We start from the raw sequence: 56,861 nt of genomic DNA on the forward strand, positions 1-56,861 counted from the left end.
CGTGCAGACCTGCTCCGGCGACAACCGGCCGGGATGCGTCTCCAGCCAGCGGCCCAGCGGCACCCCGCCGGGATTTTCCATCACGGCATAGACCGTGTTGTTCTCCTCGAACACATCCAGCACGGCTTCCAGTCCGTTGGCGGGCGTGATGCGCTGGATGGAGCGGTACAGGTCCGCAAAATCCATCCGGGTGGTCTTGAACAGCACCTCGCTGCCCAGTTTGGGCCGCAGGGTTGCATCCGTGCCGCGCTCTGCCGCCAGCGTCAGGGGCAGATACTCCTTGATAGTCACCCGGAAGCGCCCATGGTTTTCTGCGCCCCGGTACAGGATACCTTCGCCGTCCACCTGTTCGATCTCGCCGACGGTATACCGCCCGCCCAGCACCGTGCCCACCGGCAGCGTACCCACCGGGTTGCGGCCCTCAAAGCGCCCGCCGCACTGCGGGCAGGCCGCCGCGCGCTCGCTCAACTCGGACAGGCAGTAAGGGCAGATGATGGTCATGGAAAGGCCTCCTTCGGATGTGCTTTTTTGTTATTATAACACATCTTGGCCCGCAGCAAAAGGGCCGTGCGGGCCGAGGACCGTTTTTTCTCTTTTCCGCTGCCCGTCTGTTACAGCAAGCCAGCGTTTCTGCGCGCTCCCGCCATACAGCAAAAGCCGCCTTTCGTGCCAAACAGCACAAAAAGCGGCTTTTTCTCGTCTTATTTCAGAATCAAAGAGCCTTGCGGAAGCTTATTCCGGCAGGTCCTCTTCGTTCTCCAAGCTGTGCCAGACGTTCTGGACATCATCGTTGTCCTCCAGAGCATCGAGCAGCTTGCCCATGAGTTTGAGCTGATCGGGGTCGGTCAGGCGGGTGGTGGTCATGGGGACCATGGCCAGGTCATCGCTCAGGATCTCGTAGCCCTTCTCCTCCATGGCCTTGACCACAGCCGAGTAGTTCTCCGGGTCGGTGGTGATCTCAGCAGCATCCTCGCCTGCATCGAAGTCCTCTGCACCGGCGTCCAGAGCGTCCATCATGGCCTCGTCGGCGTCCTTGTCTTCCAGAGAGATGTCGATAACGCCCTTCTGGCTGAACAGGAAGCCCACGCAGCCCATTGCGCCCAGGTTGCCGCCGTTCTTGTCGAAGTAGTGGCGCAGATCGGCAGCGGTACGGTTGCGGTTGTCGGTCAGGGTCTCGACCATGACGGCAACGCCGCCGGGGCCGTAGCCCTCGTATGTGATGGCTTCGTACTCCGTCTTGTCGCCGCCCTCGGCCTTCTTGATGATGCGCTGAATGTTATCGTTGGGCACGCTCATGCGCTTTGCCTTGGAGATCAGATCCGCCAGCTTGCTGTTGGAAGCCGGGTTGGGGCCGCCGGTACGGACGGCGACGCTGATCTCGCGGCCGATCTTGGTAAAGACCTTTGCCTTGGCGCCGTCGGTCTTCTCCTTCTTGCGCTTGATGTTGTTCCATTTGCTATGTCCAGACATGGGAACCTCCTAAAGTTCTATCGAAATCTCCGCCTGCGGGCAGACGGGCTGTGGTCGCCCGCTTGTGGCAGCACACAAAATCCAACTCTATTATTGTAGCACAATCCCCTACCGCGTTCAAGCCTTATCCGGGGAATTTGCGCCAAAATCCGGCAAAAAAGCAGGGTCTGACGCCTGTTTTACAGCAGCCTCAGCGCCTTGGGATAATGGTTTTTGACCCGCCCGGCCGACACTTTGCCGCCGCCGAGGGGGAACCCGTCCACCGTGACACAGCACCAGCCGTCGGCGGCGGTGGCAGCGGCGATCTCCCGGCCCGACAGGTACTCGACCACACGCGGGTCAGCAAGCGCCAGCTCCTCGCGGTTGGTGCACTGGGCACCGAACGCCGTGAAGAGGTGGTGTTCGGGCACAAAGCGGCCCTTCTGCACACTGCCCACAAAGACGCCTGCGCGCAGGACATGCAGACCCGTCTGCGGGAAGGCTGCTGGCAGCAGCACACCGCCGCCATGGACCACGGCGGGACGGTCTGCGAGGGCCGGAAAATACTGCTGGGCGAACGCGTTCCAGGCCGCGAGGCTCTGGGTGGGCGTCACGCTCTCCCCTGCTGCGGCGCTTTCGCGGCGGCGGCTGCCCTGCACTGCATCCCGGAGGGCGCGGGCGTTCTCCCGGCGGGATGCACGGGCATCGCCGCGCTCCGAGCGGGCAGGCTTGCCCTTACCGGGCTTCTGCTTCCGGTTTTGCTCGGCGGCAGCCGCCAGCCAGAGCTGCTCTTCGGGGGGATAACAGCCCGGTGCGGGCAAAGCACGGGGAGTGCCCGCCTTGACCAGCCGGGCAATGAAATGGCCCTCGCCGCCCTGACAGGGCCAGATGCGGCGCACTTTGCTCACATCCAGCGGCAGACCGCCGGTACGGTTGGCCTCGCCCGCGCTGCCAAAGGTGTAGTCCACGTTGCCAAACACATCCGCCAGCGCAAATTCCGGGTGCCGGGCCAGGAACGCGGCCACCTGCCCTTCATCCTCTTCGGGGGCAAAGGTGCAGGTGGAGTAGATCATCTCCCCGCCCGGCGCGAGGACGGCGGCAGCGTTGTCCAGGATCTGCGCCCCCAGCGTGGCGCACTGCTGCACCAGCGCTTCGCAGTGCTGGGTGACGGCCACCGCCTCCTTGCGGAACATCCCCTCGCCGGAACAGGGCGCATCCACGAGGACACGGTCGAAGAACTCCGGCAGGGCGGCAGCGATGCGGGCGGTGTCCTCGTTGAGGACGACGGCATTCGCCACGCCCATCCGTTCGAGGTTGCTTTTCAGCACCTCTGCGCGGGCGGGCACATACTCATTGCTGACGAGCAGGCCCCAGCCGCCCAGTGCGGCAGCAAGCTGGCTGCTCTTGCCGCCGGGCGCGGCGCACAGGTCCAGGACCCGCATCCCCGGCCGGACGCCCAACAGCGGTGCGGCAGAGGATGCAGACGGCTCCTGCGAGTAAAACACGCCCGCATGGTGGTATGGGTGGCGTCCGGGCTTGAAGGCAGCCTCTTCGACCACGAAGCCCGCCTTGCAGAACGGCGATGGCCGGAGCGGGAAGTCGGCCTTCCCGGCAAACGCCTCCGGCGTCGTGCGCAGAGCCGAGACCGTCACCCCGCGGGCCGCGTTCTCGGTGGGTGCCGCGTACAGCGCCTCGTACCGCCCGCCCAGCAGCGCCCGCTCCCGGCGCTCAAAATATTCCGTAGACATGAACGTTCCTCCCATGTATAAAGCCGCATCGGGCGGCAAGACTAAGGGTGTGAGGGGCAGACCCCCTCGCGAAAGGAGACATGACGATGAACGACCGCACCGAAAACCGTTCCAGCAACCGCACCAACAACTGCAAGAGCCAGAACCGCACTTCCAACCGCACAGAGAACCGCACGGACGACCGCACCGAGAACCGTGCCACCAACGAGCACAAGCACCCCAACCAGTACACCAAGGGTGCCGACGACGAGGGTAAGTAACCAGAACCTCTCCGTCACGCTTCGCGTGCCTGTGCCCATTTCACAGAGAAAAGCCCGCTGCCTTCCCTGCACTGTTTTCCAGTGCGGAAAGCAGCGGGCTTTCGCGTTTTACTTCTGGTTCGGGTCAAAATCGGCCCACAGCTTCTCGAACAGCTCCTCGACGCGCGGCATCTGGCCGGTGAGGTAGAGCCACCCCAGCAGGCACTCAAAGCCGGTGGAGGCCCGGTATTCCTCCGGCGAAGCGTGTTTTGCCACACTGGCCTTGCTGGCGTTGCGGCCCCGCTTGAACACAGCCAGCTCGTCCTCGGTGAAGAGGGGTTCGAGCAGCTGCTCCTCGCGGAACTGGGCCCGCGCCGAGACATACTTGACCTTTTCGGTGTTCAGTTTGCCTGCCGACAGCCGGTGATGCCGTGCCAGACGGGTGCGCACCAGCAGTTCCAGCACACTGTCGCCCACAAAGGCCAGTGCCAGCGGGCTGAGCTCGCGGGGGTCGATGGTTTCCATTTCATTCATTGGAGTCAAACCTCTCAGTCAGCGCTATCAGGCGCTGACAGCTCCCCTGATAGGGGAGCCAAATTGCGGTATGATTAGAAGATATAATCGAACTGATACTCGCCGATGAGGATGGTGTCGTTTTCCTGAACGCCCTTCTCGACGAGGGCATCCAGGATGCCGCTCTCACCCAGCTGGCGCTGGAAGTATTGCAGGCTCTCGTAGTCGTCCACATTGCTGCCCGCCAGGATATACTCCAGCCAGGGGGCGTCGATGCTCCAGACGTGGGCCTCCATCCGCTGGATGGTAAAGGCGCGGTCGTTTGCCTTGGGCTCCGGCTTCTTGTACTCTGCGGTGAAGACCGGGATGGCCGGGATATCCTTCAGGCGGTTGTAGACCAGGCCCGGCAGCTCCCGCACGCCCTGCATGGTGGCGGCAGAGATGGGCACGAAGGTCAGGCCCTTGCCCTCCACGTAGTTCTTGAAGGTCTCGATCTGCTCCTCGGTGGCCAGGTCGCACTTGTTGCCCACCACGATCTGCGGGCGCTCGGCCAGCGCGGGGCTGAACTTTGCCAGCTCCTCGTTGATCTTCTCGAAATCCTCGATGGGGTCGCGGCACTCGCTGCCGGAAACATCCACCACATGCAGCAGCAGACGGCAGCGCTCCACATGGCGCAGGAAGTCATGACCCAGGCCGATGCCCTCGCTGGCACCTTCGATCAGGCCGGGGATGTCGGCGCAGACGAAGCTGGCCCCCTCGCCCACCGATACCACGCCCAACGTGGGCACCAGAGTGGTGAAGTGGTAGTTGGCGATCTTCGGCTTGGCCGCGCTGATGGTGGAGATGAGGGTGGACTTGCCCACATTGGGGAAGCCGATCAGGCCCACATCGGCGATGAGCTTCAGCTCCAGCGTGACCTGGATGTCCTCACCGGGCACACCGGGCTTGGCAAACTTGGGAATCTGGCGGGTCGGCGTGGCAAAATGTGCATTGCCGTAGCCGCCGCGGCCGCCCTTTGCCACGGTGACGGGGGTGTGGTCGGACAGGTCGGCAATGACAAGGCCGCTCTCGGCGTCCTTGATGACCGTGCCCAGCGGCACCTTGATGACGAGGTTCTCGGCGTTTTTGCCGTGGCACAGGCTCGCGCCGCCCTTGCCGCCCTCCGGGGCCACATACTTGCGCTTGTAGCGGAAATCCATCAGGGTGGTCAGGTGGTCGTCCACCACAAAGATGATGTCGCCGCCGCGGCCGCCGTCGCCGCCGTCCGGGCCGCCTGCTGCCACGAATTTTTCGCGGTGAAAGCTCACCGCGCCGTCGCCGCCCTTGCCCGCGTGGAGCCAGATGGTGGCGATGTCGATAAAGTTGGTTTGTGCTGCCATACAGGCCCTCCTTATCAGCCTCTCCGTTTCGCCTCCCCTCATGCGGGCAGGCAGCAATGCAGGGCATTGCCGGAGAGGTCATTGCTTTTACTCAAATCACTCAAAAAAGAGCCGGGCCACAAGGGTCCGGCTCTTCAGGTTGCAGTTTTTCAGGCAGAAGTTACTGCTTCACGCTGCACTTCTTGCCGCTCTTGCCCACGCGCTCAAAGCGGACGGTGCCGTCAACCAGAGCAAACAGGGTATCATCGCTGCCCTTACCAACGTTCTCACCCGGCTGAATGTGGGTGCCACGCTGACGAACAAGGATGTTGCCGGCCAGAACGAACTGACCATCTGCACGCTTTGCGCCCAGACGCTGAGCCGCAGAATCACGGCCGTTCTTGGTGCTGCCTACGCCCTTTTTATGTGCCATTGTAATTTTCCTCCTTAGCCGTTGATCGCAGTGATCTCAACCTTGGTATAGGGCTGACGATGGCCCATGCGGCGAGCACTGTGCTTCTTTGCGCGATAGGTAATGATGTTCAGCTTCTTGCCCTTGCCATTCTTGATGACCTTGGCAGAGACGGAAGCGCCCTCAACAACGGGAGCGCCAACCTTGACCGAACCCTCCTCGCCGACAGCGAGAACCTGATCAAACTTCACTTCGGAGTCAGCTTCAACGTCCAGCTTTTCGATGTAGACGATGTCGCCCTGCTCCACGCGGTACTGCTTACCGCCGGTAACAATGATTGCGTACATTTGTTTCATTCCTTTTCGTTGTACTCGCTGGTCGTAAAGGCAGACCCCTACGGGGCCATTTGCGGCGCCCACACCAAGCGGCTAGAATAGTATAGCAGAAAAGCGAGTCGATTGCAAGAGGTTTTGCGCATTCCCGCAAAGTTTTTTCAGGATGCGGAGGTCAGCTGCTCCTTTACCGTTTTGTTGTAGGCCTCGGTGCGCTCCACGAAGAGGGCGCGCGGGCTGGACGCAGCCAATTCTTCCGGCTCCAGCCGGAAGGCAGGGTCTGCCTTTTTCGCCTTTGCGGCGAGGGCGCGGTTCTCGGTGGTAAGGGCCAGCGGCACCATGAGCGGCTTGCCCTTGTACTTTTTCGTCAGAAGGACCTCGGCGACGATGCCGCCCACAACGGCCACAGCCGCCACCACCTGTGACACCCGCAGGCCGATGGAGGGCACCAGCAGCAGGCTGTCGGTGCGGAGAGCTTCGATCCAGAACCGGCCCGCGCCGTACCAGATGAGGTAGCGCAGGGCGATGTCGCCCGCAAACTTTCGCTTTTTGATGTGCCGCACCAGCAGGAACAGCCCCACGAAGCACCAGATGCTCTCATACAGAAAGGTGGGATGCACCGGCAGATTCGGGTCAATGATCACTCCTTTGGGCGCTGTGACCACGCTGCTGAGCAGATAGTCGTGGGTAGCCTCGCTGTACATGCCCCAGGGCAGGGTGGTGTTGCAGCCAAAGGCTTCCTGATTGAAGAAGTTGCCCCAGCGGCCGCAGCCCTGCCCGATGAGAAAGCCCATCGCGGCCAGGTCGAACATGGGCAGCACCGGCACTTTGCGCCACTTGCAGGCCAGACCGCCGAACAGGAAGCCGCCGATGACGCCGCCGTAGATGGCAAGCCCGCCGTCCCGGATGGCCAGCACCTCCCACAGGGAATCGTAATTGTAGGGTGCCATCGCCACATAGTAGAGCCGGGCGCAGAGGATGCCCATCACGACACCGATGAGGATAACGTCCACCATGGCGTCAGCGTCCACGCCGAACTCCACCCCGTGGCGGAACGCGAACACCAGCGCCAGGCACATGCCCACCGCGATGCAGACACCGTACCAGTAAATGTTGATGCCGCCAATGGAAAAGGCAACACGGTTCAGCGGAAAGCTGAGCCCCAGTGCCGGAAATTCTACCAGATTCGTCAAATGCGTCATGTCAGTCCTCCAGTTCTGCTTCGTCGTCCGTGTCGGGCAGGTCCGCCGTGCCGTCCGGGTCGATGTACATCGCTGCCATCCGGCCCGGCTGCAGGATGGTCTGCAAGGCGGCATCGGCGTCTTCGGCGGTCAGCGCCGCCAGCGTTGCGATCTGCTGGGCGACCGTCTGGCCGGAGAGGGCGAAGTCTGCCATCTGGCTGGCCGAGTCCTCCACATTTTCCAAATTTTCGATCAGCTGGCCGTACTTTTCGTTCTTGCAGAGGGTGAAGACCTCCCGGTCGATGCCCGCACGGCGGACCTGTTCGATCTCATCCAGAAGCAGCTGCTTCACGGTGTCGGGCTCATCGCTCTCGCCGGTGAAGAGGATGCAGCAGCAGCCGTCCACCCGCAGCACTTCCCCTCCGAAGCCGGGATTGGTCAGGCCGGAATCGTACAGCCGGCGGTAGAGCGGCGACATGCCGCCGCAGATGCAGCAGAGGACGAGGTCGTACAGCATCTCGCTGCGCAGGTCATCCGGTGCAAGGGGCGCTTCCTTGAAGCCGAGGCCGAAGCAGGGCTTTGAGACCGGCATCCGGATGCGCTTTTCCGCAGCCGCCAGCGTCATGGGCTCGTCGGCCCAAAGGCGCTGCACCCGCTCTTCGGGGCGGGGGTCCAGCAGGCCGTGGCGCGCACAGGCGGCCAGGACCTGCTCCATTGTGGTATTGCCTGCTGCTGCCAGCACCATATTGCCGGGGGCATAGAATGCCTCGCAGCAGTCGTAGAGCATTCCGGGGGTGATCTCCGCAATGCTCTCGCAGCTGCCCGCGATGTCACTGCGGATGGGGTGGCTGTGGTAAAGGCACTCGCACAGGCCGGTGATGAGCCGCCAGTCGGCGCTGTCATCGTACATCTTGATCTCCTGCCCGATGATGCCCTGCTCCTTGGCGATGGTCTGTTCGGTGAAATAGGGGTGTCCCACCATGCCCAGCAGCACATCCAGACTTTCGTCCAGCTGCTGGGTGGCCGTGAAGAGGTAGCAGGTGCGGTCGAAGCTAGTGAACGCATTGGCGTTGGCACCGGTCTTCGCAAACTTGGCGAAAGCGTCGCCGTCCTGATCCTCGAACATCTTGTGCTCCAGAAAATGCGCCACACCGGCGGGCAGGTGCACTTCCCGCCCGTTCAGGCGGAAATCCCGGTCAATGGAGCCGAAGCGGGTGGCATAGATGACATGGGTGCCGGAATAGCCCGGCATGGGCCGCACGAGGACCGTCAGCCCGGAAGGAAGCACCTTCCACTGGTCTGCCGCCGCTTCCGCGAGGGCTTTGCTCTGCAATTCAGACATGGGCCGGCCCCTCCTCTCTGGTCAGCAGGTAACTCACGGACAGCGTCAGCTGGCGCAGGATGGCGCGGACGTCTTCTCTGGTGACGGCGCGCAGGGCCGCACGGGCCTCGTCCGGGGTCTGCACGGCACCGCCCCGCAGCACCTCCATATAGTACCAGGTCTCGATGCCGCCCAGGCTGTCCTCGATGCCCGCCATCCCGCTCAGCAGGGAGAGGCGGCAGTCTTCCAGTTCCTCTTCGGTGATGGGCCCGGTGCGCAGATCGTCCAGCTCCTTCAGGATGGCCTGCTCGGCGCGGGCGGCGTCGGTGTGTTCCACGCCGCTGTTCACTGCCATGCTGCCCGTAAAGCTCTGGAAGCTGGACGAGCAGTAGTAGCACAGGTGGTCGCGCTCCCGCACGTTGAGGAACAGGCGGCTGGTGACGCTGCCGCCGTAAAGCGCCATGGCCAGCCGGACAGCTGCCATCTGGTCCGGCTGCATCGGCTCGCCCAGCGTGAAGAGCATACAGAGTTTGGCCTGCACGGTGTCGAAGCATTCCGTCTTCCGCACAGTCTCCTGCCGGGGCATCGCCAGATTTTCGCACAGCGGCACCGGGCGGCGGGCCACCGCGGCCAGCTCCCCCAGCAGCGCCTGCGTGACGGCCTGCGTCTCTGCCTCGCCGCAGCCCAGAATGAGCAGTTCGATCTGTGCGGTCTCCAGCATTTCGCGGTAGGCGGCGGTCAGGGTCTCCGGCGTCAGGCCGTCCACCTCTTCCAGATAGCCCTCCTGCCGGATGCCGGCAGGGCTGGCCCCGAAGAACTCCCGGTTGGCCTGCCGCTGGCAGTAGATGCGCTTTTCGTTCACTTCATCTTCCAGCGATTTGCGGAGCATCTGCTTCTCGATGGCCACGGCCTCCGGGTCAAACACGCCGCCCGAAAAGGCGGGGTGAAAGGCCGTGCCCAGCGCCAGTGCGGCGTATTCGCGGGTGAGGTCCTCCCCTTCCAGCGCAAAGCGGTTCTTGATGCCGGTGGCGCTGACGCAGAGGTTGTGGTTCGCGCCCAGCGGGCGGGCGTCCACGGTCAGGTCTGCACCGTACAGGCGGGCCAGCTTTTTGGTCATCTGGGTCATATCGGGGCAGTCCGCATAGCCGCGCTCCATCACCAGCGGGAGCAGCGCGTGGGCGGTGGCCGTCTCACGCTTTGCCGGGAAAGCGAAATGGAGGCTGATGCGGCAGCGGTTGAATTTTGGCGCCGGGTCCCACGAAAGATGGACGCCGGGCGCGATCTCGGTTCGTTTCAATGGTTTCTCCTTTGGATTTATGATTTTGCGCGTTCCAGCGCAAGGAACTCTTCCAGCGCAAGGCCGGACTCCCGGATGGCGCAGGCATTTTCCACGCCCACATACCGCCAGTGCCAGGGGGCGTAGACCATGCCGGTGGCGCTCTGGCGGTCCTCCGGCCAGCGGAGGATGAAGCCGTACTCGGCGGCATAGGCCGTCAGCCACTCATAGGCGCGGGTCTCGGCAAAAGCTGCCGTCTTCTCGGTGCAGTCCGACGAGAGGATATCGGCGCAGTAGCCGGTCCCCTGCTCGCTGGTGCTGGCCGCAGGCTGCAAAGAGGCCGTATGGTCGGCGGCTTCCTCAGCCGAAAGGCGGCTGTTCTCGGCGCTGTAAGCGGTCAGGCGGGTCTCGTAGGCGGCGGTGCGGGCATCCGCATCCTGCCAGCCGGTCACAAGGTTCAGCTCGACTCCGTCCGCCTGCGCGGCCTCGGCCATGCTGCGGTAAGCGGAAGCGGCCTCGGCCTCCAGCTGCTCGCCGGTGGCGTCGTCGGCCACTGCAAGCTCCGGCGCAGGCTCTTCTTCCAGCGCGAGGTTGGCGTTCACCACCACGAGCCGGTCGTCGGCGGCGTCGAACACATAGGAGCTGCTGTCGTAGTTCCGCGCCGTGAAGGGCACCGGCCCCGCGATCAGGGCGTGGGCCTTGGGCAGCAGCCAGAGGATGCCGGTGGCCATCAGCGCCACGGCTCCGCCGCATGCGGCCAGAAAAAGCACCCAGTTCCGCGCCAGCCGCAGACATTTGCGGATCTTCCACTCCCGGTAGGTCATCCGCCTGGCGGGCGATCGTTTCTGCATATCAGTTTACCCCATCTCTTTGGATCATTTTCTATCGCTGCGGTGCAGCCTGTTCAGGATACACCTTATTTATGAACATTTATACTTCCTGCGCCTTCTGGCTGCGGATATCCTGCCCGGCGAACAGGCAGGGCACGAAGGCCGACAGGCGGCTGGAGATCTTTTCGGTATAGAGCTTTTCCAGCAGTGCGCCGTCCGTGATGTTGGTGGTGACGATTGTGGGCAGGTGCGCCCCCAGCCGGTTGTTGAGCAGACTGTACAGGGTGCTCAGGAAAAAGTTGGAATTGAACTCGGTGCCCAGGTCGTCCAGAATGAGCAGGTCGGCCCCGGCTGCGGTCTGCAGCAAGGTCTCCTCCTCGCCGCCGGGGTCTGCACCAAAGTGCAGTGCTTCCAGCTTGGAGAAAAAGTCCGGGCTGGACACGTAAATGACATCGAAGTCCTTTTCCAGCACGATGCCCGCAATGGCAAGGGCCGCATGGGTCTTGCCCAGGCCCGCATTGCCGAACAGCATCAGGCTCTCGCTGCTGCGGTCAAACTCTTCGGCATACGCGCGCAGCTCCGCCAGCAGACCGCCCATGTAGCTGCGGACCGGCTCGCCCAGCTTGTCGTCCATGGTGTTCGGGTAGTAGCGCAGCTCCATGGTATCGAAGCTGGAAATGGACAGGCTGGACAGGCTCTCGATCTCCTCGCGGCGGAGTTTCTGCATGAGCTTATGGACGCAGATGCAAGTGTGCCCCTCGAACGTGCCGGTGTCCTGGCATTTTTTGCAGGTGAAATGCGGTTCCAGCGCATCGGCGGGGCGTCCGCTGGACGCCAGCAGGGCCGTCAGTTCCTGTTTTGCCTTGGCCAGTGCGGCGGCAGCGGCGGTGCGGTCCTTGCCGGAGGCACCGGCCAGCGCACAGCGCACGCCCCGCACCCGCACCTCTTCTTCGGCGTGGCGGAGGGCCGGGACGGCCGCTTCGGCTGCGGCGCGGGCATCCTCGGCGTTGGCGCGCGCGGTCTGACGCCGCAGCGCGACGGCCCGCATCGCCTCCTGATACAGTTCACGTTTGGTACGCATAATTTCTCCTTACTGCGATGCTTCGTCCGGCTGTTTCCGCAGGGAGCGGCGGCGGACAGCGTTTTTGAGGAAGTCGTTTCCGCTGGGCGTCTCGCGGTCCACCCGGAGGTTCCGGCTGGCACCCGCTCCGGCCACCGGCCCGCGCACATCGTGGACGGTACGCAGGCCCTTGGCGTTCCAGGTCTTGAGGATGCTGTTCCAGTACCACAGATCCCTCTTGGCACCGGCCTGCACGGCGGCTTCCTCCACCATGGCATCGTCGTAACCGTAGACCTCGTACCAGCGGGCGATGGCTTTGCGCCCGCCGAGGGTCAGTTCGCTTTCGGCAATGCCCAGCAGACCGCTGACGTACTGCTCCCGCTGGGCACGGAGGGCCAGCAGCTGCAAGTGCGCATCTGCCTGCTCGCCGGACTCCACGCCCTCGGCGCGCCAGACCTTCAACTCGTGGCTCACAGCCCCCATCGTCCGCTTGCCCCTGCTGGCCACATAGGCCACGCAGAGCATGACAGTCTCCGGCGCAAAGCCCTCGACGATATACAGATTGACGAGCTTTTCCATCTCGCTGTGGGTCAGCGGACGGGCAAAACCGGCCTGTGCGCAGTCAATGAGGCTGGAGATCATCGGGTCGGTGCGGGAGGCCGCTGCGATCTCGGCCCAGGTCATGGGGGCCGGGGCGCTGGGTTCCTCGCCCGGTGCGGCGTTCTCCTCGTAGCGTTCCAGCAGGCCCGCACCGGCCCAGAAGGCCAGCGCGCTCTCGGCGCTCATCTTACTGCGGAGCTTGAGGTCTGCGCAGATCTTCTCCGGGTCGGTCACGCCGGTGGCCAGCACATACAGCGCCACCCGGACGTTATACTCCTCCGCGATGCCCAGCTTGGAAAACACCAGCTGCGGCACGGCGATGGCATCGCCCTTCTGCTCTTTCAAACGGTAGATCATTCGGCTTTTTCCTCCTCCGGCGCAGGCGGTGCCCACGGCTCGCAATCCAGGATGGAGGGGGTGTTCTTCCAGCGCTCCGGCTCGGCCTCAAAGGCCTCCTTCATGCACTGCGCGGCAGCGGCGCGGCCCGCGTCGCTCAGCGGGAAGACTTCGCGGCGGCGCAGCGCGGGGTCGGTCTGGTCCAGCGCCCAGGGGTCCGGCCAGATGTCCACCGTGAGGATGGCCTCCTCTTTTTCGGCCCCCTCCCCGCCTTCCGGGTCAGGTACCGTGCGCTTGCCGGGCGTGAGCAGATACCGCATCCCGGCTTCGCTGCCGCTGTATGAATTTTTGCACTTGAAGTAGTGCAGCAATGGGACAAAGATCATGATACAGGTTCTCTCCAAAAACAGATTGTCCTTTTTAGTATAGCATTTTTTGCAGGCAAAGAAAAGCCGCAGAGGTTCAAAAAAGGACCCCGAAAAAATGAATCAAAAAACAGTTGACAAACCCTCTCACCTTTGCTAAACTAATAGAGTAGCTTGCAGGGTTAGCTCATCCGGTAGAGCGACTGCTTCCCAAGCAGTAGGCGGCGGGTTCGAGTCCCGTATCCTGCTCCAAAATAAAGCGGCAGAGTGTCTGAATTTCAGATGCTCTGCCGCTTTTCATTTTTGTTCCCGGTTCAAGCTGTTTTCCGGTGGAAGGTTCCCCGTCAGATGGCACAACGGTGAAGAAACCCCCATGTTTCAATCCACGACCGGCACGTCCAGCCCGAATTCCAGCGGGCGGAAGCGGGGGCAGACATTTTCGGTGATGCAGATGACCGATGCGGCCAGACGGCTGCCGATCTCGCAGGATTCCGCCAGCGTTTTTCCGTAGGTCAGGCCGATGACGGTGCCCGCGAAAAACGCATCGCCCGCGCCGGTGGTGTCGATGACGTCCACCTTCTTGGCCGGAACAATGCCGCAGTCCCCGTCCGCCTGGGCATAGACTGCGCCCTTGTCGCCCATGGTGACCACCATGCAGGGGATGTTTGCGCTCCGGACATTGGCCGCCAGCACCCGGCACATCTCCTCCGGTTCCAGATGGCCGTAATCGTCCGAGAAGAGCAGCCCGGCCTCCTGCTGGTTGCAGACAAAACAGTCGATCTGCTGCAAAAAGTCCCTGCGCTCCATCGCAATGCTCATGTTGGAGACCACCGCGTACACCTTTTTGCCGTACTTTTTGGCGTAGCGCAGCGTCTGCTTGACGGTCTCCTTTTCGAGGTCCAGCTCCAGCGCGATGCTGTCGCAGTCCCGAAAGATCTCGTCTCCCTGCTCTTCCAGCAGCCCGATCAGCGGGGTGGTGTCCGGCCGCTTGGAGATGGCCGCACAGACGTCGCCGTCGTTGTTGAAGATGGCCAGCCAGGTGCCCATGCCATCCGGCACACGCTGGATGAACCGGGTGTTGACCTTGTGGTTGTTCAGCTTCTCAATGACGTCCAGACCCATGCCGGTATCATCCACCAGGCCCACAAAGGTGGGCCGCAGCTCCACGTTGGCGATATCTTCCGCCACATTGCGGCTCACACCGCCGTGCACCTGCTCCACGCGCCCGGCGTTTCGTCCGCCGGGGATGTAAGTCGAGAGCGGATACCCCTTGATGTCCACAAAAACTGCGCCGATGACTACGATTCCCATACGAAAAATTCCTTTCCGGATTTTACATTTTCCTCATTATACACTATCTTCCGGCAGGAATCCATCGTTCTTCGGAAATTGTGCCATTTTCCGCGTCCAACATAAAAACAGGAGGCCCATCCCCCAGGATGGACCTCCCATTTTTATGCTTCGCTCTGGCTCGGATGCGGTGTCGGCGGGGCTTTGGTGAAGAGCACCTTCAGCACCAGCGGTGTTGCCACCGAGGATACCACGATGAGCAGAATGACCGCCGTGAAGTACACAGGGTCCACCACGCCGATGTCCAGGCCCTTCTGGGCCACGATCAGGGCCACCTCGCCGCGGGTCATCATGCCGACGCCCACCTTGAGCGAGTCGGCCCAGCTGAAGCGGCAGACCTTTGCCGCCAGACCGCAGCCGATGATCTTGGTGATGAGGGCCACGATGACGAAGCAGACACTGAAGAGCAGGATCTGCGGCGTCAGACCGCTGATGTCCGTCTTCAGGCCAATGCTCGCGAAAAAGACCGGAGCAAACAGCACATAGTTGCTGATATCCACCCGGCGCTCCACATAGGATGCGTCGTCCATGGAGCAGAACACGATGCCGGCAATGTAGGCACCCGTGATGTCTGCGATGCCGAAGTATGCCTCCGCGATGTAGGCCATGGCAAAGCAGAACGCCATGCTCACGATGGTGATGCGCTGGGTGTGGGGGTTGCGCTTGTCCAGCCACTTCATTGCAAAGTGTGCGACGAGGCCCACACCGATGGCCGTGGCAAAGAAGAGCACCGTATTGAAGAGCACCTTACCCAGACCGGTGCCGGTGCCGGAACCGGCACCCAGCACACAGGTCAGCACCACGATACCGATGACATCATCAATGACCGCCGCGCTCACGATCGTCGTGCCGAGGAAGCTCTTCAGATGGCCCATCTCCTGCAGAGCCGCCACCGTGATGGAAACGCTGGTGGCCGTCATGATGGTGCCAATGAAAAGCGCCTTGTAAAACTCCGTGCTGCCCACGGCTGCAAACCCATAGAAGATGCTATAAAGGAGCGTGCCGCCCGCCAGCGGCACAGCCACGCCCACGCAGGCGATCAGGGTGGCAATGGGGCCGGCTTTGATCAGCTCCTTCAGGTTGGTGCCAAGGCCGGTGGAGAACATCAGCAGCACCACGCCGATCTCCGCAAAGACCGAGATGGTATCACTGATGTGGACCAGATTCAGCACACAGGGGCCGATCAGCAGGCCCGCGATGATCTCGCCCACCACCTGCGGGGCTTTGCACTTGCGGGCCGCCAGCCCGAAGAACTTGGCCGTGAGGATGATGATGGCGAGGTTTCGAAAGACCGAATACATTCAAATGACCTTCCTTTACTCAATTTTGCGTTTTTCACGCCCGGCAGGCCCGACCGCGCGTCCTAGCCCACCATATTTTACATTATAACTTGTCGGCTTGTGAAAATCAAAGCCATCCCGGCGAAAATCCAACTAAAGTTTAGCCGCAGACCCGTTTTATTTTCGTGCAGATTTTTTTGCCGGAATGCTTGACAAAGTACCAAACACTTGCTATAATAAATTGCTGTCTGAACAGACACACCGCACAGTCCTGTGAAACCGCAGGATCGTGTACCTTGGCCTCATAATCTTGAGGCCCTCAAGTCCAAAAGGAGGTGCTACAAAATGGCAAAGTACGAAACCATGCTGATTACCAGCGCCGCTCTCGACGAGGAGGCTACCGCCGCTCTGGTGGGCAAGTTCAAGTCCCTGATCGAGGCTAACGGTACGATCGATTCCATCGACGAGTGGGGCAAGCGCCGTCTGGCCTACCCCATCAACGACGAGGAGGAAGGCGTCTACACCGTGATCAACTTCACCAGCGAGCCCAGCTTCCCCGCTGAGCTGGACCGTGTGTACAAGATCACCGAAGGCGTTATGCGCAGCCTGATCGTTGCCCACGAGGAGTAATCTCTCCGTGATCAAAAAGGAGTCTGTTCTATGTTGAATGTTGTTGCTATCATGGGCCGCCTTGTGGCGGACCCGGAGCTCCGCACCACCCAGAGCGGCACCAATGTGTGCAGTTTCCGGATCGCGTGCGACCGCAATTTTGCCCGCCAGGGCGAGCAGCGCCAGGCTGATTTCATCGACATCGTCGCATGGCGTCAGCAGGCCGAGTTTGTTTCGAAGTATTTCCAGAAGGGCAGTTTGATCGCCATTGAAGGTTCGCTTCAGACCCGCCAGTATCAGGACAAGCAGGGAAACAACCGCACCGCTGTGGAAGTTGTGGCCAACAACATCAACTTTGCAGGCCCCAAGAGCAGCAACCAGGGCGGCGGAGCAAATTATCAGAATTCTGCTCCGTCCTACCAGAACGCAGCCCCTGCCCGCCCGGCTGCTGTGGAGGCAGCTCCCAGCTATTCTGCCGGCAGTGCAGATGACTTCGCCGTCATCGACGACAGCGACGATCTGCCGTTCTGATCCGAAACGGTCTATCCGTTAAAATCTTATAGGAGGTAATAAGCAATGGCTTTTGAAAGAACCGAAGGCTCTCGCCCCGCGCGCCCCATCCGCCGCGGCCGCAAGAAGGTTTGCAGCTTCTGTGTCGATCGTATCGACACCATCGATTACAAGGACGTGCCCCGTCTGCGTAAGTACGTCTCTGAGCGTGCAAAGATCATCCCCCGCCGTGTGACCGGCACTTGCGCTTATCATCAGCGCGCACTGACCGTCGCCATCAAGCGTGCTCGTCACGTTGCTCTGATGCCCTACGTCAGCGACTAATCTTCAGAACTTTATCAACCCAGTTCAAAATAATCAGCAATCAGCAAAGCGTCTTCCCCGATGACAAGGGGAAGACGCTTTTTGTTTGTATAAACTCCCTATAAACTCCCTCAGTCACCTGCGGTGACAGCCCCCTCGGAGATGGGGCCTTTTTCCGCTCAGCGGTTCATCCCGATCCATTGTGTGCACCAACGGAGGACCGCCTCTCCTTCCTGCTCTGCCGTCAGGCCGTCGGTCTGCAAAAAGGTCGTGTCCTCCCGGTTCCGGAACCATTCCCGCTTCAGTGGCAGAAGCTGGTTCCGGTAATGTTCAAAGAATCCCCTTGTGCGCGCGGTATCCCCCTCTTTGCGGGTCCGCAGCGTCTCGTCGGACGCATCCAAAAACAAAATGTGCTCCGGCATACACCCTTGGGCCGCCGCCAGTTCCGGTGCCAATGCCCGCCGGAGCTCCTCCACACCCCAATCCAATCCTTTGCTTTTGGGATAGTGGAGCGTATAGAACACGATCTCCTCTGCGCCGAAATCCATCACGGTGCAGGGGTATTTTTGTGCTTCCTGCCACCGGCGCACCTCATTTTGCAGAAAGAGCCGCTGGATCTCCAGATAATCCGCATAGCAGTTTTTATCCAGCCCCCGGTGTTTCACTTCGGCGATGACCGCCGCGTTGTCCTCAAAGCAGACATGCAGCTGCGAGTCATGCGCTTGCAGATAGCGGGCCGCTGTGGTTTTCCCTACCGCCATGCAGCCCTGCAAGGATAAAATCATTGCTCTTCCCCTCCTTCGCTTCCCAGTATAGCACGAGATGCCTTGGCACACAACACAGTTATCCGGGAATGTGCATCCAGCGGTCAAAAAGTTACAAAGTGGTACGGTTATCCCGGTCTATTCTGACTTGTTTCCGGGAATTTCTGAAACAAATCATGGTTTTGACGTGGTTGCAAATCAAACTGCACAACGCCGAACCGATTCTTTATACACATTTTACGAAATCGCTCCAACATGATTGATTTTTTGAACAAAATGTGCCATACTATAGCCACTGGAAACGTTCCCGACAACGTTCCCGATGGTTTTACAGAAAGTGAGGAGATGCGCCATGACGATCAAGGACATCGCCCGCATCAGCGGCTGTTCCGTCAGCACCATCTCCCGTGTCATCAACGACCGGCCCGATGTACGGCCGGAAACGAAAGAACACGTTCTGAAGGTCATGCGGGAAGCGGGGTTCACCCCCAACACCAACGCGCGGCAGCTGAAGATCCAGCAGTCCCGCAGTCTGGTGTTCATCGTCAAGGGCACACGCAACCTCTTCTTCTCCGACTTTCTCGTGCAATTGCAGCGGGCCGCGACTCTGTATGGATACAACGGCATCGTCTCCTACCTGGACGAGAACGCCAACGAGATCGACGCCGCCGAAAAGATCCTGCGGGAGATCAAGCCCAAGGGCATTATCTTCCTGGGCGGCAGCGTGAGCAACTTCCAGAATGGATTTTCCAACATCACCGTCCCTTCGGTGCTGGCCACCCTCGTTTCCCACGACCTGAGCTTCCCCAATCTGTCGATGGTCGGCGTGGACGACCGGGCGGCTGCCCGCACTGCGGTCGCCCACCTCATTGCACAGGGGCACAGCAAGATCGCTGTGCTGGGCGGCCCGGCCACAAGTTTCCCCAGCCGGATGCGCCGTTTGGGCGCACAGGACGCCATGGAGGATGCGGGCCTCGTCTTCGACAACAAGCTCTACGGCCTGTCGAACTACGATTTCGAGTCCGCATATCACGCCATGAACAGCCTGCTGGCCCGCCGGGCCGAGTTCACCGCCCTGTTCGCGATGAGCGACGTCATCGCCTTTGGTGCCATCCGGGCGCTGGTCAGCGCCGGGCTCCGCGTGCCGGAGGACGTCTCCGTCATCGGCTTCGACGGCATCACGATGTCCCGCTACTGTGTGCCTGTGATGACCACCATCGTCCAGCCCAGCGAGCAGATCGCGCTGCAGAGCATCGAGCTTCTGATCCGGCAGATCGAGCACGGTGCCTCGGCCCGGACCGTGACCCTGCAGCCGGAGCTGCAGCAGGGCGAAAGCGTCTGCCCCTGCCGCCGCCGGTTTGAATCCGTTTAACTCCGCCCATCGGGGCGGTGCGATAGATAAGCAATCAATAAGAAGGAGAACACACTATGAAAAAGATGATCACTCGTCGTAATTTTCTGAAGGCCGCTGGCGTTTCTGCCGCTGCCCTGGGTCTGGCTGCCTGCGGCGGCTCTTCCAGCTCCACCGCTTCCTCCACTGCCAGTTCTACCGCTGCTTCCGCCAGCGCATCCGCTTCCGGTGCAAGCGGCAAAGTCTACTACCTGAACTTCAAGCCGGAGCAGGATCAGGCCTGGCAGGATCTGGCTGCTGCCTACACCAAGGAGACCGGCGTACCTGTCACCGTCGTGACCGCAGCTTCCGGCCAGTATGAGACCACCCTGATGAGCGAGATGGAGAAGAGCGAGGCTCCCACCCTGTTCCAGGTCAACGGCCCCGTCGGTCTGGCCAACTGGAAGGATTACTGCTACGACCTGTCCGGCAGCAAGCTGTACGGCGAACTGACCAGCGACTCCTTCGCACTGAAGGACGGCGACGCCGTCACCAGCATCGCCTACGTCATCGAGACCTACGGCATCATCTACAACAAGGAGCTTCTGACCGCCGCTGGCTACACCCAGGACGACATCAAGGGCTTTGACGACCTGAAGAAGGTCGCAGACGACATCCAGGCCCGCAAGGCTGAGCTGGGCGTCGATGGTGCTTTCACCTCCGCCGGCATGGACGGTTCTTCCGACTGGCGTTTCAAGACCCATCTGGCCAACCTGCCCATCTACTACGAGTACAAGGCAGACGGCATCGGCTCCACCGACGCCATCAAGGGCACCTATCTGGACAACTACAAGCAGATCTGGGACCTGTACATCACCGACTCCACCTGCGACCCGAAGCTGCTGGCTTCCAAGACCGGCAACGACGCTGTGGCTGAGTTCGTGGGCAAGAAGGCTGTCTTCTATCAGAACGGCACTTGGGCTTACAGCGATGTCTCCTCTCTGGGCGACGACAACCTCGGCATGCTGCCCATCTACATCGGCGTGGACGGCGAAGAGAACCAGGGCCTGTGCACCGGTTCCGAGAACTACTGGTGCGTGAACAACACTGCATCCGATGAGGACATCCAGGCAACGCTGGACTTCCTGTACTGGTGCGTCACCTCCGAGACCGGCACTTCTGCTATGGCAGACGACATGGGCTTCGTCATCCCCTTCAAGGCTGCCAAGGATTCCACCAACCCGCTGATCGCCATTGCAAACGACTACGTCGCTGATGGCAAGACCAGTGTGGACTGGTGCTTCTCCACCATGCCTTCCGAGGAGTGGAAGAACGGCGTCGGCAGCGCATTGACTGCTTATGCTGCAGGCACCGGCGACTGGAACGCTGTGGTCACTGCCTTCGTCGATGGCTGGGCCAAGGAGTACAAGCTGGCAAACGGCTAATGCCGCAGAGCGTTTTTAACAGCTGACAAATACGGGAGGCGGGCGAGCGGTTCGCCCGCCTCCTTCTTTTTTGGATTTGGAGGTATATCATGCAAAAGGCCATCAGCAAATATTGGCCGGTGTTCGTGCTGCCTACCCTCATCGCGTTCATCATCGGCTTCATCTGGCCCTTCATCTGGGGCATCTACCTGTCCTTCCAGCGGTTCACCACCGTGTCGAAGACCACCTTTGTGGGCATCCAGAACTACATTTCTGTCTTCCAGGATTCCACCTTCCTCCACGCCTTCGGCTTCACGGCAGCGTTCACGGTGCTGTCCACTGTGCTCATCAACGTCTGCGCGTTCGCCATCGCCCTCGTGCTGACCCGCGGCATCAAGGGCACGAACCTGTTCCGCACGGTCTACTTCATGCCCAACCTGATCGGCGGCATCCTGCTGGGCTACATCTGGCAGATCCTGCTCAACGGTGTGCTGGCCAATCTCCAGAGGCCGCTGCTGGCGCTGGACGCCAAGGCAGGCTTCGTGGGCCTGATCATCCTGATGTGCTGGCAGCAGATCGGCTATATGATGATCATCTATGTGGCCGGCCTGCAGAGTGTGCCCGGTGACCTGATCGAAGCCGCCAAGATCGACGGCGCTTCCGACCACGAGATCCTGTTCAAGATCAAGCTGCCCATGGTCATGCCCAGCATCACCATCTGCACCTTCCTCACCCTGACCAACAGCTTCAAGCTGTTCGACCAGAACGTCGCCCTGACGGCCGGCGAGCCTGCCAACGCCAGTGAGATGCTGGCCCTGAACATCTACAACACCTTCTATGGCCGCTCCGGCGCGCAGTGGAAGGGCATCGGCCAGGCAAAGGCTGTGATCTTCTTCCTCATCGTGGTCGTCATTTCCATGATCCAGCTCCACTTCACTCGTTCCAAGGAGGTACAGCAGTAATGATCAAACGTAAACATATGTGGGACAATGCGCTCACCGTTATAATGACCCTGCTCTGCCTGCTGTGGGTCTACCCCATCGCCCTGATCTTCATCAACAGTCTGAAGAAGGAAGGCACCTTCACCACCTCCACCGTCTTCGCACTGCCCACCAAGGAGACCTTTGTCGGCCTGGAGAACTACACCTACGGCATCTTCAAGATGAACTTCCTCTCCAGCCTGGGCTACAGCCTGCTGATCACCCTGACCAGTGTGGTGCTCATCCTGCTCTGCTGCTCGATGACGGGCTGGTACCTGACCCGCGTGAACAACAAGCTGAGCAAGTTCATGAACCTGCTCATCGTCTTCTCGATGGTCGTCCCCTTCCAGATGGTCATGTTCACCCTGTCCAAGACGGCCGATACCCTCAAGCTGAACACCCCCTGGAACATCTGCATCATCTACCTCGGCTTCGGTGCCGGTCTGGCCGTGTTCATGTTCACCGGCTTCATGAAGAGTGTCCCCATCGAAATCGAAGAGGCTGCCATGATCGACGGCTGCAACCCCATCCAGATCTTCTTCAAGATCGTCTTCCCCATCCTGAAGCCGACTATGATCTCCACCGCCATTCTGGAAACGATGTGGGTCTGGAACGACTACCTGCTGCCCACTCTGGTGCTGGACATCAAGAAGTACCGCACCATCCCCATGGCCATCCAGTATTTCCGCGGCGGTTATGGCCGCGTGGAGCTGGCCCCCATGATGGCCTGCATCATCATCGCCATCATCCCCATCATCCTGCTCTACATCACCTGCCAGAAATACATCATTGAGGGCGTCGTTGCCGGCGCTGTCAAGGGTTAAGAGGAGGGGGTTCACATGCGCGCAAGCGGTATCCTGATGCCCGTGTTCAGCCTGCCTGGTCCCTTCGGCATCGGCACTCTGGGGGCGGAAGCCTTCGCTTTCGTGGATTTTCTGGCCCGCGCCAGACAGACCTATTGGCAGATCCTGCCCATCGGCCCCACCGGCTACGGCGACAGCCCTTACCAGAGCTTTTCCGCCTTTGCCGGGAATCCCTACTTCATCGACTACCGGGTGCTGGCCGAGGACGGCTGGCTCACCCCCGATGAGGTCCCCGCTCCGGTGCCGGTCGGCACCGTGGATTACGGTGCGCTGTACAACGAGCGGCCCGCAATCCTGAAACGGGCCGCAGACCGGCTTCTGGCCGAGCCCAGCAAAGCCTACACTGATTTCTGCGCCGCGCAGGACTTCTGGCTGGACGATTACGCCCTGTTCATGGCCCTGAAAGCCGAGCAGGGGCAGGCCGGTCTGGCCGACTGGCCCGACGCGCTGCGCACCCGTGAGCCTTCGGCTCTGGCTGCTGCCCGTGTGCGGCTGGCCGATGCGGTGGATTACCACAAGGCCGTGCAGTTCTTCTTCTTCACTCAGTGGAGCGCCCTCAAGACCTACGCCAACCAAAAGGGCATCCAGCTGGTGGGCGACATCCCCATCTACGTCAGCCCGGATTCCAGCGACCTCTGGACCCGGCCGGAGCTTTTCCAGACCGATGGGCAGGTCCATCTGACCCAGGTGGCCGGCTGCCCGCCGGATGCTTTTGCGGCCGATGGCCAGCTCTGGGGCAACCCGCTCTACGACTGGCCCCGCCACGAGGCAGAGCACTTTGCCTGGTGGAAGCGCCGGATGAAACACGCCACTTCCATTTATGACGTCGTTCGCATCGACCACTTCCGCGGCTTCGAGAGCTACTACTCCATCCCCGCCGGGAACACCACGGCGGCGGGCGGCAGGTGGGTCAAAGGCCCGGACCGTGCCTTCATCGACGCCATGCACGAAGCGCTGGGCCAGGGCGGCATCATTGCCGAGGACCTGGGCTATCTGACCCCGGAGGTCAAGACCATGCTGACCGCCAGCGGCTACCCCGGCATGAAGATCATGCAGTTCGCGTTCGACAGCCGGGAGCCGGGCAACTACCTGCCTTACACCTACACCCGGAACAGCGTCGTCTACACCGGCACCCACGACAATGTGACCACCGAAGGCTGGCGGGCGACTGCCAGCCCGGAGGATGTCCACTACGCCTGCCGGTATCTGCGCTGCACCCCCAAAGACCTGACCGAAGCCATGATCGCGGCCTGTCTTTCCTGCGTGTCGGACATGGCCATCATCCCGATGGCAGACTGGCTCCACCTCGGTGCCGAAGCCCGCATCAACACCCCCAGCACCCAGGGCTCCAACTGGCAGTGGCGTCTGACCACGCCCCTGACGAGCCTGCTGGCGGAGCACATCGCCGATCTGACGGTCCTGTATGACCGGGCCCCGGCGGCAGAATAAGCGTTTTTCTCCTTCTGATAGCTTCCCCATCCCGAACGGCGAGCCGTGCGGTGCCCTGCATTGTGGCACTGCATTCGGCCCGCCGTTCCTTTTTGGCACAAATTTCACACAACATTTTTTCACCAGGGCTCTGGGATGCGCGTCTTTGTTTTTCTGCTTCCCTGCGTTTGTTTTTTGAGTTTTGCTTTGAAACCGTTCACAAAACCTCCACAGCTTTCAAACCTTCGCTCTCTTGTTGTTTTTGGTGGAATATGCTATAATCCACTTAGTTTATGATCCGCTTTCCGGCGGTTCTGATGTACGAAAGGAGTTTTCCCGCCATGGAATATACCAGTTCGACTTCGCTGCATTTTCCGGCAGCCTATGCTCCCATCTCCGAGGATGAAATGATCTACATCGAGGGCGGTGCCGATGTCATCTCGCCGCAGCAGTTTACATACAACCTCGTCACCAACCTCATCCGCCTGATGGGTCAGGCTGCCTTCACCAGTGCCGTCACCGGCCTCATCAACATGCGCAACGACGGCCTGACCGTCGGCGGTTCCATCAAGCACTACTGGAGCCACCGGACCCCCGTTGGCAAGGCTGCCACGGTGTTCTTCACCGGTTTTGCAGGCTATGCGGCCTACATTTATGCCGTCCAGCTCGTCAACAATGCGCTGAACATCTACACCGACGTGAAGGACAACTACTACAACGATGGTTCTTCCACCGGCACCACCACGACCGACCCCACCGCAGCCTCCACGGCCGCGCTGACGGCGGCCTGAGCCTTTGCCTGACCACCCGACTCTGACACAGAAAGGAGCTTTTCTATGAAAGAATTGCAGATGCCCGCTTCCTATGGACGCATCCCGGAAGCAGAGCAGTTTCAGATTGTTGGCGGCGGTGAGCTGGCCGATGCGTGGAATGACTTCACGGACCGGCTCCGTCTGGACGATCTCTTTTTCAGCGGCGGTGTGCTCTCGCTGTCCTTCTCGTTCGTGCCAATGCTGCTGTTCCATGTGTTCCGCTCGGCCTACAACTTCGCAGAGAACACCTACAACAACCTCGTCAACTGGTTCGGCTTCCACGACGACACCTTGTCGGCGCTGCAAAGCTACACCGACGATATGCGTCAGAAGCGCCAGGAGCGCGGGGTCTGAGCTCTCTCAGCCGCCTTCGGCGTCAGTTCACCCGTGCTGAACGTGTCCGTTTTCTATTCCAAAAAGCAAAGTGCTCCGCTGTTTTTGGTAGCAGAGCACTTTCTTTTTTTGCACATTTCAGATGACGCGGACTGCTCCCTGCTCCCGCAGGCGGAGGATGTAGCAGCTGCCTTTGCCGAAGACGCCCTCCATGGCGTCGTGGTAAGTCTGCACCAGCCGCTGCGGCACAAAGGCCTGGATGGTGCCTGCAAAGCCGCCGCCCTGCATCCGCCAGGCTCCGCCGCTGTGTTCCAGCAGCGTCTGACTCAGCGCCAGCGCCACCGAAAGCCCCTGATGCCGCACATCCGTGGAACAGTAGACGTTCTGGCACAGGGTGTACGAGGCATGGCCGCTGGCCGCAATGGCCTTCAGAAAGACCGGGAAGTCCCCGGCCCGCAGCGCATCCCGCTGGACCAGCGCGCGGGCGTTCTCCTCAAAGTAGTGGACGGCCCGCAGCACGGCACGGTCGCCGCAGGCAGTGCGCAGGCGGGGCAGCGCCGCCCAGAAGTCGGCCTCCCGCACCTGCCCCAGAACCCTGCCCCCCAACTGCGACGCCACCGCTTCCATCTCGTTCCGGATGGCGGCGAACTCGCCGGTCAACTCGCTGTGGCTGCCGCGCGTGTCGGTAACGCAAAGGCTTATCCCCTCCGGCAGCAGCCCGGCGGCGTGGATCTTCTCGATGTCTGGCTGGGCCGGGTCGGCAAAGTCCGCAAAGATGACGCCGCCCACCGCGCTGGTCAGCTGGTCCAGCAGGCCGCTCGGCTTGCCGAAGTAGGTGTTCTCCGCATACTGGCAGATCCTCGCCAGTTCCGGCGTCGGCAGGCCACAACCGTACTCGCCGTTCAGGATGACGGCCATCCCCATCTCGAACGCCGCCGAGCTGGACAGGCCCGACCCCCGCAGCACATCGCTGGCGGTGTAGGCGTCAAAGCCATTCACAGCCCTGCCCCTGGCCCGGAAGCCCTCCGCGATGCCCCGGATGAGGCTGGCCGAATGGGTGCTCTCACCGTCCTGCGGCTCTGCCTCGCTCAGGTCGATGACGTCCAGCTTGTTGAACCCGCGGGATTTCACCCGGATGAAGCCGTCGTCACTGGGGGACGCCACGGCGATCAGGTCCAGCATCACAGCTGCCGCCAGACCATAGCCGTGCTGGTGGTCGGTGTGGTTGCCGCCCAGCTCGGCCCGCCCCGGTGCCGAGTAGATGTGCACCTGCCGGCCCGGCCCGAAGTATCGTTCGAACTGTTCCAACGCATCCGCGTAGCGCTGCCGCTGCCGCGCCAACACCGCCGGGTCTGCCCCATACAGTGCGGCAAGTGCGGCGTCGCGCCCGCCTGCCAGGATCTCCCGTCTGAGCTGCATACTGGTCGCCATGGCTGTTCCTCCCCAAAGAAAACCCGCAGTCTGTTTGTAAAAGATAACTCTATTGTAATCGAAGCGTCCCCATTTTGCAATTTGATTTTGCAAAAAAACAAATTTTGGCGCGAAAGTCAAAGATTCGGATGTACTTTTGTTGAATTTGCAGGTTCAATTATGATATACTGGTGTTATGAATGCAGCGGATGGGAGGAGAGCCACATGGCAGACGTTTACAAACAGTCCTTCAAGCAGAATTATACCAACAACATCGAATTGTCCATCTTTAACTGCGGCCTGGAGCGGTGTGCTCCGGGCCAGACCTGGGGTCCCGGCATCCGGGACCATTACCTCATCCACCTGGTCGTTTCCGGCAAGGGAACCTTTGAGGTGGGCGGCCATACGTTTGAGGTGGTCCCCGGCGACCTCTTTTTTGCCCGGCCCAGCCAGCTCATCCGCTACACAGCCGATGAGCAGCAGCCGTGGGAGTACAGCTGGGTAGGCTTCAATGGGGCCTGTGCCCACAAACTGGCCGCACAGCTGCCCTTTACAGACGAGCGACCCGTCCACCACACCAGCGACCCCGAAGGGATGCGGACGGCCCTGACCAACATCTACTCCTCCCGCGGGCTTCAGCCCCAGGATGAGGCCGCCATGGTGGGCTACCTCTATCTCTTCATCTCCTCTCTGATGAAGGAGACCAGCGAGTCGAAGCCCCACAGCACCTCGTCTTCGAGCCAGTATGTGCTGAACGCCATCAAGTACATCCAGTTCAACTACTCGCACGATATCTCCATCGACGATGTGGCCAAGAGCGTGGGAGTCTCCCGCAGCCACCTGTACCGGGTGTTCATGCTGAATGTGGGCAAAAGCCCCATCGACTATCTGACCGAATACCGCATCAACGAAGCCTGCAAGCTGCTGCGCGCGGGCAACCTGTCCATTGCCGAGGTCGCCATCTCCGTCGGCTTCTTTGACCAGTTCTATTTCTCGCGGGTGTTCAAGCGCGCCAAAGGCGTGCCGCCCAGCAAGTATCTGGCGTCCCAGACCGACGCCCCCGAAGCCTCGGAATAACCCCACCACAAAAGGAGAATCCCCATGCCCTTACAGAAAAATCAGGTGCTGACCCTGACCATTGAGCGGCTTTCCAACGACGGAAGCGGCGTGGCACACTCGCCGGACAGCGAGGCCGTGTTCGTGCCCGGCACCGCCCCCGGCGATGAAGCCGACATCCGCATCGTCAAGGACTGCGGCCGCTATGCCTTCGGCATTCTGGACACCCTGCGCACCCCCTCGCCGGACCGCATCCCCGTGGACTGCGCCGTGGCAGGCCCCTGCGGCGGCTGCAGCCTGCGGCACCTGGATTACGCCGCCGAGCTTCGGGCCAAGCAGGAAAACGTCGTCGATGCGTTCCGCCGCATCGGCGGGCTGGATGTGCCGGTGCTGGACGCCCTCCCCTCCCCCGAAGTGGACCGCTACCGCAACAAGGTCCAGTTCCCGGTCGGGCGTGACAAGAACGGCGCCCCCTGCATCGGCTTCTACGCCGGTCGCACCCACCGCATCGTCCCCTGCCCCGACTGCAAGCTGCAGCCCGGCATCCTGAACGACATCGGCAACGCATTGTGCAACTTTTTCGGTGCACACGGCATCCAGCCCTACGATGAGGCTTCCGGCAAGGGCCTGGTGCGGCACATCTTCCTGCGCCGGGGTGCGCACAGCGGCCAGATCATGGTCTGCATCGTCTGCACCCGCGCAAAGCTCCCCCACAGCGCCGAACTCGTCGAGCAGCTGACCGCACAGTTCCCGGACATTGCCACCGTCCTCGTGAACGTCAACCCCAGGAACACCAACGTCATTCTGGGCACAGAGACCCACACCCTCTGCGGTCCCGGCTTCATCGAGGACACCCTCTGCGGCGTTCCGGTGCGGCTTGGCCCCCTGTCGTTCTATCAGGTCAACACCCTCGCCGCCGAGCAGCTCTACGGCATCGCCGCCGAATACGCTCAGCTCCAGCCGGACGACCTTCTGCTGGACCTCTACTGCGGCATGGGTACCATCGGCCTTTCGATGGTGGACCGCTGCCGCTCGCTCATCGGCGTGGAGATCGTCCCCGAAGCCATCGACAGCGCCAAGGCCAACGCGGCCCGCATGGGCGAATCCGTCGCCGCCAGAAGCCGCTTCTTCTGCGCCGACGCGGGCAAAGCCGCATCTCAGCTCGCCGCCGAGGGCCTCCACCCCGACGTCATCGTCCTCGACCCGCCCCGCAAAGGCTGTGACGAGGCCACCCTTTCCGCCGTCGTCGCCATGTCCCCCCGCCGGGTCGTCTACGTCAGCTGCAACCCCTCCACCGCCGCAAGAGACGCCAAGTGGCTGGAAACACAAGGCTACCGCACCGAGAAGGTCCAGCCGGTGGATCTGTTTCCGAGGACGAAGCATTGCGAGGTTGTGAGTTGTTATACCAAAACGATGTAACAAACGCAACCCTCAAGCCACGTCGAAGCGATAGTTTCGCTACAAAGAGAAATCTAGTGGAAATCATCCGTTTTACGTTGTTTTCTCGTCATGTTGTGTTCGATTGCGAGGGCGATAAATTCCGTAATAAGCGTATTGAGGACTATATCACCGTTTCAGTAGCCATTGATATGGAGTGTGGGACACAAAAAAATGAATGTTCAGAATGGAAAGGATATCGTGAGAACGGTGTCCTTTCCTCATAGGCTTTGCCGCAGATTTTGAAAAAAGTCTGCGGCTTTTTTCATGCCCAAATTCAGAAAGGAGGCGACGCCATGTACTTTACTTCCGGCCAAGACCGGGCCTTTGAACGGCTGATGCAGGAAAAGCCCAGTTTCGATCACTACGACGGCGGCGGGGCGAACGCGCCGGAGGATTGCGGCAGTTACCGCTTCTATCGCCCGGATTGGAAATATCAATACTGCGTGTATGCAGAGTGTCTCTATCAGCCGGGCAAGCTGACCGCCCTTGCTGCGGTCAAATTCACAGTGAAAGGAGCTGACGATGATATGGCAGTATTCCGCGTGGAGAAGAACAAAGGCTATACGGTGATGTCAACCACCACCTGCGGAACAAAGCCCTGTCCCTGAAAGCCAAGGGCCTGCTGTCACAAATGCTGTCCTTGCCGGAGGATTGGGACTACACCCTATCCCCCTTAGCAATATCAATAATAACTGGTAAAATTATATCATATTTTAAGTGAAGTCGAAACCAGTGTGTTTAATAAAACGAAAAGCGCCGGGCGCGGGGGCTACATGGCCTCTGCGTCCGGCGCTCTTTTTTCTTATGCCTGCCCCATCGGGAAGTGTGGCAGTTCTTCCAGCAGCTTCAAAATAAGGTGCTGCCTCATATCTTCGTCAACAGTCGGCTCGTCGATCATAGGGGTGTAGTGTTCGATCACCTTTTCTTTGGCCCACTTCTCACCGGCGACGGCGGCCCTGATGGTATCAGTGTCCAGTAACATTTCCTGTTCACCCATCGTGTCAACTCCTGTCGTTTTTTGTCTTATTCCAGCATACCACAGAACCGGCAGGAAAACCAGCGCCGGAAACATTTTCCTACGCATTTCAAAGCCCGTTCCGACAGGGATTTGATAAATCATTCTGCCACCCCACCGACCAACGCCGAAAAGCCTTGATTTCTGTGGGCTTTTTGCCCCCTAAATGCGTAGATGGTTAACCTTGTTATGGGCAAACAAATAATTTCTCACGAAGGAAAAATATCTTCCAAATTATATATCATTCGAGAAATATCATCTATTTTCAATAACAACCATTCTTCTGTTTGACCAATACTCGAAACTGCTGAAGTTAGGGTAGCTGTAATCAGGTTGCCTTCTTTTAACTTTAGATTTTTTATCATTTCACATTGTGGCAATGTTAAATCAACCACAACTGGATAAAGATTATTTAGATCAATCAATGTCATCTCGTGGAAATACTCTGAAATGTCTATTTCGTTAATATAGTAAACTGATACAAAAATCATTTTTTCCACATTGGGACTAATTTGCAGATTGATGTCTTTTGTTTGGTGCAAAACATTTCTATGTTTGTAAAGATATTCTCTTAAATTCGATTTTTTTGCCTTAACAAAATCCGCAATAAGATCTTCCTCGCTTCTATCATCCACTTTAATTGCTAACGGATGTAAGCAAGCTTTGTACTGGACAATCATATCAAAGGCGTGTTGCTCTAACTCGTTTTCGTCTAACTGCTTAAAGGAAATATTGTAGTGCATGCAATCGTTTCGCAATTTTCGAACAGTATGTAGTGCATCTTTTATGTCGCTTGTAATTACTCCGTCTTGATACAACTTGTCTATTCGCTTTTCTTGAGTTTTTACATCTGCAAGTTTATGTTTTGCTACTAAATATCTACAGTATTCTTCGCAAGCAATTCCAACAACTGCAATTGTTCCTGTATAAAAACCAAAACTATATAGTTGCTCTGCTTCTTTCAGAAGATCCAAAAATTTTTCTTCCTGAGGGAGAAATCCAATGTCGCTTAACTTATACCAGCGTTCTACAATCTCCTCTGCGTTTTGAGCGATTTTCTCTTGAACAATACTAATCAAGGCCTTCTTATCTCTGTCTATGTACGCCTGCCGATCAATATCTGGAATGTCAGGATATTCATTTTTGATAAAATCAATATACATCATAGCACCTCTCAATTTGCCAAAAACAATAGGATTATTTTTATTATCGCAATTTTCAAAAATAGTGCCAATCAAAACGGCATCTTTGCGATATGCAGTTTGCGGATGTTGCTTGTGCATTATAGCAATTTTCAATAATACAGCAGCGAGTACTTTAACTTTTGAGAAAAAGTGGTATAACAGAAACAAAGAAGGTGAGTGCTATGCTGCACAACGAAGCTCGAAAGTTGATTCTGGAAGGATACGATAAGGGTATCAGCGTAAAGGAACTGGCAAAGTGCTTTTCTGTAAACACCTGTTCGATCTATCGTTTGCTGAAGCGTCGGAACGAAACAGGCAGCTACGAAACTCAAACGAATCTCCGTGGAAAGAAGCCTAAATTGTCAGATGTAGATCATCAGCACATCCTTTCGCTTCTGGAGAAACAGCCGGATATCACTTGTCTGGAGATCATTGAAACGTTGAATTTTCCCGTCAGCATTGATACTGTCTGGCGTTTTCTTCAGAAAGCAGGATATCGCCGTAAGAAGAAATCTCTTCATGCCAGTGAACAGGAGCGTCCCCGATGTGGCACAGAAGAGAAAGAACTGGAACGGCCTTATGTCTGGATTCAAGGTAAGTGACCTTGTATTTCTGGATGAAAGTGGTTGCAATACAGATATGACAAGGCGGTATGCCTATTCACTTGGAGGAAGCAGAGCTGTCGATTCTGCACCACTTTCCAAGCCCAAGAACACAACTATTCTGTCATCCATCCAGTTGGATGGGACACTACACTATACGACTTTCTCAGGTGGAACGACTGTGGAGAGGTTTAAGCGGTATCTGGAAACTGATTTGCTTCCCCATCTGAACGGCAATTCTGTCCTCGTGATGGATAATATGAAATCGCACCATGCAAAGGCAGTGCGTCCCACGCGGCGCACTGCCTTTTTGCTGCTACGGTTACAAAAAGCTCCAAACCGCTTCACCTGACGAAATCCTCCCGCATGGGGGTGAAGATATCCAGCAGGATGCCCGCTTCGGTGCAGACACAGCCATGCTCGACACCGTCTTCTTTCAAGATGGTGTCCCCGGCGTGGACCGTTCTGGTCACACCGTCCACCGTGAACGCGAACGCTCCCGACACTACATAAGTGATCTGGGTGTGCGGGTGGTGGTGCAGCGCTCCCACTGCACCCTTTTCAAACGTGTTTTCTACACACATCAGGCCATCGGTATAGGCCAGCACCCGGCGGGTGACCCCCGTGCCTGCGGGCTGGGGCAGAGCGTCCGCATGAAAGACCCAGCGCTGTTTCTTTTCCGGCAGATCCATATCAGATTCCTTCTTTCTTGTTTCTGGCAAAGCCATTTTTTCCATTATAAAAGACCGGAGCCTCTTTGACAAGGGCTCCGGCCTGATCTCAAACAAAAAAGTCCCATCCGAAGCTCTCATCGCTGCTGCCTCTCTGCTCCGACATCCCGTTCCCACACAACGATGCCGGAAGAAGCAACATTTGGAAGAGTCTCTATGAACAGCAATCCCCCGATCACCGTCAAGAGCTTCGTCAGGACTTTTACCAGACAAGGCCGCCTGCACCGCCACACGCTCTGCGGTGCCGTATGAACCCGTTCCGCGCTTCCGGATCGCTCCGGCCGCAATGCGCCGTTCTTGGCTCTCTGCCTTATTCTTGCCCAGATTATAGCAAATATTCACCCAAATTTCACGCAAAATGTCATATTCTGCGGGGGAGGATGTCATATTCTGTGCACCGGCACCGAACAGGTGAACCGGAACCATTTGTCCCGGCAGCTGATGGCGTACTCTCCCTGATACTTGCGGAGCACATCCGTCACATTCCACAGGCCAATGCCGTGGCCCGGCTCCTTTTTGGTGCTGCGTGGGAGCTGACCGTCCGGCAGGTCCAGATCCTCCCGGACCCGGTTGCGAACGGACAGCAGCAGTTCCTCCTCCGTTTTCCGCATCCGGAAATAGACTTCCGGCGGGTCGGCCTGGGCGGCAGCGTCGATGGCGTTGTTGAGCAGGTTGGAGACGACCATCACAAGGTCGGTCTTTTCGAGCGGGATCGCCCGCAGGTCGGGCAAGTCAAAGTAGAGCATGACCCCCTTGCGGGTGGCCTCCTCGTATTTCTTGCTCAGCAGCGCATCCAGCAGCGGATTGTGCGTGTTCATGATAGTGGTATGGGCCGCGATGATCTTTGTGACCGTGGCAAGGTACGCTTTGGCTTCCTCGTATTCGCCCTGTTGCAGCAAAAGCGTCAGCGCCTCGATGTGGTTGGTGAACTCGTGGGTCAGGCGGCGCTGGGTGGTGTAGGAGTCCATCAGCGCTTCAGCCCGCTCCCGCTCCAGCGCCGTCTGCACATGAAGCTCCTGCTGCCGGGCCATCTGCTGATTGAACATCTGGACGATGTACATGTGGAGGAGCACCGCCACCGTCAGGCCCAGCGTCAGCAGCACCATGAGGGAATCGGCGGGTTCGTCCTTCGCCGAAAGCATCAGGACTACGTTCAGCACCACGACGATGCCGGGGAAAAAGGACATGACCAGCGCCTGCGGGGATTCGAGCGCCCGCTCATCCTTCCACTGGTGCGAGAAATAGGCCACCACCACGCCCACGATGAGGTTCGTGAGCGTCATGGTCACAAGACATCCGGGCCGCTGCCAGGCCACCTGAAGCGACGTTCCGGTCACCCAGGAGACCACATAGCGGACCGTGTTTTCGGAGAGCAGGCACATGGTGCCGTTGATGAGGGCGGCGGTCAGCTTCTGGGGCAGCGTCCCGCCGAACAGCAGGGTGGACAGCAGAACATAGCCCACATTGTACCAGACGGTCTCCAGCGTGAAAAAGCCGATCTGGAAGATCAGACTGAACGCCAGCATCCCGACCACCAGAACAACGCTCCAGAACCCGACATGCTTCACCCGCCCTTTGCCGAGGTAAGCGCGATCCACCAGCAGGAAAGCGGCCCACTGCGACACGCAGACCATGTGCCCGCTGAAGAACCAGGATATCTCATTCATCGCCAAACTGCCCCTTCCATTCCAGATAGGTCTCCCGGATGGCCGCATAGCCGTTCCGGCTGACGCTCAGTTCCACCCCGTTGCGCATCGTGACCTTGTACCCGCTGATCTGGCGGATGTAGCGCATGTTGACCACATCGCTCCGCCCCACCCGCAGAAAGCCGTTCTCGAACAGCACCTGCGGCAGATCGGTCAGCTTGCCGTAATAGGAGCAGAGCGGCTGATGCGGCACATCCCCATAGACATTGACCTTGCGCAGGTCGCTTTCCAGGCAGTAGATGCTGTCGTAGGGCAGCTCGATGCTGGTGCGGTTCTGCCGGATGGTCAGCACCTTGCGGCTGCGGGCGATCTTTTCGTGGAAGAGCGCCTCCAGGCAGCTGGGCAGCATCCGTTCCAGATCCCGTTTGAGAATGTACCGGAACGCCTGGACCGTGTAGCCCTCCGGGGCAAATTCCAGATAGGCCGAGATGTAGATCAGGCAGATCTCCGGGCTGCGCTCCCGCAGCTGACGCCCCAGCGAGATGCCGTTCATGGTATCCAGATCCACATCCAGCAGCGCCACCTGATACAGTTCCAGATCCGGCACGGCCAGTGCTTCTTCGCCGCTGGTGCAGACCACGATCTCCGCCGGGATCTCCAGACAGGCCCAGACCAGCTGCTCCACCCGTGCGGCAAACCGCGCGTCGTCATCACAGATCAACATGTGCATGGTCGGTGTCCCCTTCTTTTGAAAAAAGCGGGCTCCCCGATGCGAAGAGTCCGCCCTTTCGAATGTGCATTACGCAAAGAATTTGTCGTAGAGGCCGAAGGCAAAGATGAACAGAACGATCAGCGGCAGACCATAGGTCAGATAGCCGCGCATCCAGTCCTGCATCTTGGGACCTTCGCCGGTGTTGACTTCCTGTTTGTAGTTCTTCCAGCCCCAGCCGCAGCGAGAAACGCAGAACAGCAGATAGACCAGCGAGCCCAGCGGCAGGAACAGGTTGCTGACGAGGAAATCCTCAAAATCCAGCACCGCACCGCCGAAGACTGCAAAGCCGTCCCAGCTCCACACATTGTACCCCAGCACACAGGGCATGGACAGCGCCGCGATGAGGAACAGGTTCACAAGGCTGGATTTTTTGCGGGAGCAGCCGGTCAGCTCCATGCCGCAGCAGATGATGTTCTCGAAGACGGCCAGCACGGTGGAAAGCGCCGCAAAGGCCATGAACAGGAAAAACAGGCTGCCCCACAGCCGGCCCATCGCCATGTTGGCGAAGATGTTGGGCAGGGTGATGAAGATCAGGCTGGGGCCGGCAGTTTGGTCCACACCGTAGGTGAAGCAGGCCGGGAAGATGATAAGGCCAGCCGTGATGGCCACGAAGGTATCCAGCGCCACGATGCGGATGGACTCGCCCAGCAGAGCATGTTCCTTGCCGATGTAGCTGCCGAAGATGGACATGGCACCGATGCCAAGGCTCAGGGTGAAGAAAGCCTGATTCATGGCACCCACCAGCGTATTGACCGCGCCGACCTCTTTCATGCGGGCAAAGTCCGGCACGAGATAGAAGCGCAGGCCCTCCTTAGCGCCGGGCATGAACAGGCTGTTGACGGCCAGAATGACCATGATGACGAGCAGAGCGATCATCATGACCTTGGTCACCCGCTCCAGACCATTCTGCAGGCCCTTGGCACAGACCAGGATGCCGAACGCCACCACGAAGATCATCCAGAACGCCATGATGCCGGGGCTTGCCAGCATCTCGCTGAAGGCATTTGATACCTGGTCTGCATTCAGACCGGCCAGCTTTCCGGTGGCAGTCATGTAAAAATAGTGCAGCATCCAGCCTGCAACGGTGGTGTAGAACATCATCAGCAGATAACAGCCGATGAGGGTGAAATAGCCGTGGATGTGCCACTTCTGGCCCGGCTTTTCCAGCGCCTGATAGGCGCGCACCGGGCTTTTGCGGCTGGCGCGGCCCACTGCAAACTCCATGGTCATAATGGGCAGGCCCAGAATGATGAGGAACAGCAGATAGAACAGCACGAAGGCACCGCCGCCGCCCTGCCCCGCCATATAGGGGAATTTCCAGACATTGCCGATGCCGATGGCACAGCCCGCCGAGAGCAGGATGAAGCCCAGCCGCGATTTTAGGGTCTCACGTTCCATGATAAAATGTTCTCCTCTGTAATCCATTTGCCCCGGTCTGCCTTTTGCAGCTTGCAGCCGGGCACAACAGAATTATTATATCACAGTTTTCCCCCATTGGGGAGGAGTCGCATGACGTTTCAGAAGAGAAAAAGATTCATTTTTAACCGTTCTAAAAGGAGCGGAATTTGATAGCATTCAAAACGTCAGCCGCATCTGATACCATGTCACGCCGCCGTGCACAGACCCGGAAACGCCCTCGCTGACAAAACCGAATCGGGCGTAATAATGCACCAGTTTGTCCTTGCAGGTGAGCACAAGGCCCTTTCTTCCCTGCTGTTTTGCCGCCGCAATGGCCGTTTCCAGCAATTGCCCAGCCAGGCCGCGCCGCCGGTATTCCGGCAGCGTGTTGACCCCAAAGATCATCTGCCATGCACCGTTTTCGTTGTGGAGCGAGGCATCTGCGTACATTGCATCGGTCAGGTCTGCCGCGTCCGTGACCATGCCGTCCACAAAGGCTGCGAGTGTTTCGTCCTCCCACAGGAGCCAGAAATGATTTCCATAATACCGCAGCCGCTCGGCAAATTCTGCACGGGTCGCTGCCTCTGCCGCCGGGAAGCACTCTGCCTCCACCGCTGCAATGGCGTCGAGATCCTGCTCGACTGCGGTTCGAATCGTTTGTGCCATGTTTTTTCTCTCCCTTTCTCATGCTGTGCCGTCCGAGCCGTTTCCGGTCGGGCTTGCGGCGGCGATTGGCCATCCGCAGTCCGCGCTGAATGGCGGGACGTCGCAGCGGAACACACTATGACTGCTAAAATCATAGCATACGCCGCGCAACTTATCAAGGCCCGCTGGATGCACAAGCCCCCGCCAACACCTGCTGGCGGGGGCTTGTGATTGATTTTTGTGAAACGTTATTCGAGCTCGATCGTGGCGGGCGGCTTACCGGTGCAATCGTAGAACACGCGATTGACATGTTTGACCTCATTCACGATGCGGCTGGTGACAGTGCCCAGAACATCCCAAGGCATGTTATAGCTTTCGGCAGTCATGAAGTCGGTGGTAGTGACAGCGCGCAGAGCCACAGCGTAGTCATACGTGCGCTCGTCACCCATAACACCGACGCTACGCATGTTGGTCAGAGCTGCGTAATACTGGTTGATCTCCTTGTCCAGACCAGCCTTCGCGATCTCCTCACGCCAGATGGCGTCTGCGTCCTGCACGATGGCGACCTTTTCGGGGGTCACTTCGCCGATGATGCGGATGCCCAGACCGGGGCCGGGGAACGGCTGACGGCTGACCAGATACTCCGGCAGGCCCAGCTCACGGCCGACCTGACGGACCTCGTCCTTGAACAGGTTGCGCAGAGGCTCGACCAGTTCCTTGAAGTCCACCGTGTCGGGCAGGCCGCCGACATTGTGGTGGCTCTTGATAACGGTGGACTCGCCGCCCAGACCGCTCTCGACAACATCGGGATAGATGGTGCCCTGTGCCAGGAAATCTACCTTGCCGATCTTCTTGGCCTCTTCCTCGAAGACGCGGATGAACTCCTCGCCGATGATCTTGCGCTTGCGTTCCGGCTCGGTGACGCCTGCCAGCTTGCCAAAGTAACGCTCACGGGCATCCACGCAGACGAAGTTGATATCAAAGTTGGGGTTGCCGGGGCCGAAGACGGCGCAGACCTCTTCCTTTTCGTTTTTGCGGAGCAGGCCGTGATCCACGAAAACGCAGGTCAGCTGCTTGCCGACCGCCTTGGCCAGCATAGCCGCCAGGACCGAGGAATCCACGCCGCCGGACAGGGCGCACAGCACCTTGCCGTCGCCGATCTCTTCCCGCAGGGCCTTGACGTTGTTCTCCACGAAAGAGTCCATCTTCCAGTCGCCCGTACAGCCGCAGACGTTGTACACGAAGTTGTGCAGCATCTTCTTGCCCTCGGCGGTGTGCAGGACTTCCGGATGGAACTGGACGGCATACAGGCCCTTCTCTGCATTTTCCGCAGCGGCCACCGGGCAGTTCACCGTGTGCGCCGTGATCCGGAAATCGGGTGCTGCCTGCTCAATGTAGTCGTTGTGGCTCATCCAGCAGATGGTGGAGGGCTGAACATCCGCAAACATCTTGCTGGAATTGTCCACGAAGACCTCCGTTTTGCCGTATTCACGCTCCGGTGCACGGCAGACATGACCGCCCAACAGGTGCATCATCAGCTGGCTGCCGTAGCAGATGCCCAGGATGGGCACACCCCAGTTGAAGATCTCCGGGTCGATCGTCGGGGAATCCTCCAGATAGACGCTGTTGGGGCCGCCGGTGAAGATGATGCCCTTCGGGTTCTTGGCCTTGATCAGTGCCAGATCCGTCTTGTAGGAATAGATTTCACAGTAGACATTGTTCTCGCGGACGCGGCGGGCAATCAGCTGGTTATACTGGCCGCCGAAATCCAGAACGATCACGGTTTCGTGCTGCATGATATTCTCCTCCCTGTTGCAGGTGTGCTTTTATAGATAAGAACAGTATAGCACATTTCACAACCAAAATCGACATCTTTTGTGGATTTGACCGGATTTATTTTTTTCGAATTGGGTGCCGCAGGACTGTCTTGCACTTTTCCGGAACCGTGCGGCGAGGGTCGGAGAGATAGATCTCATGGTGGCGTCGGGCTGCAAAGTCAACCTCATATCCCTGCACCTCCGCAAAGGCGTCCATCTGGCGCAGTGTTTCCGGCTCACTGTCGTATGAACCAAGGTGCAGACACTGAACACAAAGCCCCTCGTCATAATGGAAGAATTGCGCCTTCGAGAAATCCTTCCGTTTTTTGGCGGTCGCTTCCTGCACAGCCCAGTCAAACTCAGCTTTCGTCACGAACTCCGGCAGGCGGATCATCGACGTCCACTCGAATGTCTCCTTATGGGCATAATCGACCCCATCAACGTCTGCCTGATGCCACAGGCCCTCCAGCGGCGGAACGACATATTCGAAGTAACCGTCGATCTTGTGACTCCCCTTATAGCTCATCTTGATGGTAAAAGCAATGCCGTACAGCAGCTCCATCGCTGCCTGGTATTCACCATCCGGCTCATTGGGGTCGCCTTTTCCCTGCACCGCCACAAAATTCATGGGCGGGATGGTCACAAGGGATGGTTTCTTCGGCGGCAGATAAAATTCCTTGTACTCTTTCTTATAGTCAAAGGCCATCGTTTACACCCTCCGGAGATTTATTCTGTTTCAAGTGTATCACAACAACCAAAATTTGTAAAGTCGATTTTTATCAAAACGAAAAAGCCCTTCTGTGACAGGCGAAGAAGGGCTGGTATAAACAAAAAAGAGCGTTCCCACTCTCCGGAATGGGAACGCTCTTTGTAAGTTTAACCTTATGCCTTAGAACAAGCGCGAAGGGTCAAAATCACTCAATGATCTTGCCGACAACGCCGGAACCAACGGTACGGCCACCCTCACGGATAGCGAAACGCAGGCCCTCTTCCATAGCAACGGGGGTCAGCAGCTCAACGTGCATCATGACGTTATCGCCAGGCATGCACATCTCGGTGCCTTCCGGCAGGGTGATGATGCCGGTCACGTCGGTGGTACGGAAGTAGAACTGAGGACGATAGTTGGAGAAGAACGGGGTGTGACGGCCGCCTTCGTCCTTGGTCAGAACGTAGACCTGAGACTCGAAGACCTTGTGGGGGTGAACAGAACCCGGCTTTGCCAGGACCTGGCCACGCTCGATCTGAGTACGATCAACACCACGCAGCAGAGCGCCGATGTTATCGCCAGCCTCAGCGAAGTCCAGAGACTTACGGAACATTTCCAGACCGGTGATGGTGGTGTTCAGGCGATCGGGCTTGATGCCGACGATCTCCATAGCGTCGCCAACCTTGGCAACACCACGCTCGACACGGCCGGTAGCAACGGTACCACGGCCAGAAATGGTCATGACATCCTCGATGGGCATCAGGAAGGGCTTGTCCTCCTCACGATCCGGGTTGGGGATGTAGGTGTCAACAGCGTCCATCAGCTCCTTGATGCACTCGTAAGCAGGATCAGAAGGATCGTTGGGAGCCTCCAGAGCCTTCAGAGCAGAACCACGGATGATCGGGGTATCGTCACCGGGGAAGTCATACTCGCTCAGCAGCTCGCGGATCTCCATCTCGACCAGATCCAGCAGCTCTTCGTCGTCGACCATATCGCACTTGTTCATGAAAACAACGATATAGGGCACGCCGACCTGACGAGCCAGCAGGATGTGCTCACGGGTCTGGGGCATGGGACCATCGGTAGCAGCAACGACCAGGATAGCGCCGTCCATCTGAGCAGCACCAGTGATCATGTTCTTGACGTAGTCAGCATGGCCCGGGCAGTCAACGTGAGCATAGTGACGAGCGTCGGTCTGATACTCAACGTGAGCGGAGTTGATCGTGATACCACGAGCACGCTCTTCGGGAGCCTTATCGATGTTGGCATAGTCCATGAACTCTGCATCACCCTTCAGTGCCAGGTACTTGGTGATCGCAGCGGTCAGAGTGGTCTTGCCGTGGTCAACGTGACCGATGGTGCCGATGTTAACATGCGGCTTGGAACGGTCAAATTTTGCCTTTTCAGCCATTGGAATATCCTCCCTTTATAATCGGATTGAATTTGGTTACAACAGTCCTGCAAAAACAGAATTGCATTGCAAAACTATTCTACTAGATTCAGCCTGTAAAATCAAGTGTTTTTACAGGAAATTTTGCCGGAGCTACACTACCCCGGCAAAATTCGTTTTTCAATTCAGGCAATCAAGCCTTGGTGCGGCCAGCAATGATCTGGTCGGCAATGTTCTTGGGCACCGGCTCGTAGTGAGACGGCTCCATGACATACTGGCCACGGCCCTGGGTCTTGGAACGCAGGTCGGTGGCGTAGCCGAACATCTGAGCCAGAGGAACGAAAGCGTTGACACGCTGCGTACCTGCCATTGCTTCCATGCCCTGGATCTGGCCACGGCGAGCATTCAGGTCGCCAATGACATCGCCCAGATACTCATCGGGAACGATGACAGCAACCTTCATGATGGGCTCGGTGATGATGGGGTCAGCCTTGCGCATAGCGTCCTTGAAAGCCATAGAACCTGCGATGGAGAAGGCCATTTCAGAGGAGTCGACCTCATGATAAGAACCATCCCACAGGGTGACCTTGACGTCAACGACAGGATAACCAGCCAGAACGCCAGCCTTCATAGCACCCTGGATACCGTTGTCGATAGCCGGGATGTATTCCTTCGGGATCGCGCCGCCAACGATGGCGTTGACGAACTCGTAACCCTTGCCGGGCTCGTTGGGCTCGATCTTGATCTTGACGTGACCATACTGGCCCTTACCACCGGACTGACGAGCGTACTTGGTCTCCTGGTTGGCCTCCTTGCGGATGGTCTCACGGTAAGCGACCTGAGGTGCGCCGACGTTTGCCTCGACCTTGAACTCACGCAGCAGACGGTCGACGATAATCTCCAGATGGAGCTCGCCCATGCCTGCGATGATGGTCTGGCCAGTCTCTTCGTCCGTGTAGGTCTTGAAGGTGGGGTCCTCTTCGGCCAGCTTTGCCAGCGCAATGCCCATCTTCTCATTGCCGGCCTTGGTCTTCGGCTCAATGGCAACGCGGATAACGGGCTCAGGGAACTTCATGGACTCCAGAATGATGGGATGATTCTCATCACACAGAGTATCACCAGTGGTGGTGTTCTTCAGACCGACAACGGCAGCGATATCACCTGCATAGCAGCAGTCGATATCTTTGCGGTGGTTGGAGTGCATCTGCAGGATGCGGCCCATGCGCTCCTTGCTGTCCTTCACGGAGTTGTAGACAGTGGTGCCTGCCTCAACCTTACCGGAGTAAACACGGAAGTATGCCAGCTTACCGACGAACGGGTCGGTAGCGATCTTGAAGGCCAGAGCAGCAAACGGAGCGTCATCAGAAGAAGGACGAGTCTCCTGCTCTTCGGTCTCAGGATTCACACCCTTGATGTCCTCGACATCGGTAGGAGCGGGCATGTAGTCCACGATCGCGTCCAGCAGCTTCTGAACGCCGCGGTTCTTGTAGGAAGAACCACAGACCACGGGCACCAGAGTGTTGGCGATGGTCTCCTTGCGGATCGCAGCCTTCAGCTCTTCACGCGTGATCTCCTCACCCTCCAGATACTTCTCCATCAGGACTTCGTCGTTCTCAGCAACAGCCTCGACCAGGATGTTGCGATACTCCTCAGCCTGTTCGACCATATCTTCGGGGATGGGCTCGGTACGCATATCATTGCCCATGTCGTCGTAGTAGACCTCAGCGTTCATATCGACCAGGTCAACGATACCACGGAAGGTATCCTCCTGACCGATAGGCAGCTGGATGGCCACGCCGTTGGCGTGCAGACGATCATGCAGCATCTTGATGCAGCGGAAGAAGTCAGCACCCATGGTGTCCATCTTGTTGACGTACACCATACGGGGGACTTTGTACTCATCAGCCTGACGCCAGACGGTCTCAGACTGAGGCTCGACACCGCCCTTAGCAGCCAGAACGGTCACAGAACCGTCCAGAACGCGCAGGGAACGCTGGACCTCAACGGTGAAGTCCACGTGGCCCGGAGTGTCGATGATGTTGATGCGGTGACGGTTCTTCTTGAACGCGACCGGATCCTTCTGGGTCTCGGAGTGAGACCAGTAGCAGGTGGTAGCAGCAGAAGTGATGGTGATACCACGCTCCTGCTCCTGAACCATCCAGTCCATGGTGGCGCCGCCATCGTGGACCTCACCGATCTTGTGGTTGATACCGGTGTAGTACAGGATACGCTCGGTAGTGGTCGTCTTGCCGGCATCGATATGGGCCATAATGCCGATATTTCTCGTCATCTGAAGAGAAACTTCTCTGGGAGTAGCCATGAAATTAACCTCCTACAGAACAGATCAATAACGGAAATGAGCGAAAGCCTTGTTGGCCTCAGCCATCTTGTGGGTGTCCTCGCGCTTCTTCACGGCGTTGCCAGTGTTGTTGGCAGCATCCATGATCTCGGCAGCCAGACGCTGGGCCATGGTCTTCTCACCACGGCTGCGGCTGTAAGCGGTCAACCAACGCAGGCCCAGGGTCTCGCGGCGGGCAGGGCTGACTTCCAGAGGAACCTGGTAGTTGGCACCACCGACGCGGCGGGTCTTGCACTCGAGGCTGGGCATGATGTTCTCCATCGCCTTCTCGAAAGTTTCCAGAGGATCGTTGCCGGTCTTCTCCTGAATCATGGAGAAAGCCTCGTAAACGATCTTCTGAGCGACGCCCTTCTTGCCATCCAGCATCACGCTGTTGACCAGACGGGTGACCATCTTGGAATTGTAAATAGGATCAGCTAAGACATCGCGCTTAGCAATGTTACCTCTTCTAGGCATCTTTCTTCCCTCCTTCACAGAATGATATCATCGGTACTCGAAAGTAATAAAACTCCCGTTGTGTCACAAAGAGCTGACCTTACATAAACCGTTACCCTCCGCAGTTGCGGACTTGTTATTTATATAATGGAAAGCCGTTTATGGCGGTTCGTTCCTTAATTACTTCTTCGCAGCACCGGCCTTAGGACGCTTCGCGCCGTACTTGGAGCGGGCCTGGTTACGGCCTGCCACACCCTGAGTATCCAGGGTACCACGGATGATGTGGTAACGCACACCGGGCAGGTCCTTAACACGGCCGCCACGGATCAGCACGACGGAGTGCTCCTGCAGGTTATGGCCGATACCGGGAATGTAAGAGGTGACCTCAATACCATTCGTGAGGCGGACACGAGCAACCTTACGCAGAGCAGAGTTAGGCTTCTTCGGGGTCATGGTACGAACAGCGGTGCAGACACCACGCTTCTGGGGGCTGTTCAGATCAGAATACTGTTTCTTCTGAGAATTGTAGCTCTTCAGCAGTGCGGGAGCGGTGCTCTTGGTAGCCAGGACCTGACGGCCTTTGCGTACAAGCTGGTTAAAAGTAGGCATTTTGTTTCTCCTTTCTTAATGATGAACATCGGACAGCTTCCGACTTTTTTGCCGCACTTCCCCTTCAGGGACGCGCAACAGTTATATAATACTCGTTTTGATTTGGAATGTCAACAGTTTTTCCAGAAAAATTTGCAATTATTCTCTTCTCTTTCCGTTTTGCCACAATGCCCGGCTTTTTCTGCAATCCCGTCCCCTGCCCGGCCTGCCGATGGCCGGAGCTGAACAGACAAACGACGCAAAAAGCCGCCCTGCGGGGCGATTTCCCACAGGGCGGCAATTGCAGTGCTTGAATTTCAGTTCCGGGCGCTTACTGCTGGCTTGCAGCAGCCATCTCAGCAGCGACAGCCTCGTCGCGCTCTGCCTCACGGCGCTTCAGATCCTCGCGGACCTCCGGGAGACCGGTACCGGCCGGGATCAGCTTACCGATGATGACGTTCTCCTTCAGACCGGCCAGCGGGTCGACCTTGCCCTTGATGGCAGCTTCGGTCAGGACACGGGTGGTCTCCTGGAAGGAAGCGGCGGACAGGAAGGACTCATTGGCCAGAGCAGCCTTGGTGATGCCGAGCAGCACCTGCTGATACTCGACCAGCTTGATGCCCTCTTCGCCTGCATCGATGCGCTTCTGGAGCTCGGCGTTGATGTTCTCCACTTCGAGGCGGTTGGCCAATGCGCCGCCGATCAGGTCGGAGGAACCGGAGTCGGTCACGCGGACCTTGCGGCACATCTGACGGACGATGACTTCGATATGCTTATCGTTGATCTCAACGCCCTGCAGACGGTAGACCTTCTGGACCTCGCTGATGAGGTAGTTCTGGACGTCCTCCAGACCCTTGATGGCCAGAATATCCTGCGGATACAGAACACCTTCGCGGGTGATGATGTCGCCCTTCTCCACACGGTCGCCGGGCATGACACGTGCATGCTGGGTGAACGGGATGGAGTAGCTCTTGACGACCTCTGCGCCCGTCTCATCGTGGCCGGTGACCTTGATGACGACGTTCTTCTTGGTGTCGTCCTGCGAGACGACGCCGGAGATCTCGCTCATGATGGCCATGCTCTTGGGGCGGCGGCTCTCGAACAGCTCCTCAACACGGGGAAGACCCTGGGTAATATCTTCTGCCGATGCGATACCGCCGGTATGGAAGGTACGCATGGTCAGCTGGGTGCCGGGCTCGCCGATGGACTCTGCTGCGATGACGCCGATGGACTCGCCCAGCTGGACGGGCTCACCGTTGGCCATATCGCTGCCGTAGCAGTGTGCGCAGACGCCCACCTTGGCGCGGCAGGTCAGCAGGCTGCGGATCTTCAGCTTGGTGATGCCGGCTGCCTCGATGTCGTTGGCATCGTACAGATCGATCATCTTGCCTTCGGGCACGATGACGTCGCCGGTGACGGGGTTGACCACGTCGCCCACGGCATAACGACCGATGATACGCTCACGGAAGCTCTCAATCTTCTCCTTGCCCTCGTGGATCTCAGAGACCCACAGGCCATCGCTGGTGCCGCAGTCGATCTCGCGGACGATGACCTCCTGAGAGACATCGACCATTCGACGGGTCAGGTAGCCGGAGTCCGCCGTACGCAGAGCGGTATCGGCCAGACCCTTACGAGCACCACGGGCAGAAACGAAATATTCCAGAATGTTCAGACCTTCACGGTAGTTGGCACGAATGGGCATCTCGATGGTCTTACCGGCGGTGTTTGCCAGCAGGCCGCGCATGCCAGCCAGCTGCTTGATCTGGTTCATAGAACCACGCGCACCGGAATCTGCCATCATGAAGATCTCGTTGTCCTTGGGCAGGTTTGCTGCCAGCGCCTTGGAGACCTTATCGGTCGTTGCCTGCCAGATGTTGATGGTCTGGGTGTAGCGCTCGTTCTCAGAGATCAGGCCGCGGTTGAACAGCTTGTTGACCTGGGAGACCTGCTTGTCTGCATCGGCGATCAGCTCGTCCTTCTGGGGCGGGATGACGGCGTCGCAGACTGCGACGGAGATGGCAGACAGCGTAGAGTACTTGTAGCCCTGTGCCTTGATGGCATCCAGCATCTTGGCGCAGGTGCGGGTGCCGTTGCGGGTCATGCAGCGGGAGATGATGTCGGGCAGGGTCTTCTTGGTCACGCGGAAGCTGACCTCGTACTCCAGCCAGTGCTCCGGATCGGTACGGTCGATATAACCGAGGTTCTGGGGCACCGGGGTGTTGAAGATGATGCGGCCGACGGTCGCATCGACCAGACCGGTGTGCTCGACACCGTCGATGGTCATGGTGCGACGGACCTTGATGGGAGCGTGCAGGGTGACGACATGCTCAGCGTATGCCATCAGGGCCTCGTTCTCATCGCGGAAGATCTTGCCTGCACCCTCTTCGTTCTCGCGAACGGTGGTCAGGTAGTAGCTGCCCAGGATCATATCCTGCGTCGGGACGGTAACAGGAGCGCCGTCCGAAGGCTTCAGCAGGTTGCCGGAAGCCAGCATCAGCATCTTGGCCTCACGGCAGGCATCCTCGCCCAGGGGCAGATGGACTGCCATCTGGTCGCCGTCGAAGTCGGCGTTGAATGCGGTACATGCCAGCGGGTGCAGCTTGATGGCACGGCCCTCGACCAGCACCGGGTTGAAGGCCTGGATGCCCAGACGGTGCAGGGTCGGTGCACGGTTCAGCAGGACCGGGTGGCCCTTGATGACGGTCTCCAGGCTGTCCCAGACTTCGGGCTTGGCGCGCTCGACCATCTTGCGGGCGGATTTGATGTTGTTGGCAACACCCTTCTCCACCAGATCCTTCATCACGAAGGGCTTGAACAGCTCCAGAGCCATCTCCTTGGGCAGACCGCACTGGTCCATCTTCAGCTCAGGGCCGACGACGATGACCGAACGGCCGGAGTAGTCGACACGCTTGCCCAGCAGGTTCTGGCGGAAGCGGCCCTGCTTGCCCTTCAGCAGATCGGAAAGGCTCTTCAGGGCGCGGTTGTTGGGGCCGGTGACCGGACGGCCGCGGCGGCCGTTGTCGATCAGGCTGTCCACTGCTTCCTGCAGCATCCGCTTCTCGTTGCGCACGATGATGTCCGGCGCACCCAGCTCCAACAGGCGGCGCAGACGGTTGTTGCGGTTGATGACGCGGCGGTACAGATCGTTCAGGTCAGACGTCGCGAAGCGGCCGCCGTCCAGCTGGACCATGGGGCGCAGGTCCGGGGGCAGAACGGGCAGAACGTCCATGACCATCCACTCCGGGCGGTTGCCGGAGATGCGGAAGGCCTCGACGACCTCCAGACGCTTCAGGATGCGGACCTTCTTCTGGCCGGAGGACTTCTCGACCTCAGCGGTCAGCTCAGCGCTCAGCTGATCCAGGTCGATCTCCTTCAGGAGCTCCTGGATGGCCTCGGCACCCATGGATGCCTCAAACTCGTCGCCGTAGCGCTCGCGCATCTCGCGGTACTCTTTCTCGGTCAGCAGCTGCTTCTTTTCCAGCGGGGTCAGACCGGGATCGGTGACGATATAGCTTGCAAAGTAGAGGACCTTCTCCAGCAGGCGGGGGCTGATGTCCAGCATCAGGCCGATGCGGCTGGGGATGCCCTTGAAGTACCAGATGTGGCTGACAGGGGCTGCCAGCTCGATGTGGCCCATGCGCTCACGGCGGACCTTTGCCTTGGTGACCTCGACGCCGCAGCGGTCGCAGATCTTGCCCTTATAGCGGATGCGCTTGTACTTGCCGCAGTGGCACTCCCAGTCCTTGGTGGGTCCAAAGATGCGCTCACAGTACAGGCCGTCGCGCTCCGGCTTCAGGGTGCGGTAGTTGATGGTCTCAGGCTTTTTGACCTCACCGTAGCTCCAGTTGCGGATCTGCTCCGGAGAGGCAAGGCCGATCTTAATGGAATCGAAAACGTTGTTTTCCATGAAACGAACCCTTTCTTAATCTCTCGTTGTTTCGATGATGGCAGGCGATCCAAATCCGCTGCTCTCCCCCGCCCTTGCGGCGGCAGCACGCGCACCGCTGCGGGGGCGGCAGCTTGTCCGGGATTTAGTCGTCCAAATTCACTTCGTCGGAGGAGGACTCTGCGGGGGCAGAATTGTCATCGTCCAGCACGGAGGGATCATCGAAACCTGCGTCGGCGTCCTTGATGGTGTAATCGTTCAGCAGCTCGTTCTCGTTCGTCACGGTCTCGGAACCTGCAACGTCACGCATATCGAAGCCGGTCTCTTCGTCGTCGAAGTTCTGGCGCATATCGATCTCGTTGCCATCCTTGTCCTGGACCACGACGTCCATACCCAGGGACTGCAGCTCCTTCAGCATAACGCGGAAGGACTCCGGAATGCCCGGCTGCGGGATGGGCTCGCCCTTGACGATGGCCTCGTAGGTCTTGACACGGCCCTCGACGTCGTCCGACTTCACGGTCAGGATCTCCTGCAGAGTGTAGGCGGCGCCGTATGCTTCCAGTGCCCAGACCTCCATCTCGCCGAAGCGCTGGCCGCCGAACTGGGCCTTGCCGCCCAGAGGCTGCTGGGTGACCAGAGAGTACGGGCCGGTGGAACGGGCATGGATCTTATCATCGACCAGGTGATGCAGCTTCAGGTAGTACATATAACCGACGGTAACGCGGTTGTCGAACTTCTCACCGGTGCGGCCGTCGTAAACGGTGGTCTTGCCATCGCGGTCAAGCTCGATCTTGGAGAAGTCGATGATATGGCCCTTCTCGCCCATGATCTTGGGGAGCTTGGTGGGATAAGCCGGGGCGTTCTCGCCGTGCCACAGCTCACGCGCGGTATCGAAGGTATCGCCGATGTCGTTCTCACGAGCGGAGTCGAAGACGGGGGTCATGACCTTGATGCCGCATGCCTTGGCAGCGTAGCCCAGGTTGACTTCCAGCACCTGACCGATGTTCATACGAGAAGGAACGCCCAGGGGGTTCAGCACGATGTCCAGCGGGGTGCCATCGGGCAGGTAGGGCATATCCTCCTGCGGCAGGATGCGGGAAACGACACCCTTGTTGCCGTGACGGCCTGCCATCTTATCGCCGACGCTGATCTTGCGCTTCTGTGCGATGTAGCAGCGGACGACCTCGCGGACGCCGGGCTGCAGCTCATCGCTGTTCTCCGGGGTGAAGACCTTGACGTCCACGATGATGCCGTACTCGCCGTGGGGCACACGGAGAGAGGTATCACGGACTTCGCGGGCCTTTTCGCCGAAGATGGCGCGGAGCAGGCGCTCCTCAGCGGTCAGCTCGGTCTCGCCCTTCGGGGTGACCTTGCCGACCAGGATGTCGCCGCTCTTGACCTCGGCACCCACGCGGATGATGCCGCGCTCGTCCAGATCCTTCAGGGCATCCTCCGAAACGTTGGGGATGTCGCGGGTGATCTCTTCGGGTCCCAGCTTGGTATCGCGGGACTCGGTCTCATATTCCTCGATGTGGATGGAGGTGTAAACGTCCTCACGGACGATCTTCTCGTTCAGCAGGACGGCGTCCTCGTAGTTGTAGCCCTCCCAGGTCATGAAGCCGATCAGAGCATTCTTGCCCAGAGAGATCTCGCCGTTGCGCATTGCGGGGCCGTCGGCCAGGACCTGGCCTGCCTTGACGGACTCGCCCACCTCGACGATGGGGCGCTGGTTGATGCAGGTGCCTGCGTTGGAGCGGGCGAACTTGATCAGCGAGTAGTTGTCCAGGGTGCCCTGCTCATTGCGGACGACCACATGGTCTGCGTCCATCTTTTCGACGACGCCGTCGTTCTTTGCCAGAACGGCGGTGCCGGAGTCGGTGGCGGCCTTGTACTCCATGCCGGTGGCCACGATGGGCTGCTGGGTGACCATCAGAGGCACAGCCTGGCGCTGCATGTTGGAACCCATCAGCGCACGGTTGCAGTCATCGTTCTCCAGGAAGGGGATGCAGGCGGTCGCGACAGAAACCATCATACGGGGCGAGACGTCCATGTAATCGACCTTCTCGGCGTCGATTTCCAGAATGTCGTCGCGGCGGCGGGCAGAAACGCGGGGACGGATGAAGTGCTTGCCCTCGTCCAGCGGCTCGTTGGCCTGGGCGACGACGTATTCGTCCTCGACGTCAGCGGTCATATACTCGACCTCGTCGGTAACGACCTGATCGATCAGACGGCCGTTCTCGTCGTAGGTCTTCTTGACCTTGCGGTACGGAGCCTCGACAAAGCCGTACTCGTTGATCTTGGCATAGGATGCCAGATAGGAGATCAGACCGATGTTCGGGCCTTCGGGCGTCTCGATGGGGCACATACGGCCATAGTGGCTGTAGTGAACGTCACGGACTTCGAAGCCTGCGCGGTCACGGCTCAGACCGCCGGGGCCCAGAGCAGATAGACGGCGCTTGTGGGTCAGTTCCGCCAGAGGGTTGTTCTGGTCCATGAACTGAGACAGCGGCGAAGAACCGAAGAACTCCTTGATAGCGGCGACGACCGGGCGGATGTTGATGAGGGCCTGCGGCGTGATGACGCTCTGGTCCTGGCTCTGCAGGGTCATGCGCTCACGGATGACGCGCTCCATGCGGGAGAAGCCGATGCGGAACTGGTTCTGCAGCAGCTCACCGACGCTGCGGATGCGGCGGTTGCCCAGGTGGTCGATGTCATCGGTGGTGCCCACGCCGTGGCCCAGACCGTTCAGGTAGTTGATGGAGGACAGGATGTCCTTCACAGTGACGGTGCGGCCGATCAGCTGGTCGTGGTTGCGGCGGAGCATTTCCTTCTGCTCCTCCACATCGGAGGTGGTGTCGAGGATCTTCTTGATCTCATCAAAGGAGCAGCGCTCGTTGATGCCGCACTCCTTGACGTCAAAGGAGAAGAAGCCCTGTGCATCCACACAGCCGTTGGTGATGACCTTGACCTTCTTGCCCTCGATGAGCAGGACGACGGTATCGACACCGGCGTTGTCGGCCTTCTCGGCCAGCTCGCGGCTGATCTTGCCGTTGGCCTCCACGATGACCTCACCGGTCAGCGGGGCAACGATGTTCTCTGCGGCCACAAAGCCGGTAATGCGGCGGGCCAGAGAGAGCTTCTTGTTCATCTTATAGCGGCCGAAGCGGGACAGATCGTAACGGCGCGGGTCGAAGAACAGCATGTTGATCTGGCTGGTAGCGGACTCCACCGTGGGAGGCTCGCCGGGGCGCAGCTTGCGGTAGACCTCCAGCAGGCCCTCTTCCTGGTTCTTGGTGGTATCCTTCTCCAGAGTAGCGAGGATGCGCTCATCGTCGCCGAAGAAGTTCAGGATATCCTCGTTGGTGGACAGACCCAGTGCACGGCACAGCACGGTGACGGGCAGCTTGCGGTTCTTATCGATACGAACGTAGAAGACGTTCGCTGCATCGGTCTCGTACTCCAGCCATGCACCGCGGTTGGGGTTCATGGTGGCGCTGTACAGATCGTTGCCGACCTTATCTTTGGCATCTCCGTAGAATACGCCGGGAGAACGGACCAGCTGGCTGACGATCGCACGTTCTGCGCCGTTGATGACGAAGGTGCCGGCGTCGGTCATCAGGGGGAAGTCTCCCATGAAGATCTCCTGATCCTTGACCTCGCCGGTCTCCTTGTTCAGCAGACGGGCCGTCACGCGCAGGGGGGCAGCGTAGGTCACGTCGCGCTCCTTGCACTCCTTGATGCTGTACTTCGGCTCCTTATCCAGCCGGAAGTCCACGAAGCTCAGTGCCAGATTGCCGGTGTAGTCCTCAATGGTGCCGATGTCGTGGAAGACCTCTTTCAGGCCCTCGTCCAGGAACCACTGGTAAGAGTTCTTCTGGACCTCGATCAGGTTCGGCATACTGATGACTTCGTCGATGTGGGAGAAGCTCATGCGCTCGGTTTTGCCGAGCTTGACGGGCTTGACTTTCATCATAAAATCAACCACTCCTTACTTTTATACTCTACGGATGTTGCGTTCTACGGGTCAAATTTGAGCAGACGCACATAAATCGACCCGTATCCTCAGAGGAAGTTCGGCGTTTTTCACAAACTTTTCGTGTCTGCCCCTTGGGCCGACCGAACCGAAGCTCCCTTTTTGGCGCACTAGGCCATTATGTGATACTAATGCAGTATACACCGGGAAAGCCCTGTTGTCAAGCCATTTTTCCCATTTCGGGCCGATTTTTTTGTCAAGCCCACGCTTTTGTGGTACACCCGGTTCCGTGTCCACTTTGTGCGTTTTGGGTATTGCTTTTTGAGTTTTGCACGTTCTCACCAAAAACACCCTTGTGCATTTTGTACAGGTTTGCTCTTGTGTTTTGGGCAAAGGAAAAGCACCCCGGTCAACCGGAGTGCTTCGCGCTTATTTTCATAGTTCCAATCGGACCAGCAAACCCTCCTGAAGAGATTCAACATAAAATGCTTTTGCTGTCTCTCCAAATTCAGCCGTTTCTTCGGCGCTGTATGGATGGAACACCATCCCCTTCCATTTTCCCTCCGTGAACTGATAGTCGCCTTCTTCGGTCACCGTATGCGGTTCCTTTTGATACTCTTCATCCAGCCCATCAAGGGTCAACAGGATGATCCCGCCGGGTTTCGTGATACGGCACAATTCCCGGACCGCCTGTTTTGCTTCTTCCTTTGGGATGTGGTCCAGCACATCTCTGCAAACAACAGCATCAAACTCGTTGTCAGGATATCCCGTTTTCAGCACGCTGGCCGCTCTCAGCTCTGCGGTCAGCCCGCTTTTTTCTAAAAGGTCCTCCGCAATTTCGACCGCCCTGCCGGAAACATCAAAGCCCTTTACCGTGAACCCCTGCTGAGCCAATCTCCGCACATACGCGCCGCATCCACAGCCAGCATCACAAACGGTCTGCGCCTTTCTGCTCTTCAGCGTTTCTAGGATAGGGTCCGCCTGTTCTTTCCGCTCCGCATACTCCATTAAACGCTTTTCGTCGATTCTCTGCCAAGAACTTTCCCAAAAGTCTGTGTGCATATTTGTTTCCCCTTCTACCAAAAGAGGCATCGGTTTTTCTCCGATGCCTTTTTTGTTTATAACGTGATCTTCAGTTCTTCCATCAATTTCTGGCGATAGGCCCGGTCCTCTGTCGCGCGGCGGATGTCCTCCATCCGTCCGCATTCCAGAAGTTTCTTGACAAGGAGTGCAAACAGCTCTTCTCCCTGCTGGGTCCCGCGCTGCATTCCAATTTCGATTCCTTTATCGACTCCTCGATTCTCAACACGCTCCAGAACTTCACACATATTCTGCGGACCTCCTTCCTGTTGGTCATTGCATACATCTTCAAAACGATGGTCGCCCGTCATCGCACTCAGCAGCTGCAATGTCTCCTGCACATGCTTCATGGTCTGCGCACTGGGCGTATAATCATCTTTTTCGCGTTTCTGCACAAAGTAATCTACCACAATGCGGAAATCACTTTGAAACAATTCGACCTGTTCCTGGGTGAGATAAGCGATTTCAAACAGATTGATTTTATAGTCGTTGACAAACGGCCGGAATTTTTCCGGGATATTCACACGTTCCAGAAGCGATATCGGCTGATTCCAATGCTTTTTATATCCAAAGTACAATACCAGCGTCACAACGGGATAGCGTGCACCTGTTTCTTTTTCCAAAAGCTGTGCTCTGTACTCCGCGCCATCATAGCCGATCACACGAAGCGGCATATCCGGGTCAACGCCTGTCTGATTTTCTACGCCGATGCAGGCCAATCGTATCTGCTCTTTTTTCCAGCGTTTGGCTACATCCCGCTCGATTTCATGAACTTTTCCATCTGCCTTATAGTATGACCGCGGTGCCTGTTCTTCCAGTTCCTCCGGTTTCAGCACTTCTTCACCGTGAAACAGCAGCACATTCACAATATCCGAAAAAACGTCATTGTATGCTTCCAGAATTTTTTCTGTTGTATCTTTCTCTGCCATTTTTTCACCTGGCCTTTTTATGCGATGGATTCCGTTCCTGCATTTTTATTTTATCATGAAATCGCAATTTCTTCAATAGTACAGCTGCACCCAGTTTCCCGGAATATAGCTGTTTCCTTCTTATTCCAGATAATCCCGCAGCCGTTTGGCCCGGCTGGGATGGCGGAGTTTGCGGAGGGCTTTTGCCTCGATCTGGCGGATGCGCTCCCGCGTGACGTTGAACTCCTTCCCCAGCTCTTCCAGAGTGCGGGGCCGGCCGTCGTCGAGGCCGAAGCGGAGCGTGATCACCCGCTCTTCGCGGGGCGTCAGACTCTTGAGCACACTCATCAGCTCCCGGCGGAGCAGCTGGCGGCCCGCTTCATCCACCGGGATCCCGGCTTCTTCGTCCTGAATGAAATCTTCGAGGTGGGCGTCTTCTTCCTCGCCCACCGGCGTTTCCAGGCTGACCGGCTCCTGCGCCAGCTGCAGCAGTTCCCGCACCCGGTCCGGCTCCATCTCCAGCCGGACGGCGATCTCCTCCGCCGTGGGCTCGCGGCCATTCTTCCGCAGCAGCTCCCCTGCCGTCTTCCGGACCCGGTTGATGTGCTCCACCAGATGCACCGGGATGCGGATGGTCCGCCCCTGGTCGGCAATGGCACGGGTGATGGACTGCCGGATCCACCATGTCGCGTAGGTGGAGAACTTGAAGCCCCTGTCCGGCTCAAACTTTTCCGCTGCCTTCATCAGGCCGAGGTTGCCCTCCTGGATGAGGTCGAGGAAGGGCAGCCCCCTGCCCGCGTAGCGCTTGGCCACCGAGACCACCAGCCGCAGATTCGCCTCGCTGAGACGTCGGCGGGCGTCCGCATCCCCTGCTCTGGCAGCACGGGCCAGCGTCTGTTCCTCTTCTGCCGAGAGGAGCGGCACCTGCCCGATCTCCTTCAGATAGGCTTTCACCGGGTCGTCCAGCGCCACGCCCTCGGCGGAAAGCTCATGTTCCAGTCGGCCGATCTGGGCTTCGTCCAGCAGCGGGAGGTCGGCGTCCTCTTCTTCCACCCGGATGCCGCGGGCCTCCAGCGCCTCATACAGCGCGTCCAGCCCGGCAACGTCGTACTCCTGCTCTTCCATGGCGCGGCTGACCTGCTCCGGCGTCAAAAGGTGGTGCCGGGCACGGCTCGCCAAAATCTTTGCAAGTTCTTCCGTCTGCGACAATTTCCGCATGATTCCTTCTCCTTCCAGCTCCAGCCGGGAGGAAAGGGAGCGCTCAGTCTTCTGCAGGGAGAGTTCCCTGTTTCTTTTCTCGCATCGACTGGAGATACTGCTCTAAGTCTTCATTGGACATCTGGGCCGCCTTCTTCGCGATCGGGGTGCCGCGGGCGATGCGTTCCAGATAAAAGTTGATATCCTCGGTGGTACAGTTGACATCGCTGTATTGTGCCGCAAGGCGGCTCAGTTCATTCAGGGCCTCTTCGCTCTGCACAAAGCCGCGCAGGGTGGAAAGGCTGACCTCGATGCCCTGCGCCTGACAGTCCAGCATGGCCTGGTACAGCTCCTTCTGCTGGGGCAGGAGGAACTTTTCTGCCGGCAGTGCGGCCCGCACCCTGGGGATGTAGCTTGGCTCCCGCAGCAGTGCCGCCAGCAGCCGCTGCTCTGCCGAGGCCACACCCAGCGCCTGCGAGCCGCCTGCGCTGTAAGGAACATTGATCTGATCCATCTCACCGGAGTGCAGGCGGGAGCGGTTCTCCTCCCGTCGTCGCTTGCTGCCCGCTTTTTTGACGGCGGTGCCCAGCTGGGTCAGGATGGCGGTCTTGGAGATGTTCGTCTCCTCGGCCAGCCGCCCGGCGTAGACCTCCTGTTCGGTGGGGTTGGAGCGCTCGGCCAGCAGATCCACGGCATCGCGGATGTATTCGAGCCGCTGGGCGTCCTGGGTCAGGTCGTATTGATCCCGCAGGCGCTTGAGCCGGAAATCCAGCGCGTTGCCCACGCCGTCCAGCAGGGCGCGGAAGCGGTCGGCACCATAGCGCTTGATGTACTCGTCCGGGTCCTTTGCGCCGGGGATCTGAAGCACCCCCACCCGCACCGTGCTGTTCCGGAACAGTTCCAGCGAGCGGAGGGTGGCTTTCTGGCCCGCCTCGTCGGAGTCGTAGCTCAGGATGACCTCATCGGCGTACTCGCTGATGAGCCGCACCTGCTCCGGCGTCAGGGCCGTGCCGCAGGCGCAGACGGCGGTGTCGATGCCCGCCTGCTGCATACTGATGACATCCATATAGCCCTCGCAGAGGACGAACCGGCGGGAGGCACTCTTTTTGGCGATCTGCAGCGCGAACACCGTCTCGGATTTGTGGTAGACCAGCGTTTCGGGGCTGTTGACATATTTGGGCTTGGAGTCGTCCAGCACACGCCCGCCAAACGCGATGATGTTGCCGCGCAGGTCGAAGATGGGGGTCATGACCCGCTTCCAGAACAAACAGTAGATGCGCCCGGAAGCGCTGCGCTTGAACAGGCCGCTGGCGTCCAGCTCCTGCTGGTTGTAGCCCTTATCCCGCAGGAACTGATAGAGGGCCTGCCCATCGTTGGGGGCATAGCCGAGGCCGAACCGCACGATGGTCTTGTCGTCCAGCCCGCGGCGGCGCCAGTAGGCGCGGGCCTGCCGGGCCTCCTCGACCGTCGAATTCAGGCAGGCGTGGAAGAAGCGGGCCGCTTCGCGGTTTATCGAGAGGATGCGGCTGCGCATCCGCCCGGTCTTGTCGTCCTCCTGCGGTTCCGGCATCCCGGCGCGGGCCGCCAGCATCTTGACGGCCTCGCCGTAGTCGATGC

At 58.9% G+C, this 56,861-nt stretch carries 52 protein-coding genes, 1 tRNA gene and 1 pseudogene (2 of these 54 running past the window's edge); 17 read left to right on the plus strand and 37 right to left on the minus strand.

What is annotated here, in order from left to right; genetic code table 11:
• From I5P96_RS08860 to I5P96_RS08870, 3 genes are all read right to left on the minus strand, one after another.
• Nucleotides 1-501 carry the start of a PASTA domain-containing protein gene (locus I5P96_RS08860; RefSeq protein WP_223381689.1) on the minus strand. 1,197 nt of this gene lie to the left of the window's left edge, so the window shows 501 of its 1,698 coding nt (coding positions 1-501); its start codon is at nt 499-501; its stop codon lies beyond the left edge, outside the window.
• A 231-nt stretch (nt 502-732) separates the two neighbouring features.
• Nucleotides 733-1,470 (minus strand): YebC/PmpR family DNA-binding transcriptional regulator, encoded by a 738-nt coding sequence (locus I5P96_RS08865; protein ID WP_097792047.1) that lies wholly within the window; start codon nt 1,468-1,470, stop codon nt 733-735.
• 179 nt (nt 1,471-1,649) lie between these two features.
• Nucleotides 1,650-3,197, minus strand: coding sequence for an RsmB/NOP family class I SAM-dependent RNA methyltransferase (locus I5P96_RS08870; protein WP_223381691.1), 1,548 nt, complete (start codon nt 3,195-3,197; stop codon nt 1,650-1,652).
• A gap of 86 nt (nt 3,198-3,283) precedes the next feature.
• Between I5P96_RS08870 and I5P96_RS08875 the strand changes: the two genes are divergently transcribed.
• Entirely contained in the window at nt 3,284-3,457 is a 174-nt protein-coding gene (locus I5P96_RS08875) for a hypothetical protein (RefSeq protein WP_187116972.1), read from the plus strand.
• Between the two features lie 108 nt (nt 3,458-3,565).
• Here I5P96_RS08875 and I5P96_RS08880 read toward each other — a convergent pair whose 3' ends face one another.
• The 11 genes from I5P96_RS08880 to I5P96_RS08930 all read right to left on the minus strand — a co-directional run bounded on the left by I5P96_RS08880 (nt 3,566) and on the right by I5P96_RS08930 (nt 13,041).
• A complete protein-coding gene (locus I5P96_RS08880; protein ID WP_097792045.1) occupies nt 3,566-3,970 on the minus strand; it encodes a Mini-ribonuclease 3 in 405 nt (134 codons plus the stop codon).
• A gap of 74 nt (nt 3,971-4,044) precedes the next feature.
• Entirely contained in the window at nt 4,045-5,328 is a 1,284-nt protein-coding gene (gene obgE, locus I5P96_RS08885; RefSeq protein WP_097792044.1) for a GTPase ObgE, read from the minus strand.
• Nucleotides 5,329-5,488: 160 nt separating this feature from the next.
• Nucleotides 5,489-5,740 carry a 50S ribosomal protein L27 gene (gene rpmA, locus I5P96_RS08890; protein WP_055187699.1) on the minus strand — a complete coding sequence of 84 codons (252 nt, stop codon included), beginning with the start codon at nt 5,738-5,740 and terminating at the stop codon, nt 5,489-5,491.
• A 14-nt stretch (nt 5,741-5,754) separates the two neighbouring features.
• On the minus strand, nt 5,755-6,066 hold the full coding sequence (rplU, locus tag I5P96_RS08895) for a 50S ribosomal protein L21 (protein ID WP_179859485.1): 312 nt from the start codon (nt 6,064-6,066) through the stop codon (nt 5,755-5,757).
• 146 nt (nt 6,067-6,212) lie between these two features.
• A complete protein-coding gene (gene lgt, locus I5P96_RS08900) occupies nt 6,213-7,244 on the minus strand; it encodes a prolipoprotein diacylglyceryl transferase (RefSeq protein ID WP_097792185.1) in 1,032 nt (343 codons plus the stop codon).
• Between the two features lie 10 nt (nt 7,245-7,254).
• The gene (gene yfmH / locus I5P96_RS08905; RefSeq protein ID WP_097792042.1) at nt 7,255-8,574 is read right to left on the minus strand and encodes an EF-P 5-aminopentanol modification-associated protein YfmH; all 1,320 of its coding nucleotides are present in this window, start codon (nt 8,572-8,574) and stop codon (nt 7,255-7,257) included.
• Nucleotides 8,567-9,850 (minus strand): M16 family metallopeptidase, encoded by a 1,284-nt coding sequence (locus tag I5P96_RS08910; RefSeq protein ID WP_223381695.1) that lies wholly within the window; start codon nt 9,848-9,850, stop codon nt 8,567-8,569. The genes yfmH and I5P96_RS08910 overlap by 8 nt, the downstream gene beginning before the upstream one ends.
• Nucleotides 9,851-9,867: 17 nt before the next feature.
• A complete protein-coding gene (locus I5P96_RS08915) occupies nt 9,868-10,680 on the minus strand; it encodes a D-alanyl-D-alanine carboxypeptidase family protein (RefSeq protein WP_223381697.1) in 813 nt (270 codons plus the stop codon).
• Nucleotides 10,681-10,759: 79 nt separating this feature from the next.
• Nucleotides 10,760-11,740, minus strand: coding sequence for an ATP-binding protein (locus tag I5P96_RS08920; RefSeq protein ID WP_223381699.1), 981 nt, complete (start codon nt 11,738-11,740; stop codon nt 10,760-10,762).
• A gap of 9 nt (nt 11,741-11,749) precedes the next feature.
• Complete coding sequence (locus I5P96_RS08925; RefSeq protein WP_097792038.1) at nt 11,750-12,676, minus strand: DnaD domain-containing protein; 927 nt, start codon at nt 12,674-12,676, stop codon at nt 11,750-11,752.
• Nucleotides 12,673-13,041 (minus strand): hypothetical protein, encoded by a 369-nt coding sequence (locus I5P96_RS08930; RefSeq protein WP_207685355.1) that lies wholly within the window; start codon nt 13,039-13,041, stop codon nt 12,673-12,675. The genes I5P96_RS08925 and I5P96_RS08930 overlap by 4 nt, the downstream gene beginning before the upstream one ends.
• 155 nt (nt 13,042-13,196) lie before the next feature.
• On the opposite strand from I5P96_RS08930, the gene I5P96_RS08935 reads away from it, so the two are divergent.
• Nucleotides 13,197-13,272: transfer RNA gene (locus I5P96_RS08935), tRNA-Gly, on the plus strand.
• A 126-nt stretch (nt 13,273-13,398) separates the two neighbouring features.
• On the opposite strand, the gene I5P96_RS08940 is transcribed toward I5P96_RS08935, so the two are convergent.
• Entirely contained in the window at nt 13,399-14,331 is a 933-nt protein-coding gene (locus tag I5P96_RS08940; protein ID WP_223381700.1) for a carbohydrate kinase family protein, read from the minus strand.
• 143 nt (nt 14,332-14,474) lie between these two features.
• Nucleotides 14,475-15,671, minus strand: coding sequence for a cation:proton antiporter (locus tag I5P96_RS08945; RefSeq protein WP_223381701.1), 1,197 nt, complete (start codon nt 15,669-15,671; stop codon nt 14,475-14,477).
• Between the two features lie 324 nt (nt 15,672-15,995).
• Here I5P96_RS08945 and rpsF point away from each other — a divergent pair, with 324 nt between their 5' ends.
• The 3 genes from rpsF to rpsR are packed head-to-tail and all read left to right on the plus strand — an operon-like array spanning nt 15,996 to nt 17,093.
• Nucleotides 15,996-16,280 carry a 30S ribosomal protein S6 gene (gene rpsF, locus I5P96_RS08950; protein WP_097792034.1) on the plus strand — a complete coding sequence of 95 codons (285 nt, stop codon included), beginning with the start codon at nt 15,996-15,998 and terminating at the stop codon, nt 16,278-16,280.
• 30 nt (nt 16,281-16,310) lie between these two features.
• Nucleotides 16,311-16,790, plus strand: a complete 480-nt coding sequence (locus tag I5P96_RS08955) for a single-stranded DNA-binding protein (RefSeq protein WP_055189169.1) — start codon at nt 16,311-16,313, stop codon at nt 16,788-16,790.
• A gap of 45 nt (nt 16,791-16,835) precedes the next feature.
• Nucleotides 16,836-17,093 carry a 30S ribosomal protein S18 gene (rpsR, locus tag I5P96_RS08960; RefSeq protein ID WP_022256536.1) on the plus strand — a complete coding sequence of 86 codons (258 nt, stop codon included), beginning with the start codon at nt 16,836-16,838 and terminating at the stop codon, nt 17,091-17,093.
• A gap of 158 nt (nt 17,094-17,251) precedes the next feature.
• On the opposite strand, the gene I5P96_RS08965 is transcribed toward rpsR, so the two are convergent.
• Entirely contained in the window at nt 17,252-17,857 is a 606-nt protein-coding gene (locus I5P96_RS08965; protein WP_223381702.1) for an AAA family ATPase, read from the minus strand.
• A 331-nt stretch (nt 17,858-18,188) separates the two neighbouring features.
• On the opposite strand from I5P96_RS08965, the gene I5P96_RS08970 reads away from it, so the two are divergent.
• The 7 genes from I5P96_RS08970 (at nt 18,189) to I5P96_RS09000 (ending at nt 25,027) form a co-directional block, all read left to right on the plus strand.
• A complete protein-coding gene (locus tag I5P96_RS08970; RefSeq protein ID WP_207685358.1) occupies nt 18,189-19,208 on the plus strand; it encodes a LacI family DNA-binding transcriptional regulator in 1,020 nt (339 codons plus the stop codon).
• A 56-nt stretch (nt 19,209-19,264) separates the two neighbouring features.
• Nucleotides 19,265-20,611: an ABC transporter substrate-binding protein gene (locus tag I5P96_RS08975; RefSeq protein ID WP_223381703.1), complete on the plus strand. Its 1,347-nt coding sequence runs from the start codon at nt 19,265-19,267 to the stop codon at nt 20,609-20,611.
• A gap of 89 nt (nt 20,612-20,700) precedes the next feature.
• Nucleotides 20,701-21,552: a carbohydrate ABC transporter permease gene (locus I5P96_RS08980; RefSeq protein WP_097792031.1), complete on the plus strand. Its 852-nt coding sequence runs from the start codon at nt 20,701-20,703 to the stop codon at nt 21,550-21,552.
• Nucleotides 21,552-22,394: a carbohydrate ABC transporter permease gene (locus tag I5P96_RS08985; protein WP_097792030.1), complete on the plus strand. Its 843-nt coding sequence runs from the start codon at nt 21,552-21,554 to the stop codon at nt 22,392-22,394. Before I5P96_RS08980 ends, I5P96_RS08985 begins: the two co-directional genes overlap by 1 nt.
• Nucleotides 22,395-22,409: 15 nt before the next feature.
• Nucleotides 22,410-23,882: a 4-alpha-glucanotransferase gene (gene malQ / locus I5P96_RS08990; protein ID WP_223381704.1), complete on the plus strand. Its 1,473-nt coding sequence runs from the start codon at nt 22,410-22,412 to the stop codon at nt 23,880-23,882.
• A 320-nt stretch (nt 23,883-24,202) separates the two neighbouring features.
• Nucleotides 24,203-24,652 (plus strand): hypothetical protein, encoded by a 450-nt coding sequence (locus I5P96_RS08995; protein ID WP_223381706.1) that lies wholly within the window; start codon nt 24,203-24,205, stop codon nt 24,650-24,652.
• A gap of 45 nt (nt 24,653-24,697) precedes the next feature.
• Nucleotides 24,698-25,027 (plus strand): hypothetical protein, encoded by a 330-nt coding sequence (locus I5P96_RS09000; protein WP_097792027.1) that lies wholly within the window; start codon nt 24,698-24,700, stop codon nt 25,025-25,027.
• Nucleotides 25,028-25,144: 117 nt separating this feature from the next.
• Here the strand turns inward: I5P96_RS09000 and I5P96_RS09005 are convergent, their stop codons facing one another.
• Nucleotides 25,145-26,437, minus strand: a complete 1,293-nt coding sequence (locus I5P96_RS09005) for a galactokinase (RefSeq protein WP_223381708.1) — start codon at nt 26,435-26,437, stop codon at nt 25,145-25,147.
• A gap of 204 nt (nt 26,438-26,641) precedes the next feature.
• On the opposite strand from I5P96_RS09005, the gene I5P96_RS09010 reads away from it, so the two are divergent.
• The 3 genes and pseudogenes from I5P96_RS09010 to I5P96_RS09020 all read left to right on the plus strand — a co-directional run.
• On the plus strand, nt 26,642-27,493 hold the full coding sequence (locus I5P96_RS09010; protein WP_118553337.1) for an AraC family transcriptional regulator: 852 nt from the start codon (nt 26,642-26,644) through the stop codon (nt 27,491-27,493).
• 24 nt (nt 27,494-27,517) lie between these two features.
• A complete protein-coding gene (rlmD, locus tag I5P96_RS09015) occupies nt 27,518-28,891 on the plus strand; it encodes a 23S rRNA (uracil(1939)-C(5))-methyltransferase RlmD (RefSeq protein ID WP_223381710.1) in 1,374 nt (457 codons plus the stop codon).
• A 314-nt stretch (nt 28,892-29,205) separates the two neighbouring features.
• A pseudogene (locus tag I5P96_RS09020) lies at nt 29,206-29,594 on the plus strand (helix-turn-helix domain-containing protein); the annotation flags it as partial.
• A gap of 120 nt (nt 29,595-29,714) precedes the next feature.
• Here the strand turns inward: I5P96_RS09020 and I5P96_RS14290 are convergent.
• Nucleotides 29,715-30,032, minus strand: a complete 318-nt coding sequence (locus I5P96_RS14290; protein ID WP_411703207.1) for a helix-turn-helix domain-containing protein — start codon at nt 30,030-30,032, stop codon at nt 29,715-29,717.
• Nucleotides 30,033-30,136: 104 nt separating this feature from the next.
• The gene (locus tag I5P96_RS09030) at nt 30,137-31,210 is read right to left on the minus strand and encodes a DUF4145 domain-containing protein (protein ID WP_223381712.1); all 1,074 of its coding nucleotides are present in this window, start codon (nt 31,208-31,210) and stop codon (nt 30,137-30,139) included.
• A gap of 83 nt (nt 31,211-31,293) precedes the next feature.
• Between I5P96_RS09030 and I5P96_RS09035 the strand changes: the two genes are divergently transcribed.
• Nucleotides 31,294-31,713 (plus strand): IS630 transposase-related protein, encoded by a 420-nt coding sequence (locus I5P96_RS09035; protein WP_223381714.1) that lies wholly within the window; start codon nt 31,294-31,296, stop codon nt 31,711-31,713.
• The gene (locus I5P96_RS14295; RefSeq protein WP_223381716.1) at nt 31,691-32,065 is read left to right on the plus strand and encodes a transposase; all 375 of its coding nucleotides are present in this window, start codon (nt 31,691-31,693) and stop codon (nt 32,063-32,065) included. Before I5P96_RS09035 ends, I5P96_RS14295 begins: the two co-directional genes overlap by 23 nt.
• Here I5P96_RS14295 and I5P96_RS09045 read toward each other — a convergent pair.
• The 17 genes from I5P96_RS09045 to dnaG all read right to left on the minus strand — a co-directional run.
• Nucleotides 32,058-32,405 (minus strand): cupin domain-containing protein, encoded by a 348-nt coding sequence (locus tag I5P96_RS09045; protein ID WP_223381718.1) that lies wholly within the window; start codon nt 32,403-32,405, stop codon nt 32,058-32,060. The genes I5P96_RS14295 and I5P96_RS09045 overlap by 8 nt on opposite strands.
• Nucleotides 32,406-32,827: 422 nt before the next feature.
• Nucleotides 32,828-34,111 (minus strand): sensor histidine kinase, encoded by a 1,284-nt coding sequence (locus I5P96_RS09050; protein ID WP_223381720.1) that lies wholly within the window; start codon nt 34,109-34,111, stop codon nt 32,828-32,830.
• Nucleotides 34,104-34,820 (minus strand): LytR/AlgR family response regulator transcription factor, encoded by a 717-nt coding sequence (locus I5P96_RS09055; RefSeq protein ID WP_223381722.1) that lies wholly within the window; start codon nt 34,818-34,820, stop codon nt 34,104-34,106. Before I5P96_RS09055 ends, I5P96_RS09050 begins: the two co-directional genes overlap by 8 nt.
• Before the next feature lie 69 nt (nt 34,821-34,889).
• Nucleotides 34,890-36,260 carry a sodium-dependent transporter gene (locus tag I5P96_RS09060; RefSeq protein WP_223381724.1) on the minus strand — a complete coding sequence of 457 codons (1,371 nt, stop codon included), beginning with the start codon at nt 36,258-36,260 and terminating at the stop codon, nt 34,890-34,892.
• Between the two features lie 177 nt (nt 36,261-36,437).
• Nucleotides 36,438-36,926, minus strand: coding sequence for a GNAT family N-acetyltransferase (locus I5P96_RS09065; RefSeq protein WP_097792418.1), 489 nt, complete (start codon nt 36,924-36,926; stop codon nt 36,438-36,440).
• 227 nt (nt 36,927-37,153) lie between these two features.
• Nucleotides 37,154-38,701, minus strand: coding sequence for a glutamine-hydrolyzing GMP synthase (guaA, locus tag I5P96_RS09070; RefSeq protein WP_097792474.1), 1,548 nt, complete (start codon nt 38,699-38,701; stop codon nt 37,154-37,156).
• A 97-nt stretch (nt 38,702-38,798) separates the two neighbouring features.
• Nucleotides 38,799-39,428, minus strand: a complete 630-nt coding sequence (locus I5P96_RS09075) for a GyrI-like domain-containing protein (RefSeq protein WP_223381726.1) — start codon at nt 39,426-39,428, stop codon at nt 38,799-38,801.
• A gap of 208 nt (nt 39,429-39,636) precedes the next feature.
• A complete protein-coding gene (gene tuf, locus I5P96_RS09080; RefSeq protein ID WP_223381728.1) occupies nt 39,637-40,839 on the minus strand; it encodes an elongation factor Tu in 1,203 nt (400 codons plus the stop codon).
• A gap of 172 nt (nt 40,840-41,011) precedes the next feature.
• Nucleotides 41,012-43,138 (minus strand): elongation factor G, encoded by a 2,127-nt coding sequence (fusA, locus tag I5P96_RS09085; RefSeq protein ID WP_118551986.1) that lies wholly within the window; start codon nt 43,136-43,138, stop codon nt 41,012-41,014.
• Between the two features lie 24 nt (nt 43,139-43,162).
• On the minus strand, nt 43,163-43,633 hold the full coding sequence (rpsG, locus tag I5P96_RS09090) for a 30S ribosomal protein S7 (protein WP_005930552.1): 471 nt from the start codon (nt 43,631-43,633) through the stop codon (nt 43,163-43,165).
• A 159-nt stretch (nt 43,634-43,792) separates the two neighbouring features.
• Nucleotides 43,793-44,221 carry a 30S ribosomal protein S12 gene (rpsL, locus tag I5P96_RS09095; RefSeq protein ID WP_005940205.1) on the minus strand — a complete coding sequence of 143 codons (429 nt, stop codon included), beginning with the start codon at nt 44,219-44,221 and terminating at the stop codon, nt 43,793-43,795.
• Nucleotides 44,222-44,531: 310 nt separating this feature from the next.
• On the minus strand, nt 44,532-48,107 hold the full coding sequence (gene rpoC, locus I5P96_RS09100) for a DNA-directed RNA polymerase subunit beta' (RefSeq protein WP_223381730.1): 3,576 nt from the start codon (nt 48,105-48,107) through the stop codon (nt 44,532-44,534).
• Nucleotides 48,108-48,231: 124 nt separating this feature from the next.
• On the minus strand, nt 48,232-52,059 hold the full coding sequence (locus I5P96_RS09105) for a DNA-directed RNA polymerase subunit beta (protein ID WP_118551982.1): 3,828 nt from the start codon (nt 52,057-52,059) through the stop codon (nt 48,232-48,234).
• A 435-nt stretch (nt 52,060-52,494) separates the two neighbouring features.
• Nucleotides 52,495-53,265, minus strand: a complete 771-nt coding sequence (locus tag I5P96_RS09110) for a class I SAM-dependent methyltransferase (RefSeq protein ID WP_223381732.1) — start codon at nt 53,263-53,265, stop codon at nt 52,495-52,497.
• Nucleotides 53,178-54,068, minus strand: coding sequence for an Rpn family recombination-promoting nuclease/putative transposase (locus I5P96_RS09115; RefSeq protein WP_207685387.1), 891 nt, complete (start codon nt 54,066-54,068; stop codon nt 53,178-53,180). The genes I5P96_RS09110 and I5P96_RS09115 overlap by 88 nt, the downstream gene beginning before the upstream one ends.
• A gap of 120 nt (nt 54,069-54,188) precedes the next feature.
• On the minus strand, nt 54,189-55,265 hold the full coding sequence (gene rpoD / locus I5P96_RS09120) for an RNA polymerase sigma factor RpoD (RefSeq protein WP_223381734.1): 1,077 nt from the start codon (nt 55,263-55,265) through the stop codon (nt 54,189-54,191).
• A gap of 43 nt (nt 55,266-55,308) precedes the next feature.
• Nucleotides 55,309-56,861, minus strand: partial view of a DNA primase gene (gene dnaG, locus I5P96_RS09125; RefSeq protein ID WP_223381735.1) — the 3' portion only. It continues 226 nt past the right edge of the window; the window shows 1,553 of its 1,779 coding nt (coding positions 227-1,779); its start codon lies beyond the right edge, outside the window — the gene reads right to left on this strand; it ends in the stop codon at nt 55,309-55,311.

Origin of the sequence: Faecalibacterium prausnitzii (assembly GCF_019967995.1) — a bacterium.
In the GTDB taxonomy this organism is placed as follows: Bacteria; Bacillota; Clostridia; order Oscillospirales; family Ruminococcaceae; genus Faecalibacterium; species Faecalibacterium prausnitzii_E.

Coding starts and splice junctions, on each gene's coding strand:
- I5P96_RS09000 (WP_097792027.1), top strand. CDS start 24,698: ATGAAAGAATTGCAGATGCCCGCTTCCTATGGACGCATCCCGGAAGCA.
- I5P96_RS09065 (WP_097792418.1), bottom strand. CDS start 36,926: ATGGCACAAACGATTCGAACCGCAGTCGAGCAGGATCTCGACGCCATT.
- obgE (WP_097792044.1), bottom strand. CDS start 5,328: ATGGCAGCACAAACCAACTTTATCGACATCGCCACCATCTGGCTCCAC.
- rpsR (WP_022256536.1), top strand. CDS start 16,836: ATGGCTTTTGAAAGAACCGAAGGCTCTCGCCCCGCGCGCCCCATCCGC.
- I5P96_RS08945 (WP_223381701.1), bottom strand. CDS start 15,671: ATGTATTCGGTCTTTCGAAACCTCGCCATCATCATCCTCACGGCCAAG.
- I5P96_RS09030 (WP_223381712.1), bottom strand. CDS start 31,210: ATGCACAAGCAACATCCGCAAACTGCATATCGCAAAGATGCCGTTTTG.
- rlmD (WP_223381710.1), top strand. CDS start 27,518: ATGCCCTTACAGAAAAATCAGGTGCTGACCCTGACCATTGAGCGGCTT.
- I5P96_RS09005 (WP_223381708.1), bottom strand. CDS start 26,437: ATGGCGACCAGTATGCAGCTCAGACGGGAGATCCTGGCAGGCGGGCGC.
- I5P96_RS08920 (WP_223381699.1), bottom strand. CDS start 11,740: ATGCGTACCAAACGTGAACTGTATCAGGAGGCGATGCGGGCCGTCGCG.
- I5P96_RS08915 (WP_223381697.1), bottom strand. CDS start 10,680: ATGCAGAAACGATCGCCCGCCAGGCGGATGACCTACCGGGAGTGGAAG.
- rpmA (WP_055187699.1), bottom strand. CDS start 5,740: ATGGCACATAAAAAGGGCGTAGGCAGCACCAAGAACGGCCGTGATTCT.
- I5P96_RS09055 (WP_223381722.1), bottom strand. CDS start 34,820: ATGCACATGTTGATCTGTGATGACGACGCGCGGTTTGCCGCACGGGTG.
- I5P96_RS08995 (WP_223381706.1), top strand. CDS start 24,203: ATGGAATATACCAGTTCGACTTCGCTGCATTTTCCGGCAGCCTATGCT.
- I5P96_RS08875 (WP_187116972.1), top strand. CDS start 3,284: ATGAACGACCGCACCGAAAACCGTTCCAGCAACCGCACCAACAACTGC.
- fusA (WP_118551986.1), bottom strand. CDS start 43,138: ATGGCTACTCCCAGAGAAGTTTCTCTTCAGATGACGAGAAATATCGGC.
- I5P96_RS14290 (WP_411703207.1), bottom strand. CDS start 30,032: ATGATTTATCAAATCCCTGTCGGAACGGGCTTTGAAATGCGTAGGAAA.
- I5P96_RS08865 (WP_097792047.1), bottom strand. CDS start 1,470: ATGTCTGGACATAGCAAATGGAACAACATCAAGCGCAAGAAGGAGAAG.
- I5P96_RS08965 (WP_223381702.1), bottom strand. CDS start 17,857: ATGATTTTATCCTTGCAGGGCTGCATGGCGGTAGGGAAAACCACAGCG.
- I5P96_RS09060 (WP_223381724.1), bottom strand. CDS start 36,260: ATGGAACGTGAGACCCTAAAATCGCGGCTGGGCTTCATCCTGCTCTCG.
- rplU (WP_179859485.1), bottom strand. CDS start 6,066: ATGTACGCAATCATTGTTACCGGCGGTAAGCAGTACCGCGTGGAGCAG.
- I5P96_RS09115 (WP_207685387.1), bottom strand. CDS start 54,068: ATGGCAGAGAAAGATACAACAGAAAAAATTCTGGAAGCATACAATGAC.
- I5P96_RS08970 (WP_207685358.1), top strand. CDS start 18,189: ATGACGATCAAGGACATCGCCCGCATCAGCGGCTGTTCCGTCAGCACC.
- I5P96_RS08925 (WP_097792038.1), bottom strand. CDS start 12,676: ATGATCTACCGTTTGAAAGAGCAGAAGGGCGATGCCATCGCCGTGCCG.
- I5P96_RS08880 (WP_097792045.1), bottom strand. CDS start 3,970: ATGAATGAAATGGAAACCATCGACCCCCGCGAGCTCAGCCCGCTGGCA.
- I5P96_RS14295 (WP_223381716.1), top strand. CDS start 31,691: ATGTCTGGATTCAAGGTAAGTGACCTTGTATTTCTGGATGAAAGTGGT.
- yfmH (WP_097792042.1), bottom strand. CDS start 8,574: ATGTCTGAATTGCAGAGCAAAGCCCTCGCGGAAGCGGCGGCAGACCAG.
- I5P96_RS08975 (WP_223381703.1), top strand. CDS start 19,265: ATGAAAAAGATGATCACTCGTCGTAATTTTCTGAAGGCCGCTGGCGTT.
- I5P96_RS09075 (WP_223381726.1), bottom strand. CDS start 39,428: ATGGCCTTTGACTATAAGAAAGAGTACAAGGAATTTTATCTGCCGCCG.
- I5P96_RS08980 (WP_097792031.1), top strand. CDS start 20,701: ATGCAAAAGGCCATCAGCAAATATTGGCCGGTGTTCGTGCTGCCTACC.
- rpsF (WP_097792034.1), top strand. CDS start 15,996: ATGGCAAAGTACGAAACCATGCTGATTACCAGCGCCGCTCTCGACGAG.
- I5P96_RS08940 (WP_223381700.1), bottom strand. CDS start 14,331: ATGGGAATCGTAGTCATCGGCGCAGTTTTTGTGGACATCAAGGGGTAT.
- I5P96_RS08985 (WP_097792030.1), top strand. CDS start 21,552: ATGATCAAACGTAAACATATGTGGGACAATGCGCTCACCGTTATAATG.
- I5P96_RS08870 (WP_223381691.1), bottom strand. CDS start 3,197: ATGTCTACGGAATATTTTGAGCGCCGGGAGCGGGCGCTGCTGGGCGGG.
- I5P96_RS09105 (WP_118551982.1), bottom strand. CDS start 52,059: ATGATGAAAGTCAAGCCCGTCAAGCTCGGCAAAACCGAGCGCATGAGC.
- I5P96_RS09110 (WP_223381732.1), bottom strand. CDS start 53,265: ATGCGGACGGATGGAGGACATCCGCCGCGCGACAGAGGACCGGGCCTA.
- I5P96_RS08955 (WP_055189169.1), top strand. CDS start 16,311: ATGTTGAATGTTGTTGCTATCATGGGCCGCCTTGTGGCGGACCCGGAG.
- I5P96_RS09045 (WP_223381718.1), bottom strand. CDS start 32,405: ATGGATCTGCCGGAAAAGAAACAGCGCTGGGTCTTTCATGCGGACGCT.
- I5P96_RS08930 (WP_207685355.1), bottom strand. CDS start 13,041: ATGATCTTTGTCCCATTGCTGCACTACTTCAAGTGCAAAAATTCATAC.
- rpoD (WP_223381734.1), bottom strand. CDS start 55,265: ATGCGGAAATTGTCGCAGACGGAAGAACTTGCAAAGATTTTGGCGAGC.
- I5P96_RS09035 (WP_223381714.1), top strand. CDS start 31,294: ATGCTGCACAACGAAGCTCGAAAGTTGATTCTGGAAGGATACGATAAG.
- I5P96_RS09010 (WP_118553337.1), top strand. CDS start 26,642: ATGGCAGACGTTTACAAACAGTCCTTCAAGCAGAATTATACCAACAAC.
- rpsG (WP_005930552.1), bottom strand. CDS start 43,633: ATGCCTAGAAGAGGTAACATTGCTAAGCGCGATGTCTTAGCTGATCCT.
- guaA (WP_097792474.1), bottom strand. CDS start 38,701: ATGCAGCACGAAACCGTGATCGTTCTGGATTTCGGCGGCCAGTATAAC.
- tuf (WP_223381728.1), bottom strand. CDS start 40,839: ATGGCTGAAAAGGCAAAATTTGACCGTTCCAAGCCGCATGTTAACATC.
- rpoC (WP_223381730.1), bottom strand. CDS start 48,107: ATGGAAAACAACGTTTTCGATTCCATTAAGATCGGCCTTGCCTCTCCG.
- malQ (WP_223381704.1), top strand. CDS start 22,410: ATGCGCGCAAGCGGTATCCTGATGCCCGTGTTCAGCCTGCCTGGTCCC.
- I5P96_RS09050 (WP_223381720.1), bottom strand. CDS start 34,111: ATGAATGAGATATCCTGGTTCTTCAGCGGGCACATGGTCTGCGTGTCG.
- rpsL (WP_005940205.1), bottom strand. CDS start 44,221: ATGCCTACTTTTAACCAGCTTGTACGCAAAGGCCGTCAGGTCCTGGCT.